This window comes from Frankia sp. KB5, from assembly GCF_002099325.1.
Taxonomy (GTDB): domain Bacteria; phylum Actinomycetota; class Actinomycetes; order Frankiales; family Frankiaceae; genus Frankia; species Frankia casuarinae.
Window position 1 is genome coordinate 1 of record NZ_MRUJ01000039.1, and the last position, 46,797, is coordinate 46,797.

A 46,797-nucleotide genomic window follows, 5' to 3' on the forward strand; every position below is an offset into this window, starting at 1 on the left:
AAACAAATTATCCACGAGGCAGGCCTCATGGATATCCCCGAAATCCACTCGAAGGAAAATCTCAAAGATATTTTTATCAATAACATTATCTTGACCCGAATCACGCTTGAATACCCGCCAACATTTCCCGGAGGACGCCATCACGGTACCGACCCGGCACGAGGCAGCAGGGTAGCGGGGTAGCGGGCTAGCGGGGTAGCCCCCGGGAAAAATCCGGACGCCGGTACCCGCCGGCCGTACCCATCGGGCGTACCCACTGATCACACTCCGGGAAGGACGCTGATCATGCGACGTCACCGGCGTTCTCCAGACCCCGTCCGGGCGGGGATTCAAGATCCAGACGGAGGTTCGAGGGCCCGAGGGGCAGCCGCTCGTTGCAGGTGGGACGGAATTTCCATCCGGACGATCTCGCCGTAGGCGAGGAATCTCATGAGCACGAAGAACCAGTGCGCCGGCCACACCTGCAGTCGGACGGGGGGTTGGCCGGCAAGCATGATGACCATGCTGTCGCCGTCCACGCCGGACGCCCGCAGGTACGGGTAGCCGATATCGATCCAGCCGGTCGTGAGCGCCAGCGCGAGGCGCCAGTTCGTCAGAAAAAGATGCCCCTGGCAGACAGGGCGCCACTGGACCGCGGCGAGCGCCTCGGCGCGCCTGCGCTGGCTGCCGTTGTACAGGGCGCTGCCGAGCAGGGACGCACCGAGCAGAAGGGGACTACCGAAGGCGACGAACCACCCCTGGTTGTAGGTGACGTTCTGGCCGATGTACTGCCAGACGCGGACGGGTGCCTGGGCCAGCACGGCCTCACCCGCACCCAGCGCGATCTGCACGGGTTGTGCCCGCGGACGCCATCCGCGCGTGAGCGCCTCACCGAGTTCCGCACCGGCCAGCCAACTCTCCTCGTACGAGGTGCGCGGTCCCGGCCGCATCGGACGATGTCGGGGCAAGGTCACCAATCCCACGTCGCGCGATCGCTGTCAGCCTTGATTGTCCATCATTGCCGTTCATCAGCGGATTCCCAGCGGTCTACCTCGAGGAACAGGCAGAGATGATTCTTGATCCGTTGAGTGTGCCATGCTGATCGCCGCGATCTCGGCCGGGCGCGAACAGGCCGGGTCACCTGGTGGAACGGGTGATTGTCACAGTTGTGCCACAGCCGCCGAGACGATGCCGATCGTCAACACCGTGCTGTAATGCCCCCATGGCGACATTCGGTGCGGTGCGGCGGCACCGGGAGCGGCACAGCACGAACCGTTCGGGCTGGCTGCGCGCGGCCGTCCTCGGCGCGAACGACGGCCTGGTCTCCACCTCCAGTCTCATCGTCGGCGTCGCCGCGAGCGGCGCCTCCACCGGCGCGGTCCTGACCGCCGGGATCGCGGGTCTGACCGCGGGGGCGATGTCGATGGCGGCCGGGGAGTATGTGTCGGTGAGCTCCCAGGCCGACGTGGAACGCGCGGACCGGGCCAAGGAGAGCGCGGAGCTGGCGGCCGACCCGGTGGCCGAGCTTGCCGAGCTGGTCGGCATCTACGAGCGGCGCGGCCTTCCGCGCGACCTCGCCACGCAGGTCGCCGTGACACTGACCGAGCGGGGTGCGCTGGAGGCGCACCTGCGCGACGAACTCGGCCAGAGTGAGGCCACCCGGGCGCGCCCGGTCCAGGCCGCCGTCGCGTCGGCGGGCAGCTTCACGGCCGGCGGGCTGGTGCCGTTCCTCGGGATGTCGGCCCCGGCGGGGGCGGGCCGCCTGATGCTCGTCGTCGTGGTTACGGTGATCGGTCTCGCCGTCGCGGGCATACTCGCCGCGCGGGCCGCCGGTATGGCGCTGCTGCGTCCGACCCTGCGCGTCGTGCTGGGCGGCGCCGCGGCCATGCTGGTCACCGCGCTGGTCGGTCTGATCACCGATGCGGCCGGCGGCTGACCGACCGCCGGGACATACCTTGCCCACCACCGATCCACCGCTGGTCCGCGGGCTCATACCGTTCCTCGGTGGACGCGGGGGCGAACCATGGACCGTCGGCACCGGCGCCGCCGGGTCTGGTAGGCGGCTACATCCGGTGTTCGACGATCACGTCGGCGGTCATCGCCAGCGCGCCAGGGCTGCGCGGGCTGCGCACCACCACGAGGGCGAACAGGGCGTCGAGCACCGACAGGTGCACGATCCGGCTGGTCATCGCCTCGATGCGATACGCCGTCTCCCGACTGCCCACCACCACCGCGTGCCGCACCAGCTCGGTCAACGGTGACCGGGCAAAGCTCGTGATCGCGGCGGTATGCGCCCCGGCGTCCACGGCCGCCCGCATCGCCGCCAGTGTCTCCGCCGTCGAGCCGGTGTGGCTGACCGCAACGCACAGATCACCCGCCGCCAGCATCCGGGCGGTGACGTGCTGCACATGCGCATCCCCGGCGAACCGCGCATCGACCCCGACCGTGGTCAGCCGGTAGGCGGCATCCATCGCCAGCGGCGCCGACGTCCCCACCGCCACGAACAACGTCCGCGGCGCGGCGACGACCAGGTCGGCGATCGCCGCCAGCACGCCACCGTCGATCCCCCGCGCCGCCTCGGTCAGCGCACTCGCCGCCCCGCCGAGCACCTTCCCGGCAATCTCATCCGGGCCGTCGGCCGCGGACACCTCGTCCACCAGCTGCCGCTCCACCGGCAGCGTCTCCCGGATCAGCGCCAGCTTGAGTTCCTGATAGCCCCGAAGCCCCAGGCTCTGGCAGAACCGCACCACCGTCGCCGGCGAGCTTCCCGACACCTGCGCCAGCTCGCTCACCGACTGGTGGATCATCGCAACCGGGTCCGCGAGGACCTGCCGCGCCACCCGCTGCTCCGCCGACGACAACGACGCCGACAAAGCCCGAATGCGCTCCAACACGGCGGGCGCGGCAGCGTCGCCCTCGACCCTCACAGTCACGTCACTAGTCACGACACGTCACGCTAAGCGCGTAGGCGCAACGGTCAGATACCCAAAGGTAAACCAAGAATGAATCTTCTACAGTAGAAGAGATCATGAAAATCCGTTTCAGTCAACCCGGTCGCTCCCGGCCAGGATGAGGGGCCCCGAGCTCGTCCGACCCTCAGCGCATGATCCCAGTATGGCCGAGGGAGTAGCGACCGGGTTGCGGCCAGACCGCGAGACCGTGCGGCTCACGGCCGACGGGGATCCGAGCCAGCAGCCGGCCGGCCTTCGGCTCCGAACCTCCGGGCCCGCCGGTGTCGAACACGTACACGACGTTGCTGCGGCGGCCGGACAGCCACAGCCGCGAGCCGTTGGCATCGACGTTGCCCATGTCCGGGGTTCCCCCACCGGGGATCGGCCAGGTGGCCACGACGGTCCGGGTGGCGAAGGAGATGACCGAGACCGAGCCCTGGTCGCCGGAGTGCGGGAACGGCGGTTTCATGGAGTCCATGTGGCCACCCCGGTTGGCGACGTACAGGAATCGGCCGTCGCGGCTCGGGTACAGGCCGTGGGTCTCCGGCCCGGTCCGGACGAAACCGACCCTGGTGAAGCGATCCCCGTCAACGAGGTGGAGACCGTCGGCGTTCATGTCCGCCACGTACCAGATCCGGCCGGCCGGATCGATCTTGATGTCCTGTGGAGCGGCGTCCCGGCCGAGGTCCAGATATCCGATGACCCGCTGACGCGGGATGTCGATCTTGACGAGTCGTCCGGCGAACTCGCAGGTGGCGATCGCATAGGAGCCGTCGACGGAGAAGTCGACGTGGTTGACGCCCGCGCAGGCCGTGCCCACGTCCAGGCTGTGCCGTAGGGCGAACGTGTGCGGATCACGGAAGTCGATGTGGTGGTTCGCCTCGGCGATGACCATCGCGTTGGCCCCGTCGGGGGTGAAGTACAGGTTGTACGGGTCCGCGACCGGTACCGCGGGCCCGGCGGGCCGACCGGTCCGCGGATCGATCGGTGACAGGCTGTTGCCGCGGTTGTTGTTCACCCACAGGGTCCGCAGGTCCCAGGAGGGGACCACATGCTGAGGCTCGCGGCCGGCGGCGTAGGTGTCCACGACCCGCAGCGTGCGCTGGTCGATGACCGTGACGGTGCCGTCGCGCAGGTTCGGGACGTACACGAGAGGCGGATCGTCGCGGACCACCGGGCTCAGCATCCCGGCACGCGCGTGCGCGTACACGTCCACGACGCCGCCATCGCCACGGGGCAGGGCAGAGTCGGCTCCCCGGCCCGGCGCGGGAACGGAACCCGGCGGGCGGGCGGCACCGGCCCCCGTAGCCTGGTCGCTCCTGACCCGGATCAGCCACACCACCAGCAGTGCGACCACCAGGGCCGCCAACCCGGCCAACATGATCAGACCACGCCGCCGGGACCTGGTCCCCGGCTGGCGGCGCTGCGCTGTCGACCCCTCCGGCATGCGGCCAGAGTAGAAGGCCTGAGCGGGCGAAGCCACGATCGACGGCGCGGCCGTCCAGCTCGACCCACCAGGACTCCGCGGTACGCGGCACGCTCACACTCATCTGGCGGTGGGGGTACGCAGTGCGGGCAGGTCCCGGAGCTGGCGACGGGACGTGATGCCGAGCTTGCGGAAGATATTGCGCAGGTGGGCGTCGACGGTGCGGGGGCTGATGAACAGCCGTGCCGCGACCTCCTTTGACGTGGCGCCGTCCGCGACCAGGCGGGCGATGTGGGTCTCCTGCGCGGTGAGGTCGTCGGTGTTGCCCGACGTGCGGCCGCGCACGTCGGCGCCGGCCGCACGCAGCTCGGCGGCGGCGCGGTCGGTGAAGGCCGCCATGCCGATGTCGGCGAACCGGTCGTAGGCGGTACGAAGCTGCCGGCGGGCGTCGCGTCGCCTGCCCTGGCGGCGCAGCCACTCGCCGTAGAGCAGGTGCGCCCTGGCCAGATACGGGGCGAGCGGGCTCTTCTCGAGGTGACCTATGGCCGCGGCGAAGTCGTCCTCGTCGCCGGTGACGAGTGCGCGGGTGTAGGCGCCGACGCCCAGCGCCCACGGTGTGCCGCTGCCCTCGGTGCGTTCGGTGAGCGATACCGAACCCGACCGGGCCACCTCGTGCTCGCCGCAGCGGACCGCGGCCTCGACCAGTTCCGGCAGGGCGATCGCGGCGACGAACAGGTCGCCGTGCTGGGTGGCCGCCTCGGCGGCGGCAAGTGCCGCCGGGTAGTCGGTGAGGCCGTTACTCAGGACGGCCGTGGCCCAGTCGGCGTTGGCGATCGTCTGCCCGGTGCCGCTCGCGGTCGCCTCGGCGGTGAAACTGTCGATCACCGCCCGCGCCTGTGCCTCCCGGCCACGCAAGGCGGCGAGGTGCAGCTGCGGATACGCCAGCGGCTCCACCCCGACCGCGTCCGCCACCGCCTCCTCCTCGGCGATCGCCGACGTGGCGGCGGCGAAGTCACCGGTGTGCACCGCGCCGGCCGCCGCCATGCCAAGACCGAGGCGGAGCGTGAGCGGCGACCCCGACTCTCGGGCGGAGGCCAGCACCCAGTCGGTGATCACGCCGTGTGCCTCGGCGTCCCAGAGCTCCACGGCGAGCATCCCGGCGAGCGCCGGTCGCCGTGTCCACTGTGGACGGGAGGCGAGGATCTCGCGGACCGGCCGCGCCGCCGCGTGGTGTCCTTCCGTCGCCAGCCGCAGCAGCGCGTCCAGGAGGTCCGGCGGGCCCGATGCCGGCGGCGCCGAGCGCGCTGCCTCGACGACCATGTCCATGACCCCGCTGGCCCGGCCGACGACCAGGGCCATCTCGACGGCGTCGAGAAAGCAGTCCCGCGACCACCGTGGGTCGGTCGCGGCGAGGCGCTGGGCCGCGCGCAGCATGAACGCCGGACCGTCGCCGTCGCGCCGGCGCACGAACGTGATCCGCCCGCGCATCAGCTCCACCCTGGCCAGCGCGACGGGGTCGGTCCCGTCCACCGTGACCGCGGTGAGCAGGCCGTCCGCCGCGTCGAGTGCACCGGAGTCGAGGTGGGCCTGCGCGGCCGCGAGTGTGCGTTCGGTGCGGCGCGCGGGGTCACGGGATAGGGCAGCGGCCCGCGCGAGGAACGCCGCGGCAGCCGCCACTCCCCCACGTGCCGCGGCACGGGTGGCGCAACGGTTCAGTTCCGCGGCGGTGTCCTCGTCGGGGCCGGCACCGGCCTGCGCGCGATGCCAGGCCCGCCGGTCGGGGTCCCGTTCCGGGTCCGTGACCTCGGTGAGCGCCTGGTGCGCGGCGTGGCGGTCCTCGACGGCGGCGGCCTGGTAGACCGCGGACCTGGCGAGCGGGTGGCAGAACCGCACGCGCGGGCCGAGCTCGACCAGCCCGGACGCCTCGGCGTGCGCGCCGGCCGCCGGGCCGACACCGAGTCGTTCGGCGGCGGCCCACAGCAGGCCGGGGTCACCGGTCGGGTCGGCGCTAGCCACGGTCAGCAGCAATCGCACGTCCTCGGGCAGGGGCACGAGACGATCCTGGAAACTGCGTTCGACCCTGCTGGGCACCGAGGACGCGTCGGGCAGGGCAAAGCCGCCGGCGCCGGGCAGTTCGAGTAGCGCGAGCGGGTTGCCCCTGGCCTCGGCGAGCACGCGGTCCCGCACGGTCTCGTCCAGCGTGGCGCGGGTGTCCACCAGCAGCCGGCGGGCGTCGTCGTCGGCCAGCCCGGTCACCTCGACGCTCGGTAGCTCGTCGAGTCCGTGCCGTGCGGCTAGCACCATCGCCACCGGTTCGGCCGAGATGCGCCGCGCGAGGAACGTCAGTATCCGTGTCGATGCGTCGTCGAGCCAGTGGGCCTCGTCGACGAGGCACAGCACCGGTTCCGACCCCGCCGCGGTGACCAGCAGTTCCAGGGCCGCCATGCCGATGCGGAACATCTCTGGTGTGCCGTCGGCGAGGCCGAACGCTGCCTCCAGTGCCGCGCGGTGCGGCGGGGGTAGTGCCGCGAGGTCGCCCAGGGCCGGGACGCACAGCTGGTGCAGCGCGGCGAACGGGAGCTCGGTCTCAAACTGGGATCCGGTCGCCTCGATGACCCGCATCCCCTGCGCCGAGCGCCGCAGGTGGTCGAGCAGAGCGCTCTTGCCGATGCCGGCCTCGCCGCGGAGCACCAGCACCCCGCCCTCGCCGTTCTTGGCGCCCGCGACCAGCACCTCGAGCCTGCGGCGTTCCTCGCCCCTGCCGACGAACGTCCGGACCGGTGTCCCCACAACGGGAACAGTATGCGCGCCGATGTAGGTGGTTTTCACCGACGCGGGCGGTGCCGGACCAGTGCGAGCCTCGTGTCGAGCCACTACCCGACTCGACGGAGGGAGTCCCGGTGTCCATGACCACGGGCCACCTGTGCGAGTCCCCGACGCGCGCCGCTCGGGCGACCGTGCTCGCGGCGGCATCGAGGTCTCCGGCGTCGCCGGAGCCTTCACCTGGACCGGGATCGCGGCCCTCGCGGGCGCGATCGCCGCGGCACTGCTGATCCGTTCACCCCATCTAGGAAAGGACGACACCCGATGATCTACCACACGGTCCGCATGACCCTTCGCCCCGACGCCCCGGCGGACAAGGTGGAAGAAGCGGTCGAGAGCTTGCGCAACCAAGGTCGTGTCATCCCGTCGGTGACCTCGTTCGTGGTCGGCCGCGACGTCGGCGGCGAGTTCGCGTGGGGCGCGACCTATGTCATCGAGGACCTCGACGGATACTGGGAGTACCTCAAGCACCCCGCCCACCGGCATACCGACGAGATCGGGCTCCCGTTGGTCGACACGTTCGTGTCGTTCGACGTCACCGACCACAAGGACCCGGAGATCGCCGAGAAGATCGCCGCCCTGCACAAGCGTCGCTACGAGGAGGACCCCGCCCTCGCGAAGCTGGTATCCGGTCTTGCCTCCTACACCGGCAGCAGCGCTCCCGGCACGCACGCCTACTGACCGCTCCGACGAATCGAGACACCGTGGCCCGCCGAGCCCCTGACGTCCAACACCGAACCTATGGATGGTTCTCCCTTGTTCAGCTGGGATGTCAGTAACTGCCCACGTCGAGCAGTGCACCAAGCAGTTCCTCGGGCGTCTCGACCTGCGGCAGGTGGCCGGACCGGGGCAGCAGCGTGAACGTCGACAGTGGGATCGCGGCGGCATAGGCCCTGCCGTATTCCGGGTCAACGATGCCGTCACTTTCGCCCCACAGAACGTGGGCTGGGATGTCGAGACCACCCAGCCGCTCGGCCAGCGTCGGGTCCGACATGACCGGGCCCGTGTACCCGACCAGCGCTCGCACATCCGGGCTCGGCCCGGCATCGCCGGTACCCGGCGAAGCAGGCATCTTGCTCGGGTCATGGAAGGAGAACGACCGGATCTCAGTAGGCGAGAGACCGCGGACATCGAGCATCGGATGGCCGTCGACGTCAATACCAATACCGTCGATGATCACCACGCCGCTGACCCGGGGGCTCTGCTGCAAGGCGATCTCGGCAGCGAGYCACCCACCGAAGGAGTTGCCGACGACGGTCACATCCGTGAGGTCGAGTTGCTCGATCATCGCTACATATATCCGGGCGAGCTCGATGACTCCCGTCAGCGCTTCGGCCTTCGGCGTACCGCCGAAGCCGGGGTGAGTGGGCAGCAGTACCCGGGAGTGGGTGCGCTCGGCGAGCAGATCGGCGAAGCCGGTCATGGTGACCGTGCCACCTCCACCGTGCAGGAGCAGAAACGGCCGGGTGCGGTCGCGGTCCTGGACGGTGATCTCGACCGCTCCCGCGGAGCCGACCTGGAGCGTGTGGGTGTGGGTGTGGGTGTGGGTGGGCCGGAGGGAGCCGGCCATGATCGGAGTACTCATGATTCCTCTCTTATTGACAGGAATATAAGTAACCTTATATCAGCTTCATGATACAAGCAACCTTACTCGACGCGCTAGGCTCAGGCCGTGAGATACCGCACCGCGGACGTCGCCTTGTCCGTCAAACGCCTGCAGTACCGCCATCACCGCGCGCTGAGCCGCGCGCTGGCACCATTGGGACTCTCACTCGCGCAGTGGGACACCCTGCGTCACCTGCACCGGCACCCGGACGCATCGCTGCACGACCTCGCAGTGCTGACGTTCCAAACCGACCAGTCCTTCGGCTCCCTGGCGGCCCGGATGGCCGCCCGCGGGCTGATCGAGCGGGTTCCGGGGCCGGGCCGTGCCGTGCGACACCGGCTCACCGAGGAGGGCGCGCGGCTGCGCGCGGCCGGCCAGGACGCCGTGGACGCCGTCTTCGATTCCTCGTTCCGCGCCCTGTCGGCCGACCAACTCGACCAGCTGGGCGCGCTCCTGGACGCGGCCCTCGGGCCCGACCCGACCGCGTAGTGGAAGGCCGGCCCAAGCCCTCTGGTGCCGCGCCGCCTGCCCGGCATGATCACGCGAGGCGCACATGGTCAGCCCGCGGCGAGCAGGTCGACGGCCGGTCGAGTCGGGACCGCCCGCTGCCGCTCCGCGGCGAGGAACGGCCCTTCGCCGCTCGGGTCCATCACGCCGGACTCGGCCCAGCTGAAGCGGCCCGCGAGCACCTCCTGCGCCGCCGTGTAGTTGCGGGCGTCGTCGTTGCGCCACAGCGCCGCGAAGGACGCCTCGACCCGGCGTCGCGCCTGCCGGCAGAACAGGTCGGCCAGGTCGGTCGCGGTCGGCTCGCCCTCCTCGTCGAGCATCCGGGCCCGCACGACCGCCGCGCTGATGGCGAACAGTTCGGCGCCGATGTCGACGAGACGCCCGAGGAACGCCTGCTTCTTCTCCAGCCCGCCCTGCCAGCGAGCCATCCCGTAGAAGGTCGACCGGGCGAGCTTGCGCGCCGAGCGCTCCACGAAGCGCAGGTGCGTGCTGAGCCGGCCGAATTCGAGGAACGAGCGCGGCGACGTCCCACTGCCGACGGCGAGGCCGGGCAGCCAGCGGCCGTAGAAGGCAGCCGCCCGTCCGGCGCTGCGGGCCTTCGCCGCGACCGGCGCGTCCGGGGAAATGATGTCGCCGGCCACCGCGAGGTGGGTGTCCACGGCCTCCCGCGCGATGAGCAACCGCATGATCTCGGTGGAGCCTTCGAAGATCCGATTGATGCGCAGATCGCGTAGCATCTGCTCGGCCGGTACCGGTCGTTCCCCCCGGTTGGCCAGGGACTGGGCGGTCTCGTACCCGCGGCCGCCGCGGATCTGGACCAGCTCATCGGCGATCAGCCAGGCSATCTCGCTGGCATACAGCTTGGCCAGGGCAGCCTCGATCCGGATGTCCCCGCGTCCCTCGTCGGCCATCAGGCCGGACAGCTCCAGCATCGCCTCCAGCCCGAACGTGGTGGCGGCCGTGAACGCGATCTTCTGGGCGATGGCGTCGTGCTGGCCGATGGGCCGGCCCCACTGGACGCGGTCCCGCGACCATTCCCGGGCGATGCGCAGCGCGTACTTGGCGCCGCCCACGCAGGTCGCCGGCAGGGCGAGGCGGCCGGTGTTCAGCGTCGTCAGGGCAATCTTGAGCCCATCGCCTTCCCGCCCGAGGCGGTCCGCGGCCGGGACCCGGACCCGCTCGAAGCTGGTCACCCCGTTCTCGATGCCGCGCAGACCCATGAACTCGTTGCGGTGCTCCACCTTCACGCCGGGTGCGTGGGCGTCGACGATGAAACACGTGATGCCACCGCGATGACCGGCCGAGCGCGGGACGACCGCCATGACCACCAGCCGATCGGCGATCACACCGTTGGTGGTCCACAGCTTGCGGCCGCTCAGCTCGTAGGCGGCGCCGCCCTCGACCGGCACCGCCTGGCTGCTCATCCGGGCCGGGTCGCTGCCCACATCGGGCTCGGTCAGCAGGAACGCGCTGATCTCCTCGCGGGCCACCTTCGGCAGATACGTCCGCTTCTGCTCCTCGGTACCGAACCCCAGGACCGGCTCGGCCACGCCGATCGACTGGTGCGCCGAGAGCAGCGTGGGCAGGCTCGAATGCCACGAGCTGGACAGTTCAAGCGCCCTGTTGTAGTACACGGTGGTCAACCCGAGTCCGCCGTACTCCTCGGGGATCTTCATGCCGAGGGCGCCTATCCGCCGCAGCCCGTCGATCACCTGCTCGGGCAGCCGCCCGTCCCGCTCGATCTGCAACGGGTCCACCGTTTCCCGCAGGAACGACTCGAGCTGGGCCAGGAACGCCTCCCCCCGCCGCCGGTCGCCCTCCTTCGGCCGCGGGTGCGGGGAGATCAGATCGAGCCGGAGATGACCGAGGAAAAGCTCCTTGCCAAACGAGGGAAGCCGCCACTCGGCCTCCCGGGCCGCCTCGGCGACCCTGCGCGCTTCCCGTTCTCCCACCTGCGCCATGTCTCGCCTCCCCGTCCGTGAGCGGCATCCCGTCCGTCAGCGGTATGCAGTCCGTCAGCGGTATGCAGTCCCTGCCTACCCGTACTCCTACCCGCACCGCGCCCATCCGCACGAGCTGGGTGAGCCCCACCGAGCGGTGTAGATCGGGGCTGCTGGACCCCCATCCCCAACACGATCATCAGCCACCCAACGCTGAGCGGGTACGCGCGGATGATCCTGATCTGGCTTCTCTCCCACACACCCGAGTACTTGGCCACCGTCAACGCGGACGCTGTCGAGCGCGAGTTCCGGGGCTGGGGTCGGCGGGTCGTTGCCGCCGCTCTCAAGGAGCTTGAATCCTCCGGGCATCTCGTTCGGAGACGGGTTCCGGGTCCAGGTGGTCGGGTGATCTGGGCTCCGTTGGCGGTCCGGGCCATGCCAGAGAGTGGTGATGCGAACACGCCAGCGGAACTACCGGTTTCGGATGGTCCGTCAGCGGAACGTCCGTATGTGGATAACCCCAACCACAGGGCAGAAACCACCCCGCCCGACCSGATCGAGGCCAGCACCGCGGAGGACGACCCGCCGGATCCCCGCCCCTCGCTGCCCTCTCCCGACCCCAGCGCGGCCAGCTCCACCACAGGCAGCAAGGCAGGCGGGGAGTCAGCTCCCGCCGTACCCGCCGGTGCCGACCTGGTCCAGACGCTGATCGACCTGGTCCGTGCGGTGACCGGGCAGACGATCGACCGGGACCTTGCCGGCAAGGGGGTGGCGATGGTCCTGCGGGCGAAGGACGGCACACCGCGGCCTGTGTCGGATCCGGTGGCCTACCTGCGGACAGCGGTCGAGACGGCGCCCACACGGTTCCTGGAGACGTTCGTCCCGCCGCGTGCGGGCAGYGCCCACAGCCGGCCGCGGCGCGGCTTCGACCCGAACGCGACGATCCACGAGCCGCGTGGCATGACCGGCCTGGACATCGACCCTGCTACGGGGTGGCCGGTCGACATGAACCCGGGTGGACGCCCGCTGCGCCGGAAGGAGACCGCCCGCGCCTTCGAGGCTGAGCAGGCCCGGGTCACAGCGTCCGGTCCGGCCGGTGACCCGTCGAAGCTGGTGTGCCTCACCCACCCGACGGCCACGTTCCACCCGGACGGGACGTGCCCGGAATGCCGCCCAGCAGCCACGCACACCGCCGAACCGGGATGGACGGCGTGGATGGTCTGCGCCCACGCCCCGTACGGCCAGCACGGGCCTGCCTGCGTGGTGTGGCTCCTGCGGTGGGGACGCCGGTCACTCCCCGGCCGTCATGCAGGCCAACCCGTCGTACCGGACGGACACCGGCCGGCCCCGCGGCACCCCTTGCCCCCGGTGCCACCCGGATGGGATCCGCGCCAGCGCATGAACGGGCATCGGACACCCCTCGGGCCGGTCACTGGCGCTGGCGTGGTCGGCGTGCGCCGGCCCGGCGCGGGTCACCAGCGACCGGTCCGTGTAGGCGCCGGCGAGCTGACCCCGGCGCAGCATCCATGCTCCGCCGTCACGTTCCCACCAGGACGGCACGAGCAGATGCCGCGGGGTGTCGGCGATCTGCTCGTGCCAGCGGGAGCCGGGATGCGTCACCTGGCCGGCCAGGGCGCGGGCATGAGCCCGCCACTGTTCCGGCGCCATCAGGACAGGATCTCCGCGGCGACCCGGTGGAGGGCGGGGCAGAGCCCGACCTCGTCCCGGTAGTGGGTGAAGTCGGAGAGGATGTCGGCGGCGTTGACGAGGATCGCGTACCGGCCGGACGGGCTCGACAACACGTCCGCGAACGTGGTGTAGATCCGGGAGGCAACGTCAGGGACGGCCAGGGCGGTGCAGTACAACCGGGCCGCGCCGTAGCCGGCGACGTTGGTGCCCCAGTGCTCCCAGTCCAGGATCATCAGGTTCGGGACGGTGACGTTGCCCCAGTGCAGGTCGAGATGTTCGGTGCTGCCCCACCCTGGCACGGCATCGGCCGGTGCAGGACGACCGAACACGGCGTGCAGCAGGTTGGTGTACCGGTCGATCCGGTTTCCCCAGATCTCCCGCCCGGTCGGCTGCCGGGAGAGCGCGTCCAACGATGCACGCAGGTCCGCCAGCCACGCCGAGGACAGGTCGAGCGGCCGCCCCAGGTACTGATCCCCGGGTGTGGCGGGCGGGTCCGGCACGTAGGTCATCAGCTCGGCGCAGACCGGCACCGGCACAGGGTCGGGGTGGGTCCATTCGGCGCTGTCGAGCAGCGTCGGTTTACAGATCCCGGTCAGGGGCCCGGCGTCGCGGGTACCGTGCCACGGCTCCACGTCCATGGCGTCTTCGAGGAACGGGGCGACCCGCAGCCACGCCGTCTCTCCGCGGTGGGTGACCGGCCCGCCGATGACGTTCCCGGACGCGCTGAGGGCCGGCGCGCCCTGCGGCTGCACCCCGAGCTGTGCAGCGCCGTCACGCCAGACCGACCCCATCCAGGCGTCGTCGACCCGGACCGGCACCCACCTCATCGCCTGCTCACTTCCCCTTCGGCTGGCAGTTCGACCCCTTGTTACCGGTATCGGACGGGGTGCAGGACGGGGCGCACGACGACGCCGGGGCGCACTTCGGGTTCGGTTTGCACGCCATCGGCACTCCGACATGCCGGCGGGCCTGGTCGAGCGCCTCGACCTGGGCGCCGAACGCCTCCCCGGCCAGGATCGCGCCGAGCCCGGTCCGCCGGACGTTGCCGCGACCGCATGGCGGGTGAACACACACGGAGACACCGTGCCATCCGGCAGAACCGCGGCAGTGCCGTGCCCGCAGCCCCCGCACGTGTCGGCCACGTCGACGCCGGCCGGCGCGGCACGACCGAATCCGCGGGCCTGGTCGCGGCCGGTGTCGGTGACCCCGAGGGCGACCAGGTCGGCGTGTGCGGCGTCGATGTCCGCACCCGCACCGGTGTCGATCAGGCCGACACGCAGCGGTACCGAGCGGCGGACCGCTTCGGCGATGTTCGCGCGGGTCCGGGCATGCGAGCCCGGCCGGCCCGTGACCGTCTCATGGCCGGCTGGGTCGGCCGCGTAGTGTAGCTGGTCGCCAGCCGCACCCCGGGCAGGGTGAAGACCTTCCACAGGGCGGCCGTGACGTGCAGCAGGTTCGTGTAGATCTCCACCTGTAGTCCGGCGGCCAGCGCATGGCCGACCAGGCCGGCCAGGCCGGGGTGCAGCGTCGGTTCCCCTCCGATCAGCTGCACCATCCCCACACCGAGCTCGGCCGCGGCGTCGATCACCGCACGCCAGTCGGCCGCACTCATCGTCCCGTGGTCCCCGAGCGGCGACGAGTCCGCGTAGCAGTGGCCGCATGCGAGCTGGCACCGGCCGGTGATCTCCAGCCATAAGAACGTCGGGGCCTCAGCAACAACAGTCATGATCGTGCTCCCTCGCGTTGAGGTTTACCTCCGGGCGGCTACCCGGCGGCGCGATCAGAGGTCGTCGTACTCGCCGCGTTTCACCGCGGCGACGAGATCGGCCCACGCCTGCGGCGTGATCCTTATCGGGGGGCCGAGGGACGAGCGGATCAGGACCCGGTGCTCCCCGCGGGCTACCTCGACCACGTCGACCGCGTTCCGGTTCATCCGTGACGGGCGGCGCCACGGCGATGTCACGTCGGCCGGGGCCAAGCTGGACGGCTGCACGGGACGGGTCCTCTCATGGTGGGGCCCGCCTGCCGCGGCGGAGCGGGTCGGCGCCGGGGCAGACGGGGAACGTGGGGCCTCCCACCCGCAGGCCGGAATCCGGGACGCCTGTATCCGACAGGCGCCCCACCTCGGGTGGAAGGGCCGTGCGGGAGGAGACCGCCAGGTTTGTGGACGACGAGGCGGCCCCTCGTCTCAGGGGCCGGGCAGTCCGGCGGGGATCGCCGGCCGGGACGGCACCGACACCCAGCGCAGAATGTCCGGGTGTCGCGCGGCGTAGTCGTCGGCCGCGTCCAGCGAGGGGAAGCCGAGGACAGTCCCTACCGGGTCGTCGTCGTGGTCGAGGACGACCACCGTCCACAGCCGGTCGCCCTCGGGGTCGACTGGTGCCCGGCGAGCCTCAGCGACCCTGACCCCACGGACGACCCGGGTTCGCAGCGGCCCGTCCGGGTCAGCCACCGCAGCATCCCACACGGCCTGCGGTGTCCGGGTGGGGAGGGGCGGGAGGGGGCCGCCGCTCGCGTCTGCGGCTGGCCCTCCTCCCGCCCCGGCCACGGGGCCCTGCCCGGCCAGGGAACGCCCCGCGGCGGTGAGGGGCAGGCCAAGGCGGACCCGGTGGCAGGCGGAGGGCATCCGGCCGGCGGACCCGCCTGGCGCCCGCATGGGGGAAGTCACGATGCGCTCCTCTGCTGGTCCGGGAAGGTGGCCGGCGCGTGTCCCTCCGCGCACGACCCATCACACAGCGCGTGACACCTCGATGGGAGGGTGAGATCTTCTGTCCCATGGGTGGGAAAAAATGTCTCACCCATGGCGCACCGACGGCCGAGGGGAAACGTCGTGCACGCTGATGGGGTCGAGGCACTGAAGGCGCAGTTGGCCGAACGGTTCTGCCAGCTCCAGGCCGAGAAGGGCCTTACAGGCACTGAGCTGGAGAAACGCACCACCCACAACCGGAAGAACGCCTCCGCCATCCGCAACCGCGGCCGGCTCCCGACCCGCGACATCCTCCAGGCGTACGACCAGGTGTTCGGCACCCGCAGCGAGCTAACCGACCTCGGTGAACGAATCCGCGCGGCGCAGAAGGCGGTACGGCTGACCGAGTTGACCGCCGCGGCGGGGGTAGATATCCCCGAGCCGCAGGCCGCAGAGTCGGAAGGGGAGGTGAGGGGGACGGACAGGCGAACGTTCTTCGAGCTCACCGCGGCCCTTGCAGCCGACACCTATCGGCGGCGCGCGCGGCTCGGTCCTGATGCGCTGACCCTCGCCAGCCTTGATGGGGCGGTGGACCGTCACGCAGCCGCCTTCACGAGCACGCCTCACGACGCGCTCGCGCCCGAGGTGTTCAGGACCTGGCAGTCTGCGGAGAAGCACATCGAATCCGGGGTCAAGCCACGCGCACACGCGAAGTTGACCCGTGTGGCTGGGTTGTCCGCTTACATGCTCGCCCGGCTTGCCTTCAACATGGGCGACCAGGACGCATCCCAGCAACTCGTGATCCAAGCCCGGGACCACGCCGAACAGATCGATGACGATGTGCTGACGGCGTCTGTTGCCGCGATGGACTCCACTCTGTGCTTCTACAGGCAGCAGTACGACGAGGCGGCGAAGATCGTCCGTAAGGCTGGGGCAGTCGCGGATCACCCCTACACCCGGGCCCGCCTGTTCGCCTACGAGGCCCGCGCCTACGCCGCGTTCGGCGACCCGACGGCCACGCGGGAGGCGCTCGCACGCATGAATGCGGCCGTCATCGAGACACAACCACGGCCGGGGAGTTCCCCGTTCGGCCGAGCGAACGCCGACTGGTTCACCGCCGGGCTGCTCGCCCGGCTGGGTGCTGGTACGGAGGCCGAGCCGCTCGCGCGTCAGGCTGTCGAGGCGTTCGATAGCGGCCGGGCCACAGGCTTCGAGGACCACGGCCATGCCCTTATGGTCCTGGCGACTACTCTGCTTCGCCGTGAGCGTCCGGACCCGGCGGAAGCCGCGATGCTTGGCAGCCGCGCATTGGAGCTGGTAGCGGACCGGCCTACGCACACCGTCGTTACGCGCGCCTGCCGCCTCGTCAACGATCTCTCCGGGTACGGCTCGGTGCCGGAGGTGACCTCTTTCCGGGAACAGCTCACTACCGCCCCGCGTCCCGCTTTGATGGGCTGATGACGTTGGAACTGGCCGAGCCCACGCCCCAGGTCTACGTGCCGACCGTGACAACCCGCCGGCTGAGCCTCAGCGGCTGGACAGCCGTGGACATCCCGGCGTACACGGCGATGGCAGCCCACCCGGATATGAGCGCGTACACCGGTTCACCGGCAGACGAGGGCGCGGTCTGGCGAATGTTCGCTTTCCAGGTGGGGCACTGGGCGTTGCAGGGGTTCGGGATGTGGCTCGCGCATGACCGGACGACCGGCGAGTTCGTGGGCCGGGTGGGGCTGTACGAGGAGTACGGCTGGCCCGGCACCGAGGTGGCCTGGACCATCCGCCGGGAACGGTGGGGCGAGGGCCTCGCTACCGAAGGCGGCGCTGCGGCCCTGGAGTATGCCTTCGAGGTGTTGGCCCGGGAGCGGCTGATCAGCATCATCCACCCGGAGAACGCGGCCTCGATCCGTGTCGCGGAGAAGCTCGGCCTCGCTCTGGCCGAAGGTCCGGTAGACCGGGGCGGGAGACCCCGGAACATCTACGCGATCACCCGCCACGACTGGGCCGCTCGCCGGCAGGCCAGCGCCCCCGCCGACACAGGCTGAGCGGCCGAACCGGGAGGCCGCATGTGATCGTATGGATGGCCATAAGATCGCTCAGAACACCCGCGGTCGGCCCGCCTTCCCTCGCTGCGAAAGAAGTGCGAAGGAACTGCGAAAGAACCCCCGGGTGGCCGATGTTGACCTTCGCGGAGCCGGGAAGGTCAACATCCACGGTCGGCGCACACAGACCGGAYCGCCTCCGTGGCCTGGCGGAGCGTGTCGAACAGGCTTTACGCGGCCGGGTCCTCCGCCTCGCCGCGGCCGCCAGCCCGAAGCCGCACTTCGAGGTGCATCCGGACGGCGCTGTACCGACGGTCCCCCTCCGGGGACGACACCCTGATCACATCCATGACCTCGGCGAGCACGGTCGCTGCCTTCGAGCCGAATCTTCATGCTGCCCATTCTCCGTGCGTGGTGTGCCGGCCCGGCCTCCCGGGGTCGCTGGCCCGTCCCGAACGGGACGGCAYGGGCCCGGCGGCCCTTCGCCACGATGTGGATCACGTCCTGGGTGAAGTCGACGTCTTCGACGGTGAGGTTCGCGATCTCGGCGCGACGCGCACCGGTGTCCATGAACAGGCGGATGATCGCCTCGTCGCGGCGGGACACCAGGTCCCGGCAGGCACAGCCGGCGAGCAAAGTCCGGATCTGATCGTCGGTGAGAACGGGCACCGGCTGTTCGGGGACGACGGGCGGGCGCATCCGGTCGAGCGGCGACCGGTCGAGATCCTCTTCCTCGGCGAGCCACTGGCCGAACTGCTGCAACGCCCGGAAGACGAGGGACACGGTTGCCGGGGCGTGGGTGGCCGCGTAGTCCGCCAGGAAGGCTTCGACGTGGGAGCGTTCCAACTCGGCCGGGTCGGCCGGGCCGCCGTTCGCGGCGAGGTGGCGGCCAAGCGCGCCGCGCTCACCCGTCTCGACGATCATCTGATCGGCGGCTGAGATGCCCCACTCCCCCCGACGGCGGCCCGGCAGGCGTGCTACACCGGGTTGCTACAAACGGTCGGATTTCCCGGCCCCAGAGGCGCCAGAGGCGCCCCGTCGGGGGGTTCGGGGGGTCGTCCCCCGACTAGCATCGCGGCTGCTGGCGCAGTTGATCGCAGATCAACAAGCATGCGGAACCAGCCCGTGGGCGCGGCAGGGATCGAACCTGCGACCACTCGCTTGTAAGGCGAGCGCTCTCCCGCTGAGCTACGCGCCCGGGAGATGACGAGGCCGACTAAGACTACGCAGCGGCGAGCCCCGGCGGGAGCCGGCCCTCCACGACYCCCCAGACGCAGGCCGGCTCCCGCAAGGACGATCTTAGAGGATGGCGAGCGCCTTGAGGTACTCGGCCTGGTCCCGCGCGTCGGGGATGTTGTTGACGACCTTCCAGCGGACAACACCCTCCTTGTCGATGACGAAGGTGCCCCGCAGGGAGATGCCCCGCTCCGCGTTGAAGACGCCGTACGCGCTCGCGACGGCGCCGTGCGGCCAGAAGTCGGCGAGCAGCGGGAACTCGTAGCCCTGCTGGTCGGCCCAGACCTTGTGGGCGAACGGCGAGTCGACCGACACGGCCAGCACCTGGACGTCGTCGTTCTGGAACGAAGCGAGATCGTCCCGCACGGAGCACAGCTCGCCCTGGCAGACGCCGGTGAAGGTCAACGGGTAGAACAACAGGACCACGTTGCGCTTACCCTGGAACTCGGACAGCGTGACAACCTCGTTGTTCTGGTCCTTCAGCGAGAAGTCCGGGGCGACGGAGCCAACCTCGACGGCCATGGGCTCTTCCTCTCCACAACGGTGGGGAACTGATCAGGGACCGGTGACCACAACGGGTGATCACTACRGCGGCGGGCCCCGCGCCAGATCCGGCGAAGGTACTCACCGATCGGCATGGATGTCCCGATCCAGCATGCCATTGCCGGCTACCTCGAAGCTGGCCACCCATCCGCGGCGTGCCCTACACGACCTTCCGGATCTCCGCCGTACCGCCTGGAACCGCACCCGACCTGGACGTTCACACGCATGCTCGACAATCAGATCACGGCGATCGGATCGGGACGAAGGGTGTCCTTCCCGGTCCGGTGACCCCGATGCGGCGGGTGCGCGGGTTTTCGAGGCCAGAGTGCCCTAGTCTGGCCGATCGACGCGGGAGCCGCACCCGCCGGACATGCGTGGGGGCATGGTGCCGTGYCCCGCGGCCACCACTGGTATGGACACCGATGAGGACAGGGCCACGTTGACCAATCAGAGTTCCACCCCGCACGGATACCCCGCCCGGGAACCCCACCCGATCGACGGGCCGGGCACATCCACCGGCGGATTTCCGATCTATGCGTTTCGTGAGTCTCTGACCGGCCACGAACCGCAGCAAGGCTACCCCGCCACCCCCGACTACGGGACACCGGGTCTGGCCGGACCACCTGGTTCCCCCGACACGTTCCAGGGGTCCGGCCTACTCGGGAGGAGGCGTAACCCCTTCGCGGTGTGGCTGGGTCTTCCTCTGATCACCCTGGGTGTCTACCCGTTCGTCTGGATCTACCGGACGAACAAGGAACTCGCCGAGTATGACCGGCGCATCGAGGTGAACCCGACGCTGTCGCTGCTGGCCTTCCTGATCGGCTGGGTAATCATCGTCCCGCCGTTCGTCGCGGCTTGGCGGCTCGGCACCCGCGTCCGCGACGCCCAGCGTGCGGCCGGGGTAGCCGAGACGAATCCGGTCCTGGCCTTCGCTCTCTTCCTCATCGGCGGCGGCGCGCTGGTCCTGCAGTTCGGAATCAACCGCATCTGGGACCGCTACCCCGGGGCGGTCGAGGGCCAGCAGGTGCCGCTCTACCGGTGACCGCCCTACCGGTGACCGCCCGCCGCCCGGCCCACCTGGAGCGCCGCCCACGGCGGCGAGAGACGCCCACGGCGGCGAGAGACGCCCACGGCGGCGAGAGACGCCCACGGCGGCGAGAGACGCCCACGGCGGCGAGAGACGCCCATACACCCCGCGTACGTCCCGGAGGCACGCGAGCACGGCGGTGCGCGCCTGCCTCGACCCGGACCCCGAAACCGGGGGAACCGGCCCGAACCGACCAGGCCCGGCCGAACCGACCAGGCCCGGCCGGGCCCGGACCGGCCAGGCCCAGCTGGGCCGGACCGGGCACCCTGGGTCAGCGGTGACGCACCCGCTGCGACTTCGGCGCCGCCAGCCGCTGGCCGGACCACTCCTGGGCGACGCTCAACGTGCTGGTCTGGACGAGACCCGCGGTGGGCACCGCGTCCAGCACGTCACTCGGCTCGACATGGCCGGCACGCCCGGCCTTGGGCGTCAGCAGCCAGATCACGCCGTCGTCGGACAGCTGCCGCCGTGCGTCGATGAGGGCGTTCGCCAGGTCCCCGTCATCCTCCCGCCACCACAGCAGGACGATGTCGACGACGTCGTCGGAGTCCTCGGGGACAAGCTCGGTCCCGCTGGCGCTCGTGACGGCGTCCAGCAGGTCCTGGGCGATGTCGTCGTCCTCGTTGAGCGACTGCACCTGGGTCCCGGCGGAGACTCCCAGCCGCTCCGCTCGGCGCTGACCCTCGGCGTTCGCCGCGGTCGGACTCACCCTCCACTACCTCCTGCTCGTATGTCGACGCTCCGCGTAGCCGCGAGGGCGTCCCGTCTCGGTGGACGCATCCAATGATGATCCTCATCGATCGGTGCGCCTCGACCTAGTCCACCGGACCTTCCGGTGACTGCGCAAGTGCCACGCCGTCGGTTGTGGACAAGCGACGGCGTGGTCAGCCTGATGTGACTCCCCGCCAGTACCCCGGAGAGAGCGGAATCATCCCGCCAGGAACGACATCCGGACCGTTCGATCGGGGTTGTCCACGTTGAGGTCCACCAGCGCAATGGACTGCCAGACCCCGAGCGCGAGGCGGCCGTCGATCACCGGGACCGTCAACGAGGGCGGGATGATGGCCGGCATCACATGCGAGCGGCCGTGACCGAGCGTTCCATGTGCGTGGCGCCATCTGCCGTCGGCGGGGAGCAGATCCGCGAGCGCCGCGAGCAGGTCGGCATCACTACCGGAGCCCAACTCGAAGATGGCCACGCCGGCCGTGGCATGCGGCACGAAGACCGACAGCAACCCATCACCGGAACCGGCAAGGAACCGCCGCGCATCGGGTGTGAGGTCCACCACACTTTCTCGCCGGCCGGTGCGCACGGACAGCGTCGTCGTCTTCATCCGGGCCTCCATCAGGGTGATTGTCCACCACGGCGGGGCCCGGCATCGGCCGCACTACGGACGACATGCCAACAACGCACCGCACATCGCCCAGGTCCCGACCCGGAAGTAACAAGACGTACGTGACGAGGCAGCTGCGATAGAGCACGATGGTCCATGACAGGCCCGTTCTCCGGGTGACCCCCCTCTCGGCCACCGAGGGTCGGCCATCACCCAGAGCACAGGCGTCGTATGGGATGAGCGAGCGGCCGGGATGCGGCGGCGCATTGATCATGCATGTTTCCACCCCGGTACGTTGCGAAAGTGACCACTGGGCCGACGGTCATACGATCAGGACCYTTTCGCATGGTCGTGACGGCCCCGGGAAGCTCGAGGAGCAGGAGAAGGCGTGGCGCAGGACACACCCCGGAAGTTCTCGGTCATCACCGATGGGCTACCGAGTCAGCTGCCGGATATCGATCCCTCCGAGACCAGCGAGTGGCTGGAGTCGCTCGACGCCGTCATCGAGGAGTCCGGCCGCGGCCGGGCCCGCTTCCTCATGTTGAAGCTCCTCGAACGGGCCCGGGAGAAGGCGGTCGGTGTTCCCGGTCTCACCAGCACCGACTACATCAACACCATCAGCCCGGAGCGGGAGCCCTGGTTCCCCGGCAACGAGCACATCGAACGCCGCATCCGGGCCTATATCCGGTGGAACGCGGCCATCATGGTGAGCCGCGCCAACCGCCCCGCGTTCAATGTCGGCGGTCACATCGCGACCTACGCCTCAAGCGCGAGCCTCTACGAGGTGGGCTTCAACCATTTCTTCCGCGGCAAGGACCATCTCAGTTCCTCGCCGGGAAGTGCCTCGGGTGACCAGATCTTTATTCAGGGTCACGCGTCCCCGGGCATCTACGCCCGCGCCTTCCTGGAAGGCCGGCTGACGGAGAAGCAGCTCGACGCCTTCCGGCGCGAGGGCGAGTCGGGCGGCCTGTCGTCCTACCCTCACCCTCGGCTCATGCCTGATTTCTGGGAGTTCCCCACGGTTTCGATGGGACTCGGGCCGATCGGCGCCATCTACCAGGCCCGGTTCAACCGCTACCTGCTCAACCGCCAGATCAAGGACACCTCGGGCAGCCGGGTGTGGGCGTTCCTCGGCGACGGCGAGATGGACGAGCCGGAGTCAATCGGCGCGCTGGGCGTGGCCGCCCGCGAGGAGCTCGACAACCTCATCTTCGTGGTCAACTGCAACCTGCAGCGCCTCGACGGCCCGGTCCGCGGCAACGGCAAGATCATGCAGGAGCTGGAGTCGCTGTTCCGGGGCGCCGGCTGGAACGTCATCAAGGTGGTCTGGGGCCGCGACTGGGACCCGCTGCTGGCCAAGGACACCGACGGCGTGCTGGTAAACCGCATGAACACCACGCCGGACGGGCAGTTCCAGACCTACTCGACGTCGTCGGGCGAATACATCCGGGAGCACTTCTTCGGCTCGGACGCCCGGCTGCGCCGGATGGTCGCGGACCTCTCCGACGACGATCTGCGCAAGCTCTCCCGCGGTGGCCACGACTACCGCAAGCTCTACGCGGCCTACAAGGCGGCGACCGAGCACGCGGGCCAGCCCACGGTCATCCTCGCGCACACCATCAAGGGCTGGACCCTGGGCAAGGACTTCGAGGCCCGCAACGCCACCCACCAGATGAAGAAGCTGACCAAGAGCGAGCTCAAGGAGTTCCGCGACCGGCTCTATCTGGAGATCCCGGACTCGGCCCTGTCGGGTGACCTGCCGCCCTACTGCCACCCGGGGCCGGACTCTGAGGAAATCGCGTACATGCGGGAACGCCGGGCCGCGCTCGGTGGGTCGATCCCGCGTCGGGTCGTGCGGGCCAAGCCGCTCCCCCAACCGCCAGCGAAGATCTTCGACGAACTCCGGAAGGGCTCCGGCAAACAGCCCGTCGCCACGACGATGGCCTTCGTCCGGCTGCTGAAGGACCTCATGAAGACCAAGGAGATGGGCGCGCGCTTCGTGCCGGTCATCCCCGACGAGGCCCGCACCTTCGGCATGGACGCGATGTTCCCGACGGCGAAGATCTACTCGCCGCACGGGCAGCGCTACGAGGCCGTCGACCGCGAACTGCTGCTGTCCTACCAGGAGTCCGAGACCGGTCAGATGCTGCACGAGGGCATCAGCGAGGCCGGGTCGATGGGCTCGGTGATCGCCGCTGGCACGGCGTACGCCACCCACGCGCAGCACATGATCCCGGTCTACGTCTTCTACTCGATGTTCGGCTTCCAGCGCACCGGCGACCAGATGTGGGCGCTCGGCGACCAGCTCGGCCGCGGGTTCCTGCTCGGGGCGACCGCCGGTCGGACCACTCTCAACGGCGAGGGCCTGCAGCACCAGGACGGCCACTCCCTGCTCCTGGCGTCGACTAACCCGGCCTGCGTGGCCTACGACCCCGCCTTCGCCTTCGAGCTGACACACATCGTCCGGGACGCGCTCGACCGAATGTACGGCGAGCGGGACGACAACGTCTTCTACTACCTCACTGTCTACAACGAGCCGGTGCCGCAGCCTGCCGAGCCCGCGGGTCTCGACCCGGCGCAGATCATCTCCGGGATGTACCGGTTCCGCTCGGCTGAGGACCTGGCCGGCGGGCTTCCGGCGGCGGGGGCCGGCGTGGGCTCCCCGCCGCGGGCGCAACTGCTGGCCAGCGGGACTTCCATCCACTGGGCGCTGGCGGCGCAGGAGATCCTTGCCGCCGACTTCGGGGTCGCCGCCGACCTGTGGTCGGTGACCTCGTGGAACGAGCTTCGGCGAGATGCGCTCGACTGCGACCGCGCCAACCTGCTCAACCCCGAGGCCGACGACGCCGTGCCGTACGTGACCCGTGCCCTCGAAGGGGCCGCCGGCCCGGTCGTGGCGGTCTCCGACTGGATGCGCGCGGTGCCCGACCAGATCTCCCGGTGGGTTCCGCAGCCGTTCACCTCGCTGGGCACCGACGGGTACGGCCGTTCCGACACTCGGGCCGCCCTGCGCCGGCACTTCAAGGTCGACGCCGAGTCGATCGTCGTCGCGACCCTGGAAGCCCTCGTCCGGGCCGGTGAGGTCAAGGCCACCACGGTCGGGGACGCGATCAGGCGATTCGGGTTGCGTGCCGACAAGGCCGGCCTGGACGGGCCCGAGGCGATCGTGGCCGGCATCAGGATCGTGGCCGGCGCCGAGCAGGACGAGCGGCCGATCTCGGGCTGACCGACCCACTCAGGCCCCGGACCACTCAGGTCCCGGATTGCCCAGGCCTTCGGGCCATCCGGGACCTCCCCGGCGCCGACGGAGCCACCTGCGGGCTCCCCGGCGCCGGGGCCCGAGGTCACGGTGCCGGACCGGACCCCCGCGTGGCCCACCCGGCGCGGAGCCCGGGTGGCTGGGTCCGGAAGGTGGGGCCCGGAAGGTGGGGCCCGCGCGATGGAGCCCACCACACCGCACCCGCCGGACCGGATCCCACGGCACCGGAGCCGCCGGGCCGTCCGGCCCCACCGCGCCCGCATCACCGCCTCCAGACCGACCCATCCGGCCCACCGCGTTCGGGCCATCGCCTCCAGGCCCGCCCATCCGGCCCATCCGGCCCACCGCATTCGGATCGGTACCTCCGGGCCACCCCGGCCGGGCAGCGGGCCGCGCACCGAACCCCTTGGCGTCCGATCTCGGCCCCGCGACCTCGGGTTTCATTCTCCGGGCCCACCGCGTTGCCCCCCTGCATCCAGGCGCGCCCGGTTCCGGCGGGCCCGGCCCGGACCCCCCGGAGGAGTTACCCAGCGCATCGGCACTGTCCGTGATGAACTCCACCGCGCTCGGCTTCATCGGGGTCCACCGCCGTCCCCGATTCGGTTACGCCCCGGGTCTTTCGCGGTACCCCATGTTCCACTTGATGACGCGTTGAGTTCCGCATCGCCGCCGCGGACACTAGTCTCTCGAGGGTGATGTCCAAAGGTTGGTCACGCGGCGTTACCAGCTGTGAAACCGCCGGCGGCGAAGCCCTCCGGCACGTACTCCCGGCCCCCGTCGGTGTCGGAGAGCAACGGAAACCCGCCTGCCGATCATCGCACGGCCACGTCGCGGTCCGGTACGGTCAGGCATCTGTCAGGTCGCTGTCAGGTCAATTGTCAGGTCAATCAGGAGCCGGCCGGCCAGCCGATAACCAGCCGACCGGCCGGCGCGCGGCTGCGGGTCGTGACGAGGCCCGCGCGGCGTCTGCTGCGACGGTCGAGGAGGACGAGGTGAATGGTGTGGCGACGACCACCGCACCCGCGGCGGCATCACCTGAACCGCGGACAGGCGGGAGCGCGGTGAGCCCACGGCGGTCCCAGTGCGGCGTCGCAAGCCGCGTGGACGGGACGGCGGCATGATCCTGCGGGCCCGTCGCATCGAGCGGCTGGAGGAACATCCCAACCTCCGCGGCATTCTCGGCATCCTCGCCCAACTCGTCCACACCACCGACACGGAGCTCGTCTCGCTCGCCGCCGCCTGGCGCAACTCGGGGTACCTCGCCGCTGCCCGGGACAAGGCGCTCTCCCCCGACTCTCCATTGATCGTCGAGGTGCTGGCCGCCTTCGACGCGTTGAGCGCGATCTACGCCGACGACCTCACCGGCGCGGAGTACGTCACCGTCGAACCGACGATCGCCGCCACGGCTCTGCGCGCGATGCGCGACGCGGTCGCCGCCTCCTACTCCCGGCCCATCCTCGGCCGCGCGGAGTACGCGGCACTGATGCGTCCGTGGCGCACGGTCTACCCCCGCGCGCGCTCGCACGAACCCGACCTCGGCCCGGCCGCGGCGGACGTGAAGCGGGTTCTCGCGGCACTCCCGGTCCTCGCCGGGCGCTGCCACGATCCGGACAGCCTCGAGGTCTTCGACGGCCTGCTGGTGTCCGCACTCACCCGCGACGACTCCGCGCATCAGATGGCGATGGACGCCGCCTTCGCGAGCGCCGTGGTGACCGGGCGTCGCCGGGTGTGGACCCTGGTCCGGCGCAGCGCCGCCGAGGGTTTCTGGCGGTTGTGCCCGTACTGCCGCGGCCATCGGGGCACCGATTCGAGCGAGGACCGGCGGGTCATGGAGCTGTGCGCCGACCTGGCCTGCGCGCTGCTCGTCGAGGATCTCCTCGATACCGACCAGTTCACCCGGCTGACCAGCCCGCTGCACACGCTCATCCCGTTGCAGCACCGCCGCGGTCGCTGACGCCGCCGCGGTCCGCCCGGCTGCCGGTCCACCGGCCCGGCTCAGCCGGATGCGCCGGGCCGCCGCAGCCGGTAGACGATCAGTCGGGCTCCGCCCGGAGTGATGACGATGCGTTCCACTCCCTCCGTGACCTCGCCGTCACAGGCGAACGGCAGCGGGCCGGGCTGACGGGATGAGATCGTGACCCGTTCGACCGTGTGTTGTTCGTACACCCGGCTGCGCCCGAGACGGCCGGTCAGCACCGCCCCCACCAGCCGGAGCCGGGCAAGCGACGCCGCGGCGTCGACCACCCGCAGGTCCAGCAGCCCTTCGTCGAGGCGGGTGCGGTAGGTGGGGGCGAACCCGTCGGGCTGGTAGATCCCGTTGCCGACGAAGATCAGCCAGACCCGGCGGTACTCGGAGTCGATCTCGACCTCGAACGGCGTTTCGTGGCGCAGCACCCAGCTCAGCGCGATGAGCATCGCCGGCCACTTGCCGATGCGGCGCTCGAACCGCGCACGGATGGCGACCATGTCCGGGTAACCGCCGAGGCTCGCGGTGTTCACGAAGATGCGGGAGAACCGACTGAACGTCGCGCCGATGCCCTCGGCCCGGCCGATGTCGACGGCGACCGCCGAACCCTCCCGTATCGCCTGCACCGAGTCACCCGCCCCGGCGAGTCCGACGTCCGCGGCGAAGTGGTTGAGCGTGCCCGCGGGGAAGACCGCCAGCGGCACGCCGTGCGCCAGCGCGGTCTGGGCGGCCGCGTTGATGGTGCCGTCGCCGCCGGCGACGCCCAGCACACGGGACCGCGCCGCCGCGGACCTCAGCACGGTTCTTACGTCGCCGCCCGCGTCGACCTCGACGACCCGGGCCCTGGGCAGGTCGGCCCGCAGCACGGCGAGCAGGTCCGTGTGGTTACCCGGACCGGAACGGGCGTTCACCACCACGGTAAGGCCGTCGCCGTCGGGCAGGGCGGGCGCCCACGCCGACGCGGGGCTGGCCCGGGCGGGGGCCCACGGCCGACGCGGCATCACCTTCGTCGTCGCCAGGCCCGCCCCTATCCCCAGCAGCACGCCGGCGGCCACGTCCCCGGGATAGTGCACCCCGACGTACACCCGGGAGAACGCCACCGCGGCGGCGAGCACAGCCACCGGCACCGCCGCGCCGGGTGCGTCCAACGCGACTCCGGTGGCGAAGGCGGCTGCCGACGCCGCGTGCCCAGAGGGGAACGAGAACGTCGTGAGATCCTCGCGAAGCCGCCGCAGCGGGGGAATCGTGTGAGTCGGTGGGCGGTCCCGGCGGAACACCACCTTCATCGGCCCGTTGGCGAGAACGCTCGCGACTCCCAGGGCGAGCAGGCCACGGACGGCCGCCGGGCGACGGCGTCCCTTCGTCGCACCGAGCGCCCCGGCCACCCCCCACCAGAGCAGACCATGATCGGCAGCGTGGGACAGCCGCGGCAGCGCCGGGTCGAGCAGCGGTCTGYCGCCGGCCAGCGCCGCGAACAGCGACCGGTCCGCACTGGTGAAGGCGTGCAGGAACGTCCGGCCCAGCGCGATGTCACGGCGCATGAGGATCCGGACGCGCCGACCGACCCGGTTCTCCGCGGGCCAGCGGGGAGCGGTCCCGTTTCCCGGCCTCGTCACCGACCTTGACGCCACGCCGGCACCGTACCCGTAAGGGGGACACCCAGATCAACTGGGATGAACTTCACATCCTCCCGAACTCCACGGAAGGAGCGAGCAGAAGGAGCTCGCTGTCAGGCCGCGCCTGTCAGAACGCGACCGTCAGAACGCGACCGGGGCCTGGCTCGCCCATCTCGGAGCCGGCGGCCGTGCCACGCCCCCGGGCCGGGGCAGCGCCCGTCGTGGCTCGACGGTGCGACCTGTCGGCAGGATCTCGCCGGTGTCCTCGAACAGAATCACCCCGTTACACAGCAGGATCCAGCCCTGGTCCCAATGCTGGCTGGCCACCCGGGCAGCGTCGCGATCCGCACTGTCCGCCGTGGGGCAGGGCGGACAGTGCGGGCAACCACGTCGCCGGAGCGCGGCTGTGCGTGAGGCGTCAGCGGGCAGGGGAACTGAGGACGGCTCGGGCGAGGAGGGCTCCGGGTCGTCGGTGGGCACCGGGGACGCCGATGCCGGGTCTGAAACGCGAACAGCTTGCACGAGCACCAGACGTTACGCCTCTCCGTAAGAAGCGTCACACCGAGGCGCGTGTGAAGGGGCCGACGTGTCTGCGACCCTTGACTCGCAAGTCAGCGTGGGCAACGGCCGTGACCAGCGCGGATGCGAAACGCGGCACATCGGGAACCAGCCGGACGGACCACGGGGTGTCTACAGCGAGATACCGGTAACAGGACCGGACCATCGGATCGGTAGGTTACGGGGCGGTGGCCGAGCGGTTCCGCCATCCTGACCGCAACAATGACGTGGGCCGGTTCCGCTGATGCGCCCACCTGCATGAACGGCGCCCGTTGTCCCCGGCGACCGGGCATCGACACGGCAGAGCCACGGACAGGCACCGGTGAACGGCCACGGACCCGGACATGCCCGGCCACAAGGGGGGGTACGGACGATGGACGGTGCCACGGGTGTCGGTACCGGTACCGACGCCTTCGGGGGCATCCCCACCGGCGGGGGTTTCGGCCCGCGTGCCGGCGGACAGCCGGTCGAGGTGTCGGTCGTCATGCCGTGTCTGAACGAGCAGGAGTCGGTCGGCGTCTGTGTGCGCAAGGCCCTTGCGGGACTGGCCACCGCGGGTGCCGCGGGCGAGGTCGTCGTTGTCGACAACGGATCCACGGACCGGTCGGCGGACGTCGCCGCAGCCGCAGGTGCCCGGGTCGTCCGCGAGACCCGGCGCGGCTACGGCAACGCCTACCTGGCCGGGTTCGCCGCCGCCCGAGGCCGGCTGATCGTGATGGGCGACGCCGACGACTCCTACGACTTCTCGGATCTGGGCGTCCTGCTCGCTCCGCTGCGCGCCGGGCGGGCCGACTACGTGCTCGGGTCGCGCTTCGCTGGAGAGATCCTGCCGGGAGCGATGCCCTGGCTGCACCGTTACGTCGGCAACCCTGTGCTCACCGGCATCCTGAACCGGCTGTTCGACGTCCGTTCCTCCGACGCACACTCGGGCATGCGGGCCTTCAGCCGAGAGGCGTACCTGCGTATGCAGCTGCGCTGCGAGGGGATGGAGCTCGCCTCCGAACTGGTGATCGCCGCGGGCCGCGCCGAGCTTCGGATCGAGGAGGTGCCGATCACTTACCATCCGCGGGTCGGGGCCTCCAAGCTGCACTCCCTGCGGGATGGTTGGCGGCACCTGCGGTTCATGCTGCTGCTGGCGCCGAGGCACCTGTTCGTGCTGCCCGGCCTGGTGCTGCTGGCGCTCGGGATCGTGGGCCAGGCGGCGCTGCTGCCCGGCTCGCTCAATCTCGGCTTCCACCGGCTGGACCTGCACTTCTCGATCCTGTTCGCGCTGCTGGCGCTACTCGGCTGGCAACTGGTGCTGCTGGGGGTCTGCGCCGACGTCCACAACCACGCCCTCGGCTGGCAGGAGCGCCGCCGCTGGCCGCTGCCGCTCATCCACCGCCTGTTCACCCTCGAACGCGGGCTTGCGCTCGGCGCGGGCCTGTTCATCGTCGGATTTGTCGTGGACGTGGTCGTCCTCGTCCGCTGGCTGGTCAACAATCTCGGACCGCTCAACGAGATGCGCCCGGCCCTGCTCGCGATGACGCTGATGGTGTTGGGCGCGCAGACCGCCTTCGGATCCTTCTTCCTGCGGCTGCTGACCGCCGGACCCAGCGGGGGGCATCAGCGGGCGTCGGCCCGCGGTACCCGTGCCGGCACGGGTACCGGCACGGGTACCGGCACGGGTACCGGCACGGGTACCGGCACGGGTACCGGCACGGGCCCTGACGCGGGTGCGGGTGCGAGTGCCGGCGCGGGCTCCACCCAGGCCGAGGCGAGCGGTCCACGGGCCGACACGCCCGGCCTCGGCCTGTGCTTCGAGGCGCCGGAACACCCGGCCGAGGTCGTCAGGTTCTGAGAACGGCGGATATTCATCATGGCCGTCCTGGGCAGAATGGTCGTCTCGGGCAGACGCCGCTTTCCACCGCTGCCCGGTGACGCCGCGCCCGTCTCCCTATGCGATCCCGCTGTCTTCGGGGATGACCCCGCCTCCGGGAATGACCCCGCGGATGACCTCGCCGCCCCGGGCCGGGTGCCGTCCGGGGAGCACCCCGGCCCGCTCTACGGCCCGAACGCGCGGCGCCGTGAATCGGGTCCGGCCTCCGCCCAGCCGGCCCGACCCGCCCAGCCGGCCCGACCCGCCCAGCCGGCCCGACCCGCCCAGCCGGTCGCGCGGCATCTGCCCTTCGCGGTTCTCCTGGTCGCCGGGATGATCCTGCGGGTGGTCACCGGGTACGCCTACCGGCCGGCGTTCGAGTTCAGCGGAGACTCCTACGCCTACCTGCGACTTTCCACCCTGCACGCGCCCGACCCGATGCGGCCGGCCGGATACCCGGCCTTCCTGCGCCTGCTGTCGCACACCGGCGACCTGTGGTGGGTGACGGTGGTCCAGCACGTCGCGGGCCTGGCGCTCGGGGTGGGGATCTACGTCCTGCTGGTCCACCGCCGAGTGGCGGCCCCGGTGGCGGCCCTCGCCGCCGCGCCGGTCCTGCTGGACGCCTACCAGCTGGTCCTCGAGCACTACGTGATGGCCGAGACCCTGTTCGCGGTCCTGCTGGTCGCCGCGATGATCGCCCTGACCTGGTCGGCACGACCGTCGGTGTGGGCGTGCGGGCTCGCCGGCCTGTTACTGGGCGGGGCGGGCCTGGTCCGCACCATCGGGGTCGCCATGGGTGTGCTCGCCGTGGGCTACCTGCTTCTTCGTCGCGTCGGATGGCTCCGGCCCGCCGCCTTCGCCGTGATGCTCGCCGTTCCACTCGTCGGATACGCGGGCTGGTTCCACCACGCGCACGGGAAGTACGCGCTCACCGGTGGGGACGCGGTGTGGATGTACGGCCGGGTGGCACCGATCGCCGAATGTGATCGCCTACACCTGAGCACGCGCCAGCTCGTCCTGTGCTCCCCGCATCCGGTGGCGGGGCGGCCCGATCCCAGCTACTACGTCTGGAACGGCAACAGCCCGCACTGGCGGCTCGACATGCCCGACGACAAGCGGGACGCGCTGCTGCGCGACTTCACCCGCCAGGTCATCCGGTATCAGTTCGGTGACTACGCCCGGATGGTCGGCGGGGAGATCGCGCACTACTTCGCCCCGGGCCGACCGGTCGGGCACCGTGACTGGCCGGACGCGACCTGGCGGTTCCCGACCGGTAACGAACCGCGCTACCTGCACAACGGCGAGCCACTGCTCGGCTTCCACGGGGACGCGCCCAGCCGCGTCATCCGCGAGCCGTCCGCCGGTTTCCTGCGGAGCTACCAGCATCTCGTCTTCACGCCCGGTCCGGCCCTGGCCGGGATGGTGATCCTTGCCGTCGTCGCGATCATGATCCCGGGACGGGACCGCCGTGCGCCGCCGGGGAACCGTGGCTCCCGGCGCCGGAGAGGCCTGCGGGACCGGGCCGCCGAAGATCGACGGCTGCGGGCGGACATGGCCCTCCTCGTGGCGGCCGGGGCCGCCACGCTCATCGTCCCGGCCGCGACGGTGTGCTTCGACTACCGCTACCTGCTCCCCGTCCTCGTGCTCTTCCCGCCTGCCGCCGCGCTCGCGACCCGCCGGTTCGTGCTGCTCAATCGATCGCGCCGGGCGCCCGCGGAGGAGCCGGGGATCAACGGCTCCAGCCGAGCCCCAGCCGGGGTGCCTCCATCGCCGGGCAGGTGTCCATGACGACGTCCAGCCCGGCCTCGCCCGCACGCGCCGCGGYAGCCTCGTCCCGCACACCGAGCTGGAGCCAGACCCCCTTCGCGCCGATCTTCACCGCCTCGTCGACGAGCGGGCCGGCCAGCTCCGACCGGACAAACAGGTCGACGACGTCGACGGGAAACGGGATCTCGCTCAACGTCGCGTATCCCTRCTCCCCCGCGACCACGGGTGCCGAAGGATGCACCGGCACGACGTGCTTGCCGTGCCGTCGCAGGTAGTCCGCAATGCTGTAGGCGGTCCGGCGGGTGTCGTTGGACAGCCCCACCACCGCCCAGACCTCGGTGTCGGTGAGCATGCGGCGAATGGTGTCGTCATCTCCGAAGCGCATACCCGCATAACCGCCCATGCCGCCCGGTTCATCCGGACCGCGGAAGGACTTCTCAGTTCCCGGCAACGATTCCCGGCAACGGGGGCGAGAAGCACGAGCCCCGGTGGAGGCGGGCGCATAGGATCTTCACGTGGAGAACGTGGAGCTTTCCCCGCTTCCGGCCGCCGGGGGACGGCTGGCCGCCGGGGCTGGAGCCGGCGGTGAGTGACAAGCACGAGGTGACGCTGTCCGCCTCGGCCGAGCGGGACCTGTCGAAGCTGGCCGAGCTCACCCGCGGCGAGGTCCGTCGGTTCCTCGACGGTGCCCTGCGCGACGATCCGCGCAAGGCCGGCACTCCGATCCCCGGCGAGCAGGTCGGCATGCACGAGGCCAGCGGGCGGACCTGGCGGATCCTCTACCGGATCGACGCCAACACACGCTCTGTGCGCGTTATGGTCGTCGCGCCGCGAGGTGCCCGCTCCCGGATCGTGCCAACGATCGGCAACGCCCGCCCCGCAACCGGATGGCGCCGGGTCTGAGCCCGGGCGGTCACGAGGCCCGGGCGGTCAGGAGACGTTGACGCCGAAGTCCAAGGCGATCCCGCGCAACCCGGAGGCGTATCCCTGACCGACAGCGCGGAACTTCCATTCCCCACCGTAGCGGTACAGCTCACCGAAGATCATCGCCGTCTCCGTGGAGGCGTCCTCGGTGAGGTCGTAGCGGGCCACCTCCGCGCCGTTCGTCGCGTCCGTCACCCGGATGAACGCGTTGCGGATCTGGCCGAAGGCCTGCCGACGCGAGTCGGCATCGTAGATGGACACGGTGAACACGACCTTCGCCGCCTGCGGGGTCAGCATCCGCAGGTCGACGTTGATCTGCTCGTCGTCACCGCCGCCGCCACCGACCAGGTTGTCACCCAGGTGYTTCACCGCACCGTCCGGACTCACCAGATTGTTGAAGAACACGAAATAGCCGTCGGAGAGGACCTGGCCGGCGTCATTCACAATGATCGCGCTGGCGTCGAGATCGTAGGCGGCACCGGTGGTCTGCCGCACCTGCCACCCCAGGCCCACCGTCACGGCAGTGAGGTTGGGGGCGACCTTACTCAGCGAGACATTGCCGCCCTTGGACAGCGACACGGAGGTCATATCCTCACCTTAGTACGAATGGTCCCCGCCCTGCCGACCGGCGGGCCCTACGGCTCGATCAGGCGCCACCGGTMTGGTGTTCCCGGCTCGGAACGCGCCGCGCCGGTTGCCTCCAGCGTCGCGAGGTACGACATCGTGTCCATCACGGCGTTCTGCAGCGCCACCCCCCGCAGGTTGCGGAACGGCCGATGCCAGGTCACGTATCCGGCGACGTCCCAGACCCGCGAGGCACCCGCGCGCAGTCCCTCGACGACCTCGGACAGCCGGCCGGCGTGATGCGCGTCGAGCTCCGCGAGCCGGCGCTCCAGCCCGGTGAACCGGTACTCGTGCGCCGGCAGCACCTCCTCGGCCGGCAGGCTCCGCAGCCGGGCCAGCGAACGCAGGTAGTCCCCCAGCGGATCAGGAACGGCCTCCTCCGGCGCGGATACCCCGACCGCCGTCGAGGGCAGGACGTGGTCCCCGGAGAACAGCAGCCGGTTGGTCGGCTCCCAGAAGCAGAGGTGTCCCGGCGAATGGCCCGGTGTCCACAGCGCGGTGAGATCCCAGCCCGGGATGTCCGGCCGGTCGCCGTCTTCGAGGAGGATGTCGGGTCGCGATAGGCCCGGGGCCGGCTGCTGGTAGCCCGCCAGCAGCCGCTCGGTCATCTCGGCGGGCGCCCCGGCCCGGATCATCAGCTCGGAGATCCGGTCGGCGTAACCATGTTCGAAGTGCCGGAGCATCGCCTCGTCCAGGCGATGCAACGAGACCCACGCCCCGGATGCCTCCCGGATCCGGTTCGCCAGGCCGTAGTGGTCCAGGTGCGCATGGGTCACCACGACGCCCCGCACGTCGGCCACCGACATCCCGATCATCGCCAGTCCGGCCTGCAGCTCGTCGAACGCCTCGTCGAAGTCCCAGCCCGCGTCCATCAGGAACGGGCCCGTGGAGGTCTCGAAAACGTACACGAACACGTGCGCCGGTTTGGCCCAGGGCAACGGGACGGGAATACTCCACAGTCCCGGACGCACCTGCTCGACCGGTGGCAGGGGCCGACGCCACCGCGCGGCACCGTCCCGGCCGGCCCGCTCCACGGCCGGCTGCGGCCCGGTCTGACGCGGCACACCGACATCCCCGAGAGCAGCGTCCACGACCTCACCCACCCGTTTTCTCCGGCGCCCGACGGCGCGTGCATCGCGTACCGCGGCGCCCCGGGCCTGCGGCACCCGTCTCTGGGCCTGCGCCACCCGACGGAACCTTGGCGCGTCCCGGCCAACCTGTCATGCTATACCGCGCCGCCCGGTACCCCCCGAACCGGGCGGCGCCATACTTTCCCACCGCCGTCACCGCCGTCACCGCCGTCACCGTCACCGCGCCGGTCAGGAGGGGCAGGGCAGAACGGTGAGGGATCCCGGTGCCCGGGAGCGCCGCCCGTCGAGATCGGTCACCGTGGCCGTGTAGGTGATCGCCCCGGCCACACGGGCCGGGCCCACCGGGCCGGACCACGTCGACCGGTTACCCGTCGCCCGGTCAAGGACCAGCGACACACTAGCCCTGCCTCCGTCGGGGAGGTTCACCACGAGCTCCGCGGCGAAGATGCCGGTCGCGTCCACGACGGACACCGTCACCGTGGACACCGTCACCGGGGACGCGGTCACCGGGGACGCGGTCACCCTCGCGGCCGGCGCGCAGCCGGACGGGTACAGCGTCGTCGGCGCCGCGACCATCGACACCACCTGTGGCGAGCCGTCGACCCTGGCGGTGACCCGCACGTCGCCACCGCCATCACCCTTGCGGGGCCTGACTGGAACGGTCACATCGATCGGTCCGGACGGTGCCGCCGCCCGATCAAGAGTGATCACCAGGGGGACGACGGCCCCCGGATCGATCCGCGACCGGCCGGGCACCACGGTTAGCCAGGACGGGCTGGCGCCGATCACGACGTCGACCGGCGCCGTGCCCTCGCCACGCAGGTCAAGCCGCCAGACGGAGTCGACGTCACCCAGGTCGACCCTGGTCGAGCTCAGGCTTAGGGCCGGGCCGGCGGGCCGCGCAGCGACCGGGACGGCCGGTGACCCGGGCGGCGGTCCGGTCCGCGGCCTCGCGGCGGTCGGGGCAACCCGTGGCGAAACCGACCCGATGCCGGTGCTCGGGGAGGCCGCGGACGCGGTGGAAAGGGCCGGACCGGCACCCGGCCGGGCAGTGACCGGGGCCGCCGTCACGTCCGCCGGCCCGTCCTCGTCACCGGGCGTGGGTGCCGGCGCTGCGACCGGCGCACCCGGCCTGCCTCCGGAGGAACCCGCACGATGGTCRCCGGCCATCCGCCCACGCACAACCACCAGACCCGCAACGATGACGACCAACACAGCCACCACAGCGATGATGCGTCCCCACCGGATCGGCAGGATCCGGCCTGAACGCCCCCAGGGAGAACGGTGACGTCCCGGCGATCCCGGGCCCCCCGCACCATCATGCGTCATCGTGACGAGATTAAGCCGACGGATTCTCGCTAGGGGACCAATTCGCTCGTTTCCGTCACGAAGTACGCCGAGATCTCTCTCGGCCCTCGGGTCGAGACGGGATGCCCCGATTCTCCCCATTGACCCCGTTGTCGCCGTTGTCGCCGTTGTCGCTGGCCTCCCGGCTCTCCCCGGTCCGCCGGCTGCGAGGCCTGCCGGGCGGCCCGCCCCGCAGCCGGCGCCCCCACCAGACCCACCATGCCAACGTCTGGGTCACCAGCGCGAAGCCGAACAGCAGATCCTCGACCGGAGCGTGCGCGATCCGCGGGCCGAGGATCCGGCGGGGGTCGTAGACGACGATGCCGAACCCGGTGAGGATCCCATTGGAGATCAACTGGAACAACGCGATGATCGCATAGGAAGTCCAGAAAACCCGCCGGGTCAGCAGCCGGGTCCGCAGGACCCACAGGTCCATCGCGATCGCCAACGCGACCCCGACGACCGCCAGGGCCGTGTAGCTCACGGCCGATCACCATCGGGAGTCCCATCGGAACGCGTCGCGCTCGGATGGGCGGGCTCGTCGCCGACGTCCCAGCCCCGCACCGCGCGCACGGCCTCCAGCGTCAGGATCGCGCACATCGGCACCACGGCGAAGAACAGCAGCTCCTCCAGGGGAAGGCCCCCCGGAAGCAGGATCCCGGTGATGCGGCGCCGGTCGAAGCTCCAGTGCCCCGCGGAGACGGCGAACAGGTCCCAGACAACGAAGATCACGATGACGGGGGCGAGGGTCAGCAGCAGCCGAACCGGCCGGGCGTACACCCGGGTGCCCAGAAACACCTCAAGCGGCGCCGTTCCGAGCAGGCATCCCGCCAGGACCGCGAGGTAGCTCAGATGGCGCATCGGCGGCTCGGACGGCGCATCGACAACTCTCAGACAGCTCTCAGACGCCGAGCGAGGGCAACAGCGCTCGCGGCCGGATCCTCGACCCCGGTGAGGCCCCGCACGACCACCACGCGGCGCRCTCCCGTCGCAAGAATCTGATCCAGGGTATCCGGACCGACGCCACCGGTGACGAACCACGGCTTCACGCCCGGAGCGAACGGAGGAGCGTGCCGCGCGGCCAGCCGGGGCAGACCCAGGCCGACCGGCGGCCGGCCCTCCTTGGTGGGCGTGGCGTGCACCGGCCCCACGCACACGTAGTCGACGTCGGGGTCGGCGAGCGCCGCGAGGAACTGGTCGGGATCGTGCGTCGACTGTCCGATCAGCACGTCCGGGCCCACCAGGCGCCGGGCAAACCGCGGCGGGATGTCGCCCTGACCGACGTGCAGGATGTCGACCCCGGCGAAGGCGGCGAGGTCGGCGCGGTCATTCGCGCTGACCAGCACTCCCCTGGCGCCGGCGGCGGCCTGCACCCGCCGCAGCCCGCCGAGCTCCTCGTCCCATTCGAGCCCCTTCTCCCGGAGCTGGATCAGATCGACCCCGGGGGCCTCGGGCGTGCCGACCACGGCGCTCAGGAAGGCGTCGAACTCGGCCCGACGCGGCGTGCACAGGTACAGGCGGGCGTCGGCCAGCCGCCGCAACCGGTCCGCCCGGGCTGGCCCACCGGCGCGCGGCGACGATCCCTCAACCTCCGGCGACAGCACGCACGATCTCCAAAATGTCGCCGTCGGCGAGCCGGACGGCGGGAATCTCGGACGGCGTCAGAGCCACGCCATTGTGCTCGACCACCACCGAACCAGACGGCAGGCCCAGCTCGGCGAGCAGGTCGGGCAGCGGCTGGCCACCCGGGATRCCCCGCGGCGCACCATTGACGACGACCCGCGCCCGGGCGAGCGGCTCCGGGTGCGCACGCGGGTGCAAGTGCGGCGGACGATCGACCATTTTTCGACCCTACGGGAGCAGCGCCCGCCGTGCGGGCGGTGGGTACGGCCGGGACCGGGCCGGGGCTAGAAGGCCGACGCCTGGGCCCGCCGTTTGACCTCCTTGCCACGGTTCTCGATAAGTGCCTGCATGGGGGTGCCCGGCAGACTCGGATCCTCCCGGAAGATCCAGTCGAGCGCATCCTCATCGGTGAACCCCGCGTCGGCCAGCACCGTGAGCAAGCCGGGCAGCCCCTTGACGACGGCGCCGTCCCGGATGAAATCGGCAGGCACCCGCAGGACGCCCCCCTCCCGCCGGGCCAGTAGCGTCCGGTCGCGCACCATCTGCCGGACACGGGTCACGGGAACCTGCAGCTGATCGGCGACGTCAGGCAGGGTCAGCCAGTCCATGGTCAAGAGTAAACACCTAAGTCTCGATGGCGTCGTATGGTGCCGGCGCGGCCGCGGACGTTGGCCGCGCCCCTCGGCGAGGGGATGACCAGGCGGTTTCCGGCCGGGACGGTCCGGCCGGAACGGGTCAGAGCGCAGCCACCTGGGCGCCGCCCGCGGCCGCCGAGCGCACCGCCGCCTCCAACACCGCGACCACCGGACGGGCGGTCTGCACGCCGTAGCCGGACAGCGGCCAGCCCGAGACGAGACAGTCCGCCAGGTCCCGGTGAAACGTACTGCCCGAGGTGGGTGCCAGCGGGATGTGGCTGCGCACCCCGTCATGGGTGATCAGCACGAGCGACCCCGCCTCCGCCTCGAGTATCTCGGCCTCGACCTCGGACCGACGACCGGCGTGCCGTCCCAACCGCGGCACCAGCTTCCCCTCCCCGTCCCGGAAAGCCCCGCCGTCCCGGAAAGCCCCGCCGTCCCGGAAAGCCCCGTCCAGGATCAGCGAGCCGGTGGACCCGAGCACCTCGAACCGCGGGCGCCGGGCCACCGTCAGATCGGAGACCGTGACCTGCGCCTCGGCCCCACTCGCGAAACGCAGCAGCAGCCGGCTGTGGTCAGCGTTGCTGACGTGGTGCCAGACCCGCTTGACGGTGGACGCGCTGACCCATTCGACGGGCTCGTCAACGAGGGCGAGGATCTGGTCAACGCAGGCGCTGCCCCGATCATGGAGCTGCCCACCACTGATCCGCTCGTCGTCGTGCCAGGTGCCRGCTGGCCGGCGGAAGCCGCCCCGGTGGGCGTCCAGCCGCAGCGGCTCGCCGACGGCGCCGCGGTGCACGGCGGCGCGGACCGCCCGGTAGCCCGGGTCGTCCCGACCCTCCGGATACACCGCGAGCACCAGGGACCGGGCCTCCGCGAGCTCCGCGAGCTGGTCGGCGTCCGGGGTCGACAGGCAGAGCGGGGCGTGCACGACGACGTGCTTGCCGGCCTCCAGCGCACGACCAGCCCATTCGAGACGGGTGTGGGTCGGTGTGGCCACGATGACGACCCCGAGATCCGGATCGTTGACCAGGTCGTCCGGGTCGTCGACGCGGCGCGGCGGGCGACCCGCCGCGTGCGCCGGGAGCCGGCCGGCACCGCCGTCGCAGAGGGCGGCGAGTTCCAGGCCCTCGGTCGCGTCCACCGCCGAGTGGTGCGTCCCGGTGATGTCCGGGGTGCCCAGCAGCCCGACCCTGGCCGGCGCGGCGTCGAGCAYGCCGAGGCAGTGCCGCAGCCAACGTCCCACGAGCCGCTGGTAGGCGGGATCGGCGAGCACGGCGGGACCGGTACCCAGGGTGAATATGCCGAGGCCCGTGGAGGGCCGCCAGGTGCAGACGGGATGCTCGCCCATCTCGTGCCGGACCAGGAGCAGCCGCTCCACGTCGTCGGCAATCTTGTCGGGGATGATCCAGCTCTCCCGGGGGCGGAAGTCCGCGGACCGGGCCATGACCGCGCCGCCCTGCGGCCCGACGGTCAACCGCAGGTCGTAGGGCGCGGTGGTCCGCCCCGGGATGAAACCGGACGCCTCGATGAGCGGACTTCCCGGCGGCAGCGCCCGCATGGTCGGCCCGGCGAGCAGGACCGGGACGGTCTGCCGGGCCCGGTCCAGCAACTCCTGCTCGACGTGGTCGAGCGGACGGTCGATGAGCACGAGAAGCGCGTCGGCCGACCGTGCCGAGGTCGGGCCGAGACCCGCTGCCCGCAAATGGTCGCCGAGCGCGTTCACACCGRCCAGGTTCGACACCAGGTGAATGCGAGGCACGTCTCCGCACTCTAGTGACTGTTCCCGACGTTCCGGCGATTGGGGTCATCAAACAAAGATCCAAATAAAGATCCGCGCAAAGATTTACACAAGGATGCATACATAACGCAATGCCGGGCAAGAGTACCAATGATCCTGATATCCAGAAATCCCGCCGTCCGGCCGATCGGAACGCCTGGAACGCCTGGAACGCCTGGAAAATCCGGAGCACCGGGAACACCGGGTCGTCACCGGGCGTCATCGACTTGCCGCGGCCAGTTCCTTCATCGACACGGAGATATCGGCGAAAYGCTCCCGATCCGGGATACCGTCGGCCGCCATCAACCGGCGACCGGCGACCATGTCCATCGGGCGCCCCACAGTGRCCAGCGCCTCGAGACGGCCGTCCGGGGCGAACCACCCGGCCGACCAGCCAGACGGACGCCCGCCGTCGGGCGGCACGACGACGCCCGGATCGCCCCGGAACACCGGGGCAGCCTCTGCCGAAGGGAGTCCCGCGAACTGCACCATGCGGCCGAACTGTTCCGACCAGAAGTAGGGCACCGGGTCATAGACGGCCTCCCCGCCGAGCAGCGTGCTGACCGCGACCGCGGGCGACTGCTGGGCGCAGTCCCAGTGCTCGACCCGCAGCCGCCGACCGTAGCGACGCGACCACCAAGCAGCACAGTCACCGACCGCGACCACCGGCGGCCGGTCGCCGTCGGCACCGTCGGCACCATGGGTCCACCGGGCGGCGAGATGCTCGTCAACCACGACTCCCCGGTCGAGGGCGAGCCCGGAACCGGCGAGCCAGGCGGTGCCGGGCCGCACCCCGACGCCGACGACAACCTCGTCCGCAATCAGCTCCTCACCGCCAGCCAGCACCAGCCCGTCGGGGGTGACCCGCTCCACGGCCGTGGCCAGGCGCAGGGTAACCCCGGCCCGGGCGTACCACGCGATCGTGCACCGGCCCACCTGCGCGCCGAGCGCGGCGAACAGCGGCGAGGCGGCTGCCTCCACGACGGTGACCTCGGCACCGATCGCTGCCGCCGCCGTGGCGACCTCCGCGCCGATCCAGYCGGCACCAACGATGACGAGCCGGACGCCGGGACGCAGGGCGCCACGCAGATCCCGGGCGTCGTCAATGGAACGCAGGACCCGCTGTGGGCCGTCGCCCGGCAGGGTTACCGGGTCGGCTCCCGTCGCCAGCACCAGGCCGTCGTAGTCCAGCGGCCCCGCGTCGGTCTCCACAGTGCCCGGTCGCAGGCCCGTCGCCCGCCGTCCGAGGCGCACCTCGACCCCGTCGAGGTCGAAGGGCAACGTCGTGTCGTCGATGCGGCCGGAGAGCACCGCCTTGGACAGCGGCGGACGATCGTAGGGCCGGTGCGGCTCCGCCCCGAGCAGGATCACCTCTCCCGCGAAACCACGCGCGCGCACCTCGGCGGCGGCCCGGCCCCCCGCCATTCCCGCGCCCACGACGACTATTCGCTGCATTCGAGCAGACTATCGACGACCCGCGACGCCGGGCCGCCGTCACCGCACCGGGTCGACAAGCGGAAAGGCGTCCTTCCACACCGGCTCGTACCCGGCTTCGGCGAGCATCGCGGCGATCTGTGCCGGCGAACGCTCGTCGGAGATCGAGAACTGTTCCTGGGCCGTGCCGGGCGTGGTGTAGCCGCCGGGTTCGGTGGAGGAGCCGGCGCTCATGGTGGTCACGGCGATGCGGACGAGCCCGTCGCGCAGCACCGCCGGCTCCCGGGTCGACAGCGACAGCGCGAGGTCCGGCTCGAACAGGCGCAGGGCCGCGTACGCCTGGACGAACTCCGCGTCGTCAACGACGACGACCGGCGGGAACCCGCTGGCACTCGGCTTGATGCGCGGCAGCGCGATCGAGACCTCGGTCCGCCAGTAGCGACGGGAGAGAAAGGAGGCGTGCGCGGCCAGCGCGAGCACGTCAGCGCGCCAGTCCGGGGCGAGCCCGAGCAGCGCGCCGATCCCGAGCCGGCGCACCCCGGCCCGCGCGGCCCGTTCGAACGAGGACAGCCGCCGGTCGTAGTCACGCTTCCAGCCGGCGACGTGCACCTCGGCGTAGCGGGCCCGGTCGTAGGTCTCCTGGTAATGGACGACTCCCTCCAACCCGGCACGCACCAGCCGGGCATAGGTGTCGTCCGACCAGGTCTGGGTCTCGATGCTGATCGAGGGGAACATCGGCCGTAGCCGCTCGACCACCGCGACGAGGTAGTCGGCCGATACCTCGACGCGATGCTCGCCGGAGACGAGCAGCAGATGACGGAACCCCCGGTCGACCAGCAGGCGTCCCTCCGCCACCACCTCCTCAAGGTCCAGCGTGCGGCGCACCACCGGCAGGCCCTTGGCGAAGCCGCAGTAGGTGCAGGACGACAGGCAGGCGTTCGACACGTACATCGGGGCGAACAGCCGGACCGCCCGACCGAACCGGAGCAGGGTCGCCTCCCGGGCGGYAATCGCCAGCTCCTCCAACCGGGCGGTGGCCGCGGGTGAGAGCAGGATCGCCAGCTCCGCGAGACCGATCCGGGGGGTGGCCGACCCACCGGATCCGGGCCGAACCCGCCGCAGCACCGTGTCCACCTCGGCGGACGTGGCCCGCCGCGACATCGCGGACAGCCCGGCCAGGTCGTGACCGGCAAGTTCGCGCGCGAACTCCCCTGGCGGGGCGCTCACCTGGACGCCTCGCCCACCACCGCAGCCGGGGACGTCGCCCGGGACACCGAGGGCACGGGCGACGCCGGTGACGGGTGGGACGCCGGTGACGGGTGGGCGCCGAGGAACCCGGTGAGCGGGGAGGAGGCGGACGCCACCGTGGCCGGGCCGGCAGCCCCTCGGCCGGCCAGGAAACCCAACCGGCCGGCGGCGGTGGCGAGCGCGAAGGCCCGCGCCATGCGCGCCGGATCGGCGGCCACCGCGATAGCGGTGTTGACCAGCACCGCGGCCGCGCCGATCTCCATCGCCTCGGCCGCGTCCGAGGGCACCCCGAGCCCGGCGTCCACGACCACCGGCACCCCGGCGCTCGCCACGATTGCCTCGATCGCGTCCCGGGTGCGCAGCCCGCGGTTCGAGCCGATCCAGCTGCCCAGCGGCATCACGGTGGCGCAGCCGACCTCCTCCAGCCGGCGGGCCAGCACCGGGTCGGCCGAACAGTAGGGCAGGACCGTGAAGCCGTCGGCCACCATGAGCTCGGCGGCGCGCAGGGTCTCCAGCGGATCCGGCGCCAGGGTGCGCGGATCCGGGGTGACCTCCAGCTTGACCAGACCGGTGCCCGTCGCCGCCCGCCCGAGGCGGGCCAGCCGCAGCGCCTCGGCCGCGTCCACCGCGCCCGAGGTGTTGGGCAGCAGGGTCATCGACGGCGGGATGAAGTCGAGAACGTCGCCGTCACCGATCCGGCCGATGTCGACCCGGCGCAGCGCCACGGTGACGATGGTGGCACCGGATGCGACGAGGCTGTCCCGCATCACCCGGTGACTCGCGAACTTCCCGGTGCCGATCAGCAGCCGGCTGCCGTAGGCCCGCCCGGCGATGACGAGATCGTCCGCCCCCGCGGCACCGGGTCCGGCCTCACCACCACCCCCGCCGCCGACGGCGGAACCTTCACCGGCGAGGCCATCGGGACAGGAACCGTCGGGGGGAGAATCGCCGGGACGGGAACCGGCAGGACGTAGGGGGTGCTGCGACACGATCTTTCATCCTCCCCACGCGCGCATGACCGCGATCGGGTATACGGGTCGCCGACGGGATACTGGCCAGCCTCTCAGCCCACGTCCGTGGGCTCCCCGGAGCAATCGACAGTGTAACCGCTGCTTCCTGGCCGCGGCTTCGGGTGTCCCGCCGCGACGCCGATCTGCGACGCCGATCTGCGACACTGATCCACGCCCGTCGACGATCATCGCGGCCTTGAGAACCGATTCAATGTGGGCACCCGGGTTTCACCCGGTGGACACCATGCTGCGCGACGAGGTACTTCTCGCTCGAACGACGTATCCGGGTTAACCTCGCGGGGCTCGGTAGCGGCATCCTTCGACAACGATCGTAAACTCTCCCTCGTGGATGCCACCGTGGCCGACCCCGTCGTAGGTCGGCTTCTCGACGGCCGCTACACGGCGCAGGAACGGCTCGCCGTCGGCGGGATGGCGACGGTGTACGTCGCGCACGACAACCGGCTGGACCGGCTCGTCGCCCTCAAGGTCATGCATCCCACTCTCAATCACGACCCGGAGTTCGTCACCCGTTTCCATCGCGAGGCCAAGGCCGTGGCACGGCTCAACACCCCGCGCGTCGTCTCCATCCTCGACCAGGGTTCCGACCACATCCCCGCCGGTCTGGTCAACTACCTGGTGATGGAGCTGGTGCGCGGCCGGTCGCTGCGCCAGCACCTGGGCGCCCGGGGTCGGCTCCCGGTCACCGAGGCCATCGAGATCATCGAGCCYGTGATCGAGGCCCTCGCCGCCGCGCATGCCGCCGGCATCATCCACCGCGACATCAAGCCCGAGAACATCCTGCTCGGTGACGACGGCCAGGTGAAGGTCGCGGACTTCGGCCTCGCCCGTCCGGTGAGCCAGCCCACCCAGGCACTCACCGGCGGCGTGGTGATGGGCACTGTCGGGTACCTCGCCCCCGAGCAGGTCACCCACGGCGTCGCCGACACCCGCAGCGACGTCTACGCCGCCGGTGTGGTGCTCTTCGAATCCCTGACCGGGCAGCTCCCGCACAGCGGCGCCACCCCGATGTCGGTGGCCTACCAGTCGGTCCACGGCGACGTGCCGGCGCCGTCCACCATGATCGAGGGCATTCCCGCCGAGCTGGACGGTCTTGTTCTCCGGGCCACCGCCCGCGACCCGGCGCGCCGGCCGGTCGATGGTGCGGCCCTGCTGGCGGAGCTGCGGCGCATCGAGCCGTTCCTGCCCCCGCAGGACGCCTACCCGAGCGGGTTCACCGGCGAGATCGAACGGATCGGGTTGGCCGAGCGGCCTTCAGGGGCCCGGGAGCCCGGGTACCCCCAGGAGCCCGGGTACACCCAGGAGCCCGGGTACACCCAGCCGTTCCAGGCCGAGGACTACGACGACTCCCGGGGCGCCGGGCCGGGGGCCGCCGCGGAGCGCGCGTTCGCCGGTGCCGGGCCGGGCCAGCCAGGCACCGGCGCGCTCTATCGATCCGCCTCCCCGCCCTCGCCGACCGCCACGGCCTATCTCGGGGGCGGTGGCGGGCGCGGGCGGCGACGGGCCGCCGCATCGCCACGCTCCCGAGGGCTCATCCCGGTCGTCGTCGGTGGCATGGCCGTCCTGGTCCTGCTGCTCGGGATCCTCGCGTTCCGTTCCCTGTCCGGCGGAGGGACCGAGGTCCCGCTGCTGACGAACCTGAGCAGATCCGACGCCGAGAAAATGCTGCGCGACGCCGGCTTCCAGTTCACCTACCTCGACCCGGTCGCCAGCGCCACGGTACCGGTCGGCCACGTCGCCCAGCAGGATCCCCGGGACGGATCGAAGGTCGACAAGGGCGCGCTCATCACCCTGCGGCTGAGCTCCGGCCCCGCGACGGTGCGCGTGCCGGACCTGGCGAACCTCACCGAGACCCAGGCCAAGGCCCGGCTGGCCGAAGTGGACCTGACCCTCGGCGGCCTGAGCCCACAGTCCAGTGACACGGTGCCGGCGGGCCATGTGATCGGTACGAACCCCGGGGCCGGCACCGCGCTCAAGCCGAAGGACCAGGTCGTCGTGATCACTTCGACGGGCCCCGCGACGAAGCCGGTGCCGGCCGACATCATCGGCAAGTCGTTCGAGGAGGCCAAGGCCGAGCTCGTCGGCCTGAACATCGGCCTCGTGGTGCAGCGCACCGACGCCGTGAACGACGCCGTGCAGCCCGGTGAGGTCTTCGGGGTCTCTCCCGACGTGGGGCAGCCGATCTCACCCGGCG

44 protein-coding genes, 1 tRNA gene, 1 pseudogene and 1 riboswitch are annotated in these 46,797 nt (G+C 71.0%); of the genes and pseudogenes, 16 read left to right on the forward strand and 30 right to left on the reverse strand.

The features are described from left to right. Positions 1–183 (forward strand): hypothetical protein (locus tag KBI5_RS27280; RefSeq protein WP_206745241.1); only part of this gene is annotated, 183 nt, incomplete at its 5' end. Positions 184–329: 146 nt separating this feature from the next. Here the strand turns inward: KBI5_RS27280 and KBI5_RS04675 are convergent. Beyond that, entirely contained in the window at positions 330–953 is a 624-nt protein-coding gene (locus KBI5_RS04675; RefSeq protein WP_235186995.1) for a hypothetical protein, read from the reverse strand. A 248-nt stretch (positions 954–1,201) separates the two neighbouring features. Between KBI5_RS04675 and KBI5_RS04680 the strand changes: the two genes are divergently transcribed. Beyond that, positions 1,202–1,915, forward strand: a complete 714-nt coding sequence (locus KBI5_RS04680) for a VIT family protein (protein ID WP_023840787.1) — start codon at positions 1,202–1,204, stop codon at positions 1,913–1,915. Between the two features lie 127 nt (positions 1,916–2,042). Here KBI5_RS04680 and KBI5_RS04685 read toward each other — a convergent pair whose 3' ends face one another. The 3 genes from KBI5_RS04685 to KBI5_RS04695 form a co-directional block, all read right to left on the reverse strand. After that, a complete protein-coding gene (locus KBI5_RS04685) occupies positions 2,043–2,912 on the reverse strand; it encodes a MurR/RpiR family transcriptional regulator (RefSeq protein ID WP_235186994.1) in 870 nt (289 codons plus the stop codon). 163 nt (positions 2,913–3,075) lie between these two features. Continuing rightward, entirely contained in the window at positions 3,076–4,377 is a 1,302-nt protein-coding gene (locus KBI5_RS04690; RefSeq protein ID WP_085014417.1) for a YncE family protein, read from the reverse strand. Between the two features lie 99 nt (positions 4,378–4,476). Then, positions 4,477–7,329 carry a LuxR family transcriptional regulator gene (locus KBI5_RS04695; protein ID WP_083494706.1) on the reverse strand — a complete coding sequence of 951 codons (2,853 nt, stop codon included), beginning with the start codon at positions 7,327–7,329 and terminating at the stop codon, positions 4,477–4,479. Between KBI5_RS04695 and KBI5_RS26835 the strand changes: the two genes are divergently transcribed. Both KBI5_RS26835 and KBI5_RS04700 read left to right on the forward strand, forming a co-directional pair. After that, on the forward strand, positions 7,280–7,447 hold the full coding sequence (locus KBI5_RS26835) for a hypothetical protein (RefSeq protein ID WP_162238922.1): 168 nt from the start codon (positions 7,280–7,282) through the stop codon (positions 7,445–7,447). The genes KBI5_RS04695 and KBI5_RS26835 overlap by 50 nt on opposite strands. Beyond that, positions 7,444–7,860 carry a Dabb family protein gene (locus tag KBI5_RS04700; protein ID WP_011437424.1) on the forward strand — a complete coding sequence of 139 codons (417 nt, stop codon included), beginning with the start codon at positions 7,444–7,446 and terminating at the stop codon, positions 7,858–7,860. The genes KBI5_RS26835 and KBI5_RS04700 overlap by 4 nt, the downstream gene beginning before the upstream one ends. A gap of 91 nt (positions 7,861–7,951) precedes the next feature. Here KBI5_RS04700 and KBI5_RS04705 read toward each other — a convergent pair whose 3' ends face one another. After that, a complete protein-coding gene (locus tag KBI5_RS04705; protein ID WP_085014418.1) occupies positions 7,952–8,764 on the reverse strand; it encodes an alpha/beta hydrolase in 813 nt (270 codons plus the stop codon). 87 nt (positions 8,765–8,851) lie between these two features. Here KBI5_RS04705 and KBI5_RS04710 point away from each other — a divergent pair, with 87 nt between their 5' ends. After that, positions 8,852–9,274, forward strand: coding sequence for a MarR family transcriptional regulator (locus KBI5_RS04710; protein ID WP_011437426.1), 423 nt, complete (start codon positions 8,852–8,854; stop codon positions 9,272–9,274). 68 nt (positions 9,275–9,342) lie between these two features. Here KBI5_RS04710 and KBI5_RS04715 read toward each other — a convergent pair whose 3' ends face one another. Then, positions 9,343–11,253 carry an acyl-CoA dehydrogenase family protein gene (locus KBI5_RS04715; RefSeq protein ID WP_085014419.1) on the reverse strand — a complete coding sequence of 637 codons (1,911 nt, stop codon included), beginning with the start codon at positions 11,251–11,253 and terminating at the stop codon, positions 9,343–9,345. A 489-nt stretch (positions 11,254–11,742) separates the two neighbouring features. Here KBI5_RS04715 and KBI5_RS26120 point away from each other — a divergent pair, with 489 nt between their 5' ends. Beyond that, on the forward strand, positions 11,743–12,963 hold the full coding sequence (locus KBI5_RS26120; RefSeq protein WP_157902429.1) for a hypothetical protein: 1,221 nt from the start codon (positions 11,743–11,745) through the stop codon (positions 12,961–12,963). Here KBI5_RS26120 and KBI5_RS04730 read toward each other — a convergent pair. The 5 genes from KBI5_RS04730 to KBI5_RS25805 all read right to left on the reverse strand — a co-directional run bounded on the left by KBI5_RS04730 (position 12,900) and on the right by KBI5_RS25805 (position 15,589). Next, entirely contained in the window at positions 12,900–13,748 is an 849-nt protein-coding gene (locus KBI5_RS04730) for a hypothetical protein (protein WP_011437430.1), read from the reverse strand. The two genes, KBI5_RS26120 and KBI5_RS04730, sit on opposite strands and share 64 nt — an antisense overlap. Before the next feature lie 7 nt (positions 13,749–13,755). Further along, positions 13,756–13,995, reverse strand: a complete 240-nt coding sequence (locus KBI5_RS26840; protein ID WP_198030986.1) for a hypothetical protein — start codon at positions 13,993–13,995, stop codon at positions 13,756–13,758. A 190-nt stretch (positions 13,996–14,185) separates the two neighbouring features. After that, a complete protein-coding gene (locus KBI5_RS04735; RefSeq protein ID WP_011437432.1) occupies positions 14,186–14,647 on the reverse strand; it encodes a radical SAM protein in 462 nt (153 codons plus the stop codon). 54 nt (positions 14,648–14,701) lie between these two features. Next, the gene (locus KBI5_RS04740) at positions 14,702–14,914 is read right to left on the reverse strand and encodes a DUF397 domain-containing protein (protein ID WP_011437433.1); all 213 of its coding nucleotides are present in this window, start codon (positions 14,912–14,914) and stop codon (positions 14,702–14,704) included. A gap of 195 nt (positions 14,915–15,109) precedes the next feature. Beyond that, positions 15,110–15,589, reverse strand: coding sequence for a hypothetical protein (locus KBI5_RS25805; protein WP_023841280.1), 480 nt, complete (start codon positions 15,587–15,589; stop codon positions 15,110–15,112). Positions 15,590–15,751: 162 nt separating this feature from the next. Here KBI5_RS25805 and KBI5_RS04750 point away from each other — a divergent pair, with 162 nt between their 5' ends. The 3 genes from KBI5_RS04750 to KBI5_RS27570 all read left to right on the forward strand — a co-directional run bounded on the left by KBI5_RS04750 (position 15,752) and on the right by KBI5_RS27570 (position 18,585). After that, the gene (locus tag KBI5_RS04750; protein ID WP_011437435.1) at positions 15,752–17,065 is read left to right on the forward strand and encodes a hypothetical protein; all 1,314 of its coding nucleotides are present in this window, start codon (positions 15,752–15,754) and stop codon (positions 17,063–17,065) included. Then, a complete protein-coding gene (locus KBI5_RS04755; RefSeq protein ID WP_011437436.1) occupies positions 17,065–17,649 on the forward strand; it encodes a GNAT family N-acetyltransferase in 585 nt (194 codons plus the stop codon). The genes KBI5_RS04750 and KBI5_RS04755 overlap by 1 nt, the downstream gene beginning before the upstream one ends. Positions 17,650–17,994: 345 nt before the next feature. Next, a complete protein-coding gene (locus KBI5_RS27570) occupies positions 17,995–18,585 on the forward strand; it encodes a hypothetical protein (protein ID WP_241882656.1) in 591 nt (196 codons plus the stop codon). 187 nt (positions 18,586–18,772) lie between these two features. Here the strand turns inward: KBI5_RS27570 and KBI5_RS04765 are convergent. Further along, positions 18,773–18,844 (reverse strand) — tRNA-Val (locus KBI5_RS04765). Between the two features lie 101 nt (positions 18,845–18,945). After that, complete coding sequence (locus KBI5_RS04770; RefSeq protein WP_011437438.1) at positions 18,946–19,404, reverse strand: peroxiredoxin; 459 nt, start codon at positions 19,402–19,404, stop codon at positions 18,946–18,948. 460 nt (positions 19,405–19,864) lie between these two features. Between KBI5_RS04770 and KBI5_RS04780 the strand changes: the two genes are divergently transcribed. Further along, the gene (locus tag KBI5_RS04780) at positions 19,865–20,467 is read left to right on the forward strand and encodes a DUF4234 domain-containing protein (RefSeq protein WP_232235024.1); all 603 of its coding nucleotides are present in this window, start codon (positions 19,865–19,867) and stop codon (positions 20,465–20,467) included. A gap of 316 nt (positions 20,468–20,783) precedes the next feature. Here KBI5_RS04780 and KBI5_RS04785 read toward each other — a convergent pair whose 3' ends face one another. Further along, positions 20,784–21,221: a DUF3052 domain-containing protein gene (locus KBI5_RS04785; RefSeq protein ID WP_011437440.1), complete on the reverse strand. Its 438-nt coding sequence runs from the start codon at positions 21,219–21,221 to the stop codon at positions 20,784–20,786. Positions 21,222–21,440: 219 nt separating this feature from the next. Continuing rightward, complete coding sequence (locus tag KBI5_RS04790) at positions 21,441–21,845, reverse strand: secondary thiamine-phosphate synthase enzyme YjbQ (RefSeq protein ID WP_011437441.1); 405 nt, start codon at positions 21,843–21,845, stop codon at positions 21,441–21,443. 388 nt (positions 21,846–22,233) lie between these two features. On the opposite strand from KBI5_RS04790, the gene aceE reads away from it, so the two are divergent. After that, the gene (aceE, locus tag KBI5_RS04795) at positions 22,234–25,071 is read left to right on the forward strand and encodes a pyruvate dehydrogenase (acetyl-transferring), homodimeric type (RefSeq protein ID WP_011437442.1); all 2,838 of its coding nucleotides are present in this window, start codon (positions 22,234–22,236) and stop codon (positions 25,069–25,071) included. Positions 25,072–26,221: 1,150 nt separating this feature from the next. Continuing rightward, positions 26,222–27,058, forward strand: coding sequence for a hypothetical protein (locus KBI5_RS04800; protein ID WP_011437443.1), 837 nt, complete (start codon positions 26,222–26,224; stop codon positions 27,056–27,058). A gap of 41 nt (positions 27,059–27,099) precedes the next feature. On the opposite strand, the gene KBI5_RS04805 is transcribed toward KBI5_RS04800, so the two are convergent. Both KBI5_RS04805 and KBI5_RS28355 read right to left on the reverse strand, forming a co-directional pair. Then, positions 27,100–28,611: a bifunctional phosphatase PAP2/diacylglycerol kinase family protein gene (locus KBI5_RS04805; protein ID WP_241882659.1), complete on the reverse strand. Its 1,512-nt coding sequence runs from the start codon at positions 28,609–28,611 to the stop codon at positions 27,100–27,102. 216 nt (positions 28,612–28,827) lie between these two features. Next, the gene (locus tag KBI5_RS28355; RefSeq protein WP_011437445.1) at positions 28,828–29,214 is read right to left on the reverse strand and encodes a DUF5999 family protein; all 387 of its coding nucleotides are present in this window, start codon (positions 29,212–29,214) and stop codon (positions 28,828–28,830) included. 403 nt (positions 29,215–29,617) lie between these two features. On the opposite strand from KBI5_RS28355, the gene KBI5_RS04815 reads away from it, so the two are divergent. Then, positions 29,618–31,084: a glycosyltransferase family 2 protein gene (locus KBI5_RS04815; protein ID WP_085014424.1), complete on the forward strand. Its 1,467-nt coding sequence runs from the start codon at positions 29,618–29,620 to the stop codon at positions 31,082–31,084. A gap of 18 nt (positions 31,085–31,102) precedes the next feature. Beyond that, entirely contained in the window at positions 31,103–32,890 is a 1,788-nt protein-coding gene (locus tag KBI5_RS04820) for a hypothetical protein (RefSeq protein ID WP_085014425.1), read from the forward strand. On the opposite strand, the gene KBI5_RS04825 is transcribed toward KBI5_RS04820, so the two are convergent. Next, complete coding sequence (locus tag KBI5_RS04825) at positions 32,832–33,272, reverse strand: CoA-binding protein (protein ID WP_116289839.1); 441 nt, start codon at positions 33,270–33,272, stop codon at positions 32,832–32,834. The genes KBI5_RS04820 and KBI5_RS04825 overlap by 59 nt on opposite strands. A gap of 182 nt (positions 33,273–33,454) precedes the next feature. On the opposite strand from KBI5_RS04825, the gene KBI5_RS04830 reads away from it, so the two are divergent. Next, positions 33,455–33,772, forward strand: a complete 318-nt coding sequence (locus KBI5_RS04830) for a hypothetical protein (protein WP_011437449.1) — start codon at positions 33,455–33,457, stop codon at positions 33,770–33,772. A gap of 27 nt (positions 33,773–33,799) precedes the next feature. Here the strand turns inward: KBI5_RS04830 and KBI5_RS04835 are convergent, their stop codons facing one another. The 12 genes and pseudogenes from KBI5_RS04835 to KBI5_RS04890 all read right to left on the reverse strand — a co-directional run bounded on the left by KBI5_RS04835 (position 33,800) and on the right by KBI5_RS04890 (position 44,408). Next, on the reverse strand, positions 33,800–34,381 hold the full coding sequence (locus KBI5_RS04835) for a TerD family protein (RefSeq protein ID WP_011437450.1): 582 nt from the start codon (positions 34,379–34,381) through the stop codon (positions 33,800–33,802). A 47-nt stretch (positions 34,382–34,428) separates the two neighbouring features. After that, positions 34,429–35,520, reverse strand: a complete 1,092-nt coding sequence (locus KBI5_RS04840; protein WP_085014427.1) for an MBL fold metallo-hydrolase — start codon at positions 35,518–35,520, stop codon at positions 34,429–34,431. Positions 35,521–35,736: 216 nt separating this feature from the next. Further along, positions 35,737–36,729, reverse strand: coding sequence for a hypothetical protein (locus KBI5_RS04845; protein WP_241882657.1), 993 nt, complete (start codon positions 36,727–36,729; stop codon positions 35,737–35,739). A gap of 316 nt (positions 36,730–37,045) precedes the next feature. Continuing rightward, positions 37,046–37,339 (reverse strand): annotated as a pseudogene (locus KBI5_RS04850) (lycopene cyclase domain-containing protein); the annotation flags it as partial. Next, positions 37,336–37,716 carry a lycopene cyclase domain-containing protein gene (locus tag KBI5_RS04855; RefSeq protein ID WP_011437454.1) on the reverse strand — a complete coding sequence of 127 codons (381 nt, stop codon included), beginning with the start codon at positions 37,714–37,716 and terminating at the stop codon, positions 37,336–37,338. The gene KBI5_RS04855 and the pseudogene KBI5_RS04850, both read right to left, overlap by 4 nt. 29 nt (positions 37,717–37,745) lie before the next feature. After that, the gene (locus KBI5_RS04860) at positions 37,746–38,459 is read right to left on the reverse strand and encodes a thiamine phosphate synthase (RefSeq protein ID WP_085014429.1); all 714 of its coding nucleotides are present in this window, start codon (positions 38,457–38,459) and stop codon (positions 37,746–37,748) included. Then, on the reverse strand, positions 38,440–38,697 hold the full coding sequence (gene thiS / locus KBI5_RS04865) for a sulfur carrier protein ThiS (RefSeq protein WP_011437456.1): 258 nt from the start codon (positions 38,695–38,697) through the stop codon (positions 38,440–38,442). The genes KBI5_RS04860 and thiS overlap by 20 nt, the downstream gene beginning before the upstream one ends. A 65-nt stretch (positions 38,698–38,762) precedes the next feature. After that, a complete protein-coding gene (locus KBI5_RS04870) occupies positions 38,763–39,086 on the reverse strand; it encodes an Rv2175c family DNA-binding protein (protein WP_023841271.1) in 324 nt (107 codons plus the stop codon). A 127-nt stretch (positions 39,087–39,213) separates the two neighbouring features. Then, positions 39,214–40,875 (reverse strand): Gfo/Idh/MocA family oxidoreductase, encoded by a 1,662-nt coding sequence (locus KBI5_RS04875; RefSeq protein WP_085014430.1) that lies wholly within the window; start codon positions 40,873–40,875, stop codon positions 39,214–39,216. Between the two features lie 237 nt (positions 40,876–41,112). Continuing rightward, positions 41,113–42,348, reverse strand: coding sequence for an FAD/NAD(P)-binding oxidoreductase (locus tag KBI5_RS04880; protein WP_085014431.1), 1,236 nt, complete (start codon positions 42,346–42,348; stop codon positions 41,113–41,115). Between the two features lie 39 nt (positions 42,349–42,387). Continuing rightward, positions 42,388–43,554, reverse strand: coding sequence for a 2-iminoacetate synthase ThiH (thiH, locus tag KBI5_RS04885; protein ID WP_085014432.1), 1,167 nt, complete (start codon positions 43,552–43,554; stop codon positions 42,388–42,390). Next, positions 43,551–44,408 carry a thiazole synthase gene (locus KBI5_RS04890; protein ID WP_232235029.1) on the reverse strand — a complete coding sequence of 286 codons (858 nt, stop codon included), beginning with the start codon at positions 44,406–44,408 and terminating at the stop codon, positions 43,551–43,553. The genes thiH and KBI5_RS04890 overlap by 4 nt, the downstream gene beginning before the upstream one ends. A 151-nt stretch (positions 44,409–44,559) precedes the next feature. Beyond that, a riboswitch (TPP riboswitch) is annotated at positions 44,560–44,673 on the reverse strand. Positions 44,674–44,942: 269 nt separating this feature from the next. Here KBI5_RS04890 and KBI5_RS04895 point away from each other — a divergent pair. Continuing rightward, a partial coding sequence (locus tag KBI5_RS04895) for a PASTA domain-containing protein (protein ID WP_241882658.1) occupies positions 44,943–46,797 on the forward strand: 1,855 nt, incomplete at its 3' end.

What these genes read in the sequence shown, in the direction of transcription:
- KBI5_RS04790 (WP_011437441.1), bottom strand. Translation starts at nt 21,845, where the DNA reads ATGAAGACGACGACGCTGTCCGTGCGCACCGGCCGGCGAGAAAGTGTG.
- KBI5_RS04820 (WP_085014425.1), top strand. Translation starts at nt 31,103, where the DNA reads ATGGCCGTCCTGGGCAGAATGGTCGTCTCGGGCAGACGCCGCTTTCCA.
- KBI5_RS04770 (WP_011437438.1), bottom strand. Translation starts at nt 19,404, where the DNA reads ATGGCCGTCGAGGTTGGCTCCGTCGCCCCGGACTTCTCGCTGAAGGAC.
- KBI5_RS04815 (WP_085014424.1), top strand. Translation starts at nt 29,618, where the DNA reads ATGGACGGTGCCACGGGTGTCGGTACCGGTACCGACGCCTTCGGGGGC.
- KBI5_RS04855 (WP_011437454.1), bottom strand. Translation starts at nt 37,716, where the DNA reads ATGCGCCATCTGAGCTACCTCGCGGTCCTGGCGGGATGCCTGCTCGGA.
- KBI5_RS04680 (WP_023840787.1), top strand. Translation starts at nt 1,202, where the DNA reads ATGGCGACATTCGGTGCGGTGCGGCGGCACCGGGAGCGGCACAGCACG.
- KBI5_RS04700 (WP_011437424.1), top strand. Translation starts at nt 7,444, where the DNA reads ATGATCTACCACACGGTCCGCATGACCCTTCGCCCCGACGCCCCGGCG.
- KBI5_RS04695 (WP_083494706.1), bottom strand. Translation starts at nt 7,329, where the DNA reads ATGCCGCCGCGAGCACGGTCGCCCGAGCGGCGCGCGTCGGGGACTCGC.
- KBI5_RS04730 (WP_011437430.1), bottom strand. Translation starts at nt 13,748, where the DNA reads ATGAGGTGGGTGCCGGTCCGGGTCGACGACGCCTGGATGGGGTCGGTC.
- KBI5_RS04690 (WP_085014417.1), bottom strand. Translation starts at nt 4,377, where the DNA reads ATGCCGGAGGGGTCGACAGCGCAGCGCCGCCAGCCGGGGACCAGGTCC.
- KBI5_RS04735 (WP_011437432.1), bottom strand. Translation starts at nt 14,647, where the DNA reads ATGACTGTTGTTGCTGAGGCCCCGACGTTCTTATGGCTGGAGATCACC.
- KBI5_RS04755 (WP_011437436.1), top strand. Translation starts at nt 17,065, where the DNA reads ATGACGTTGGAACTGGCCGAGCCCACGCCCCAGGTCTACGTGCCGACC.
- KBI5_RS04870 (WP_023841271.1), bottom strand. Translation starts at nt 39,086, where the DNA reads ATGGACTGGCTGACCCTGCCTGACGTCGCCGATCAGCTGCAGGTTCCC.
- KBI5_RS04800 (WP_011437443.1), top strand. Translation starts at nt 26,222, where the DNA reads ATGATCCTGCGGGCCCGTCGCATCGAGCGGCTGGAGGAACATCCCAAC.